Source organism: Streptomyces sp. Tu6071 (genome assembly GCF_000213055.1).
GTDB classification, from domain to species: domain Bacteria; phylum Actinomycetota; class Actinomycetes; order Streptomycetales; family Streptomycetaceae; genus Streptomyces; species Streptomyces evansiae.
The window spans coordinates 3,188,061-3,244,502 of the sequence record NZ_CM001165.1 but is presented as its reverse complement, the minus strand read 5'-3'; the positions used below and the strand labels follow the sequence as shown (position 1 = coordinate 3,244,502).

The 56,442-nt window shown below is 73.2% G+C and carries 49 protein-coding genes (2 of these 49 running past the window's edge); 24 read left to right on the top strand and 25 right to left on the bottom strand.

The genetic code is table 11. The features are described 5' to 3' along the window. The 4 genes from STTU_RS13310 to STTU_RS13290 all read left to right on the top strand — a co-directional run. Window positions 1-418: the 3' portion of a uroporphyrinogen-III synthase gene (locus STTU_RS13310; RefSeq protein ID WP_009067891.1), read on the top strand. Its footprint begins 1,250 nt before the window's first position; only the last 418 of its 1,668 coding nucleotides appear in the window; its start codon lies beyond the left edge, outside the window; it ends in the stop codon at window positions 416-418. A gap of 32 nt (window positions 419-450) precedes the next feature. Further along, on the top strand, window positions 451-1,446 hold the full coding sequence (hemB, locus tag STTU_RS13305) for a porphobilinogen synthase (RefSeq protein WP_007823596.1): 996 nt from the start codon (window positions 451-453) through the stop codon (window positions 1,444-1,446). Window positions 1,447-1,594: 148 nt separating this feature from the next. Next, window positions 1,595-2,266 (top strand): hypothetical protein, encoded by a 672-nt coding sequence (locus tag STTU_RS35375; RefSeq protein ID WP_234019225.1) that lies wholly within the window; start codon window positions 1,595-1,597, stop codon window positions 2,264-2,266. Window positions 2,267-2,422: 156 nt separating this feature from the next. Then, complete coding sequence (locus STTU_RS13290; RefSeq protein ID WP_010292444.1) at window positions 2,423-2,935, top strand: GNAT family N-acetyltransferase; 513 nt, start codon at window positions 2,423-2,425, stop codon at window positions 2,933-2,935. 14 nt (window positions 2,936-2,949) lie between these two features. On the opposite strand, the gene STTU_RS13285 is transcribed toward STTU_RS13290, so the two are convergent. Both STTU_RS13285 and STTU_RS13280 read right to left on the bottom strand, forming a co-directional pair. Further along, window positions 2,950-5,388, bottom strand: a complete 2,439-nt coding sequence (locus tag STTU_RS13285; protein WP_007823590.1) for a beta-L-arabinofuranosidase domain-containing protein — start codon at window positions 5,386-5,388, stop codon at window positions 2,950-2,952. A gap of 144 nt (window positions 5,389-5,532) precedes the next feature. After that, window positions 5,533-7,200 (bottom strand): BCCT family transporter, encoded by a 1,668-nt coding sequence (locus STTU_RS13280; protein ID WP_007823588.1) that lies wholly within the window; start codon window positions 7,198-7,200, stop codon window positions 5,533-5,535. A gap of 172 nt (window positions 7,201-7,372) precedes the next feature. Between STTU_RS13280 and STTU_RS13275 the strand changes: the two genes are divergently transcribed. Next, on the top strand, window positions 7,373-8,032 hold the full coding sequence (locus tag STTU_RS13275; protein ID WP_010279189.1) for a hypothetical protein: 660 nt from the start codon (window positions 7,373-7,375) through the stop codon (window positions 8,030-8,032). A 273-nt stretch (window positions 8,033-8,305) separates the two neighbouring features. Here STTU_RS13275 and STTU_RS13270 read toward each other — a convergent pair whose 3' ends face one another. The 7 genes from STTU_RS13270 to STTU_RS13240 form a co-directional block, all read right to left on the bottom strand. Beyond that, on the bottom strand, window positions 8,306-8,686 hold the full coding sequence (locus STTU_RS13270; protein WP_043255076.1) for a hypothetical protein: 381 nt from the start codon (window positions 8,684-8,686) through the stop codon (window positions 8,306-8,308). Then, window positions 8,683-9,648: a hypothetical protein gene (locus STTU_RS13265; protein ID WP_007823568.1), complete on the bottom strand. Its 966-nt coding sequence runs from the start codon at window positions 9,646-9,648 to the stop codon at window positions 8,683-8,685. Before STTU_RS13265 ends, STTU_RS13270 begins: the two co-directional genes overlap by 4 nt. 131 nt (window positions 9,649-9,779) lie before the next feature. Continuing rightward, the gene (locus STTU_RS13260; RefSeq protein ID WP_007823554.1) at window positions 9,780-10,691 is read right to left on the bottom strand and encodes an NAD-dependent protein deacetylase; all 912 of its coding nucleotides are present in this window, start codon (window positions 10,689-10,691) and stop codon (window positions 9,780-9,782) included. A 61-nt stretch (window positions 10,692-10,752) separates the two neighbouring features. Beyond that, window positions 10,753-11,268 (bottom strand): DinB family protein, encoded by a 516-nt coding sequence (locus STTU_RS13255; protein WP_007823552.1) that lies wholly within the window; start codon window positions 11,266-11,268, stop codon window positions 10,753-10,755. Between the two features lie 37 nt (window positions 11,269-11,305). Further along, window positions 11,306-11,662, bottom strand: coding sequence for a VOC family protein (locus tag STTU_RS13250; protein WP_007823551.1), 357 nt, complete (start codon window positions 11,660-11,662; stop codon window positions 11,306-11,308). A 209-nt stretch (window positions 11,663-11,871) separates the two neighbouring features. Next, window positions 11,872-12,384: a cupin domain-containing protein gene (locus tag STTU_RS13245; protein WP_007823550.1), complete on the bottom strand. Its 513-nt coding sequence runs from the start codon at window positions 12,382-12,384 to the stop codon at window positions 11,872-11,874. An 89-nt stretch (window positions 12,385-12,473) separates the two neighbouring features. Next, a complete protein-coding gene (locus STTU_RS13240; protein WP_007823549.1) occupies window positions 12,474-13,043 on the bottom strand; it encodes a TetR/AcrR family transcriptional regulator in 570 nt (189 codons plus the stop codon). A 109-nt stretch (window positions 13,044-13,152) separates the two neighbouring features. Here STTU_RS13240 and STTU_RS13235 point away from each other — a divergent pair, with 109 nt between their 5' ends. Beyond that, window positions 13,153-14,598: an MDR family MFS transporter gene (locus tag STTU_RS13235; RefSeq protein WP_007823548.1), complete on the top strand. Its 1,446-nt coding sequence runs from the start codon at window positions 13,153-13,155 to the stop codon at window positions 14,596-14,598. Between the two features lie 197 nt (window positions 14,599-14,795). Here STTU_RS13235 and STTU_RS13230 read toward each other — a convergent pair whose 3' ends face one another. The 4 genes from STTU_RS13230 to STTU_RS13215 form a co-directional block, all read right to left on the bottom strand. Beyond that, on the bottom strand, window positions 14,796-16,517 hold the full coding sequence (locus STTU_RS13230) for a hypothetical protein (RefSeq protein WP_007823547.1): 1,722 nt from the start codon (window positions 16,515-16,517) through the stop codon (window positions 14,796-14,798). Between the two features lie 405 nt (window positions 16,518-16,922). Next, window positions 16,923-18,575: a hypothetical protein gene (locus tag STTU_RS13225; protein ID WP_007823543.1), complete on the bottom strand. Its 1,653-nt coding sequence runs from the start codon at window positions 18,573-18,575 to the stop codon at window positions 16,923-16,925. 474 nt (window positions 18,576-19,049) lie between these two features. Then, window positions 19,050-19,871, bottom strand: a complete 822-nt coding sequence (locus STTU_RS13220; RefSeq protein WP_007823540.1) for a DedA family protein — start codon at window positions 19,869-19,871, stop codon at window positions 19,050-19,052. Window positions 19,872-20,404: 533 nt separating this feature from the next. Beyond that, entirely contained in the window at window positions 20,405-22,879 is a 2,475-nt protein-coding gene (locus STTU_RS13215; RefSeq protein ID WP_007823539.1) for a terpene synthase family protein, read from the bottom strand. A 386-nt stretch (window positions 22,880-23,265) separates the two neighbouring features. On the opposite strand from STTU_RS13215, the gene STTU_RS13210 reads away from it, so the two are divergent. After that, entirely contained in the window at window positions 23,266-24,669 is a 1,404-nt protein-coding gene (locus STTU_RS13210) for a family 2B encapsulin nanocompartment shell protein (RefSeq protein ID WP_029396688.1), read from the top strand. A gap of 139 nt (window positions 24,670-24,808) precedes the next feature. Here the strand turns inward: STTU_RS13210 and STTU_RS13205 are convergent, their stop codons facing one another. Next, complete coding sequence (locus STTU_RS13205) at window positions 24,809-25,603, bottom strand: DUF4232 domain-containing protein (protein ID WP_007823537.1); 795 nt, start codon at window positions 25,601-25,603, stop codon at window positions 24,809-24,811. Window positions 25,604-25,859: 256 nt separating this feature from the next. On the opposite strand from STTU_RS13205, the gene STTU_RS13200 reads away from it, so the two are divergent. Beyond that, a complete protein-coding gene (locus STTU_RS13200) occupies window positions 25,860-27,347 on the top strand; it encodes a helix-turn-helix domain-containing protein (protein ID WP_007823536.1) in 1,488 nt (495 codons plus the stop codon). Between the two features lie 178 nt (window positions 27,348-27,525). Here the strand turns inward: STTU_RS13200 and STTU_RS13195 are convergent, their stop codons facing one another. After that, window positions 27,526-28,464: a hypothetical protein gene (locus tag STTU_RS13195; protein WP_007823535.1), complete on the bottom strand. Its 939-nt coding sequence runs from the start codon at window positions 28,462-28,464 to the stop codon at window positions 27,526-27,528. A gap of 158 nt (window positions 28,465-28,622) precedes the next feature. Here STTU_RS13195 and STTU_RS13190 point away from each other — a divergent pair, with 158 nt between their 5' ends. Next, window positions 28,623-29,846: a PLP-dependent aminotransferase family protein gene (locus STTU_RS13190; RefSeq protein WP_007823533.1), complete on the top strand. Its 1,224-nt coding sequence runs from the start codon at window positions 28,623-28,625 to the stop codon at window positions 29,844-29,846. 3 nt (window positions 29,847-29,849) lie between these two features. Here STTU_RS13190 and STTU_RS13185 read toward each other — a convergent pair whose 3' ends face one another. Together STTU_RS13185 and argS are read right to left on the bottom strand one after the other, a co-directional pair. Beyond that, complete coding sequence (locus tag STTU_RS13185) at window positions 29,850-30,614, bottom strand: phosphotransferase (protein WP_007823532.1); 765 nt, start codon at window positions 30,612-30,614, stop codon at window positions 29,850-29,852. Window positions 30,615-30,706: 92 nt separating this feature from the next. Then, the gene (gene argS / locus STTU_RS13180; protein WP_007823530.1) at window positions 30,707-32,500 is read right to left on the bottom strand and encodes an arginine--tRNA ligase; all 1,794 of its coding nucleotides are present in this window, start codon (window positions 32,498-32,500) and stop codon (window positions 30,707-30,709) included. A gap of 170 nt (window positions 32,501-32,670) precedes the next feature. Here argS and lysS point away from each other — a divergent pair, with 170 nt between their 5' ends. Further along, a complete protein-coding gene (lysS, locus tag STTU_RS13175; RefSeq protein WP_043255069.1) occupies window positions 32,671-34,404 on the top strand; it encodes a lysine--tRNA ligase in 1,734 nt (577 codons plus the stop codon). Window positions 34,405-34,472: 68 nt separating this feature from the next. Here lysS and STTU_RS13170 read toward each other — a convergent pair whose 3' ends face one another. The 3 genes from STTU_RS13170 to STTU_RS13160 all read right to left on the bottom strand — a co-directional run bounded on the left by STTU_RS13170 (window position 34,473) and on the right by STTU_RS13160 (window position 38,482). Further along, on the bottom strand, window positions 34,473-36,092 hold the full coding sequence (locus tag STTU_RS13170; protein WP_007823523.1) for a DUF2637 domain-containing protein: 1,620 nt from the start codon (window positions 36,090-36,092) through the stop codon (window positions 34,473-34,475). 351 nt (window positions 36,093-36,443) lie between these two features. Further along, window positions 36,444-37,448: a hypothetical protein gene (locus STTU_RS13165; protein ID WP_043255066.1), complete on the bottom strand. Its 1,005-nt coding sequence runs from the start codon at window positions 37,446-37,448 to the stop codon at window positions 36,444-36,446. A gap of 140 nt (window positions 37,449-37,588) precedes the next feature. Further along, window positions 37,589-38,482, bottom strand: coding sequence for a hypothetical protein (locus STTU_RS13160; protein ID WP_007823519.1), 894 nt, complete (start codon window positions 38,480-38,482; stop codon window positions 37,589-37,591). A gap of 329 nt (window positions 38,483-38,811) precedes the next feature. On the opposite strand from STTU_RS13160, the gene STTU_RS13155 reads away from it, so the two are divergent. Next, entirely contained in the window at window positions 38,812-40,005 is a 1,194-nt protein-coding gene (locus STTU_RS13155; protein WP_007823518.1) for an RtcB family protein, read from the top strand. Window positions 40,006-40,051: 46 nt separating this feature from the next. Here STTU_RS13155 and STTU_RS13150 read toward each other — a convergent pair whose 3' ends face one another. From STTU_RS13150 to STTU_RS13140, 3 genes are all read right to left on the bottom strand, one after another. Next, on the bottom strand, window positions 40,052-40,249 hold the full coding sequence (locus STTU_RS13150) for a hypothetical protein (protein WP_043255063.1): 198 nt from the start codon (window positions 40,247-40,249) through the stop codon (window positions 40,052-40,054). Continuing rightward, window positions 40,239-41,000, bottom strand: a complete 762-nt coding sequence (locus STTU_RS13145) for an SDR family NAD(P)-dependent oxidoreductase (RefSeq protein WP_007823517.1) — start codon at window positions 40,998-41,000, stop codon at window positions 40,239-40,241. The genes STTU_RS13150 and STTU_RS13145 overlap by 11 nt, the downstream gene beginning before the upstream one ends. A gap of 119 nt (window positions 41,001-41,119) precedes the next feature. Beyond that, window positions 41,120-41,455, bottom strand: a complete 336-nt coding sequence (locus tag STTU_RS13140) for a YnfA family protein (RefSeq protein ID WP_007823516.1) — start codon at window positions 41,453-41,455, stop codon at window positions 41,120-41,122. A gap of 224 nt (window positions 41,456-41,679) precedes the next feature. Here STTU_RS13140 and STTU_RS13135 point away from each other — a divergent pair, with 224 nt between their 5' ends. The 6 genes from STTU_RS13135 (at window position 41,680) to STTU_RS13110 (ending at window position 46,351) form a co-directional block, all read left to right on the top strand. Then, complete coding sequence (locus STTU_RS13135) at window positions 41,680-42,453, top strand: GNAT family N-acetyltransferase (protein ID WP_007823515.1); 774 nt, start codon at window positions 41,680-41,682, stop codon at window positions 42,451-42,453. A 288-nt stretch (window positions 42,454-42,741) separates the two neighbouring features. Then, a complete protein-coding gene (locus STTU_RS13130) occupies window positions 42,742-43,836 on the top strand; it encodes an LLM class flavin-dependent oxidoreductase (protein ID WP_043257358.1) in 1,095 nt (364 codons plus the stop codon). Further along, the gene (locus STTU_RS13125; protein WP_007823513.1) at window positions 43,836-44,468 is read left to right on the top strand and encodes an FMN reductase; all 633 of its coding nucleotides are present in this window, start codon (window positions 43,836-43,838) and stop codon (window positions 44,466-44,468) included. The genes STTU_RS13130 and STTU_RS13125 overlap by 1 nt, the downstream gene beginning before the upstream one ends. Window positions 44,469-44,539: 71 nt before the next feature. Beyond that, window positions 44,540-45,022 carry a hypothetical protein gene (locus tag STTU_RS13120; protein ID WP_007823512.1) on the top strand — a complete coding sequence of 161 codons (483 nt, stop codon included), beginning with the start codon at window positions 44,540-44,542 and terminating at the stop codon, window positions 45,020-45,022. 142 nt (window positions 45,023-45,164) lie between these two features. Next, window positions 45,165-45,923, top strand: a complete 759-nt coding sequence (locus STTU_RS32230) for a hypothetical protein (protein WP_052862363.1) — start codon at window positions 45,165-45,167, stop codon at window positions 45,921-45,923. Between the two features lie 8 nt (window positions 45,924-45,931). After that, window positions 45,932-46,351: a hypothetical protein gene (locus STTU_RS13110; protein ID WP_052862362.1), complete on the top strand. Its 420-nt coding sequence runs from the start codon at window positions 45,932-45,934 to the stop codon at window positions 46,349-46,351. 53 nt (window positions 46,352-46,404) lie between these two features. Here STTU_RS13110 and STTU_RS13105 read toward each other — a convergent pair whose 3' ends face one another. Beyond that, a complete protein-coding gene (locus STTU_RS13105) occupies window positions 46,405-46,968 on the bottom strand; it encodes a hypothetical protein (RefSeq protein WP_078489968.1) in 564 nt (187 codons plus the stop codon). A 323-nt stretch (window positions 46,969-47,291) separates the two neighbouring features. On the opposite strand from STTU_RS13105, the gene hemL reads away from it, so the two are divergent. The 6 genes from hemL (at window position 47,292) to ccsB (ending at window position 54,149) form a co-directional block, all read left to right on the top strand. Further along, window positions 47,292-48,614 carry a glutamate-1-semialdehyde 2,1-aminomutase gene (gene hemL / locus STTU_RS13100; protein WP_007823508.1) on the top strand — a complete coding sequence of 441 codons (1,323 nt, stop codon included), beginning with the start codon at window positions 47,292-47,294 and terminating at the stop codon, window positions 48,612-48,614. Between the two features lie 58 nt (window positions 48,615-48,672). Next, the gene (locus tag STTU_RS13095; RefSeq protein WP_007823506.1) at window positions 48,673-49,377 is read left to right on the top strand and encodes a histidine phosphatase family protein; all 705 of its coding nucleotides are present in this window, start codon (window positions 48,673-48,675) and stop codon (window positions 49,375-49,377) included. 326 nt (window positions 49,378-49,703) lie between these two features. Further along, window positions 49,704-50,339 carry a TlpA family protein disulfide reductase gene (locus STTU_RS13090; protein WP_043255060.1) on the top strand — a complete coding sequence of 212 codons (636 nt, stop codon included), beginning with the start codon at window positions 49,704-49,706 and terminating at the stop codon, window positions 50,337-50,339. Then, on the top strand, window positions 50,339-51,133 hold the full coding sequence (locus tag STTU_RS13085) for a cytochrome c biogenesis CcdA family protein (protein ID WP_043255058.1): 795 nt from the start codon (window positions 50,339-50,341) through the stop codon (window positions 51,131-51,133). Before STTU_RS13090 ends, STTU_RS13085 begins: the two co-directional genes overlap by 1 nt. A gap of 14 nt (window positions 51,134-51,147) precedes the next feature. After that, complete coding sequence (locus STTU_RS13080; protein WP_007823503.1) at window positions 51,148-53,073, top strand: cytochrome c biogenesis protein ResB; 1,926 nt, start codon at window positions 51,148-51,150, stop codon at window positions 53,071-53,073. Then, the gene (gene ccsB / locus STTU_RS13075; RefSeq protein ID WP_043255056.1) at window positions 53,070-54,149 is read left to right on the top strand and encodes a c-type cytochrome biogenesis protein CcsB; all 1,080 of its coding nucleotides are present in this window, start codon (window positions 53,070-53,072) and stop codon (window positions 54,147-54,149) included. The genes STTU_RS13080 and ccsB overlap by 4 nt, the downstream gene beginning before the upstream one ends. 84 nt (window positions 54,150-54,233) lie before the next feature. Here the strand turns inward: ccsB and STTU_RS13070 are convergent, their stop codons facing one another. Then, entirely contained in the window at window positions 54,234-55,667 is a 1,434-nt protein-coding gene (locus tag STTU_RS13070; RefSeq protein ID WP_043255054.1) for an alkaline phosphatase family protein, read from the bottom strand. Window positions 55,668-55,983: 316 nt separating this feature from the next. Between STTU_RS13070 and STTU_RS13065 the strand changes: the two genes are divergently transcribed. Then, a protein-coding gene (locus STTU_RS13065) for an MMPL family transporter (RefSeq protein WP_007823496.1) crosses the window boundary here: on the top strand, window positions 55,984-56,442 show its beginning. The gene runs 1,746 nt beyond the window's last position; the window shows 459 of its 2,205 coding nt (coding positions 1-459); its start codon is at window positions 55,984-55,986; its stop codon lies off the right edge, out of view.

The following is a 56,442-nucleotide window of genomic DNA, read 5'->3' as shown; positions in this document are numbered from 1 at the left end:
CGAGACCCTCGTGGCCGGGCTCATCGAGCTGGGCTGGGAGGTCGACGACGTCACCGCGTACCGCACCGTGCGCGCCTCGCCGCCCCCGGCCGAGACGCGTGAGGCGATCAAGGGCGGCGGCTTCGACGCGGTCCTGTTCACCTCCTCCAGCACCGTCCGCAACCTCGTCGGCATCGCGGGCAAGCCGCACAACGTCACCGTCATCGCCTGCATCGGCCCGGCGACGGCGAAGACGGCCGAGGAGCACGGGCTGCGGGTGGACGTCATGGCCCCCGAGCCCTCCGCGCTCAAGCTCGCCGCCGCGCTCGCGGACTTCGGCACGCGGCGCCGGCTCGCCGCGGTCGACGCGGGCGAGCAGGTGACCCGGCCGAGCGAGCGGCGCCCCGGCGCGCGCAGGCGGCGCAGCGCCACGTCATGACTCCGCGTGTTTCCCGTAAAGGTGGTTCGAGTATGAGCGAGTACGGCGACGGTTTCCCCGGCATCCGGCCGCGTCGGCTCCGTACGAACGCGACGATGCGCCGCATGGTCGCGGAGACGCGGCTCGACCCGGCGGACTTCATCCTTCCGGCGTTCGTGCGGGAGGGCATCGACGAGCCCGTCGCGATCGAGACGATGCCGGGCGTCGTGCAGCACACCCGCGACACCCTCCGCAAGGCGGCCGTCGAGGCGGCCGAGGCGGGCGTCTCGGGGATCATGCTCTTCGGCGTGCCGGAGGAGGCGAAGAAGGACGCGGTGGGGACGGCGGGGACCGACCCGGACGGCATCCTCCAGCAGGCCCTGCGCGATGTGCGCGCCGAGGTCGGCGACGAGCTGCTCGTCATGTCGGACCTGTGCCTCGACGAGTTCACCGACCACGGGCACTGCGGCGTCCTCGACGCGCGGGGGCGCGTCGACAACGACGCGACGCTGGAGCGGTACGCGGAGATGGCGCAGGTCCAGGCCGACGCGGGCGCGCACGTCGTGGGCCCGAGCGGCATGATGGACGGCCAGGTCGGCGTCATCCGCGACGCGCTCGACCAGACGGGCCACGAGGACGTGGCGATCCTCGCCTACACGGCGAAGTACGCCTCCGCGTTCTACGGCCCGTTCCGCGAGGCCGTCGGCTCCTCGCTGACGGGCGACCGCAAGACGTACCAGCAGGACCCCGCGAACCTCCGCGAGTCCCTGCGCGAACTCGCCCTGGACCTCCAGGAGGGCGCGGACATGGTCATGGTCAAGCCCGCGGGCCCCTACCTCGACGTCCTCGCGAAGGTCGCCGAGTCGGTGGACGTCCCGGTCGTGGCGTACCAGATCTCCGGCGAGTACGCGATGATCGAGGCGGCGGCGCAGCGCGGCTGGATCGACCGCGAGGCCGCCATCCGCGAGTCCCTCGTCGGCATCCGCCGCGCGGGCGCCCGCAACGTGCTGACGTACTGGGCGGTGGAGGTGGCACGGGCGCTGCGGTGACACGCGCGCGTGCCGGGTTCCGGCGCGGGCCCCTGCTCCCGGAGTTCCGGGGCGGGGGCTTTCGTGTGCCCGAGGGTTATTCGTGTGCGCGGGGGCGGGGACTGGTCTTTGCTGGGGGCTTCGGGCCTCGGGCTTCGGGAGGAGCGGCGTGAGGGAAGAGGAATGGCCGGTGGTGCCGGTCGAGACGCTGTGCCGGGTGTGCGGCAACGAGATCGGCACCGAGGAGTACCCGAGCTGGGACCGCTACGGGGCGCCCCGCTACGTCATCTGCGACTGCTGCGGCATCGAGAGCGGTGTCGGTGACGACGCGGTGGCCGGTACGTGGGAGGGGACCGCGCATCTCCAGTCCCAGCGCGGGATGTGGGTCACCGCGAGGGGCGCGGCCTGGGAGGACCCGGCCGAACGCCCCGCGGACTGGGACCTCGTGGCGTGCATGGTGCGGGTTTCCGCCGGATACCGCACCCCGCCCCCGCCCGCCGCCGATCCCGCGCGGCTGCGGGCCGCGTGGGAGGCGCGGAAGGACGGCGGTACGGAGACGGTGTGCCGGGTCTGCGGCTTCGCCGGGGGCGGGGCGCGCTGGCGCGAAGGGGTGCCGACGGGGGCGCGGTGCCCGTGCTGCGGGGTGGAGGCGGGGGTGGACGACGTACCGCTCACCGGGACATGGCGGGACGAGGAGCGGGTGTGCGCGCGGCGCGGGTGGTGGCTCGCGAACGGCGGCCGGTGGGCCGTTCCGGCCGCCCGCCCGGCGGACTGGGACGTCCTGCGGCAGCTCGCCGATGTGCCCGAGGAGTGGCACTGGCGCGGTGGGCGGGCGGTCTGACGCGAGCGGGGAGGGGCGCGCTGCACGAGCCGGACGAGTGGGCGGGCGGCCCCGGTAGGCAATCGGCGCGGCTCCCCGCCATGTGGCGTCGATGTGGGGCCCGCCCCGCCCCCCCGCGATTGCGGTAAACGGCTGCGGAGCCGGAGCGCACCTGGTATGCCCATAGCCATGGCTGCTGATCTCGCGACGAGGCGACTGGTGTTGCATCCCCTGACCGTGGCGGAGGCCGAGCAGATCGCGGCGGGGGTGCCGGGGGTGGGGCCCGGGGCCGTGCCGTGGGGGGAGGGGTATCCGGGGCACACCTCGCGGGTGGGGGCCCTGCATTACCTGGAGATGCTGGAGAAGTACGGGTATCCGGCGGAGTTTCCCGCGTACGAGATACGGCGGCGGGCGGACGGGGCGGCCGTGGGCGGGATCGGGTTCCACGGGCCGCCGGACGAGCGGGGCTGGGTCGAGCTGGGCTATGACCTCGTTCCGGCCGTACGGGGACAGGGGTTCGCGTCCGAGGCCGTGCGGGGGCTGCTCGTGTTCGCGCGCGAGCAGGGCGTGTGCGGGGTCGCCGCCGATACCGACGCCGGCAATGTCGCCTCGCAGCGCGTCCTCCTCGCGGCCGGGTTCGTCTTCGAGCGCGAGGAGGACGGGGTGCGGTACTACGGGGCCGGGCTCTAGGGGGCAGGCAGGGCTCAGGTCAGCAGCTCCCACGCGTGGTCGTCCGTGCCGTTGTCGGCGAACTGGACGACCTGTGCCGAGTCGGCCGTGGACATGCCGTCGACGCCGAGGACCTTGCCGGAGTGCCGCGCCCTGAGGCGGTACGCGGAGCCGCCGGGCTCGGGCAGGAACTGCCACAGGTGGTCGTCCGTGCCGTTGTCCGCGAACTGCACGACGTGCGCCGAGTCGGCGGTCGACATGAGGTCGACGCCGAGGACCTTGCCCGACTCGCGGTTGCGCACCCGGTACCAGCCGTCGCCCTCGGGGACGAGTTCCCACAGGTGGTCGGCGGTGCCGCTGTCGGCGAACTGCACGACGCGCGCCGAGTCCGCGTGCGACATGCCGTCCACGGCGAGGACCTTCCCCGAGTGCTTGTTGCGCAGCCGGTACCAGCGCTGCGCGAGCCACGGCGTGCCGCCCGCGTCCGCCGTGGGCAGCACGGCGACGCGGAGCCGGGCGGCGCCGAGCGGGACGAGGGTCACGTCCTGCTCGGGCTCCGCGCTCCGGGCCGGGCTCTGCTGCAGCGGCCACACGACGTGCTGGGCGTCGGCGCCCCACTCGGGCAGGCGGCGGGCCCGCGCGGTGAGCGCGAGAGGGGTGCCGTCGAGCGTGAAGGGGTTCGCGTCCGGGGCGGCGCCCGTGGAACGGACCGTCGGTGCCGGGCCGTTCGGCAGCAGGGCGTAGTTCCACGCGCCCGTCGCGTGGACGGCGTACTCGGGGAACTGGTCGCTGCCGCCGAGGCGTTCGTACCGTTCCCCGACGCGCAGCGCGTACGCGAGCGGACCCCGGTAGACGCTCACCGCGTCGTGCTGCGCCGCCCATGTGCGCACGGTGACGCGCTGCGGGAGGCGGAGCCGTACGGTGTCGCCGTCCTGCCACGTACGGCTCACCGTGGTGAAGGCGGGGCCCGCGGGGGCCGTCGACTTCGCTCCGTTCACGGTGAGTTCGGGTGCCGCGCACCACGCCGGGACGCGGAGCCGCAGCGGGAAGGCGACAGGGCGCGGGGTGCGGACCGTGAAGGTGAGGGTGTCGCCGAAGGGGTAGGCCGTGTCGGTGCTCACGGTCACCTCGGTCGCGTCGGCGCCGACCTTCGCGCGGACCTCGTTCGGCGCGTACATCACGGCGGCGAGTCCGTTGTCCGGTGTGGCGAGCCACAGTTCCTGCGCGAACCAGGGCCAGCCCATGCCGTAGTTGTGCGGGCAGCAGCGGTACTGGTCGACGCCCGGGAGGTACGCCTGCATCGCGAAGGAGTTCTGGAACTGCCGGTCGGACTTGGGGGTGTTGTCGAGATCGACGCTGTTCGCGCTCGTGACGTAGTGGACGGCCTTGCCGGAGGGGTCGAGCGCGGGGGGCAGCGCGTTGAACGCCAGTTCCTCGCAGCGGTCGGCCCACAGCGGGTCCCCGGTGAGCCGGGTCAGCAGTTCGTGGCTCGCCATGAACTCCACGACGCCGCACGTCTCGAAGCCCTGGCGCGGGTCGTCGTGCCCGTCCCGTATGTTCTCGTCGCCCGCGAAGCCGCCTCCGGGGAACTGGCCGTGTTTCATGGCGAGTTCGTACGTCGTGTACGTCGCCCGCGTGTCCGCCGCCGCGCCGCTGCGGAGCGCGTACTGGGCCGGTTCGCGGAAGCCCTGGGCGATGTTCACGTTGTGCGGGCTCGCGAGGCGGGCGCGCCAGTCGGCGCCGTTGGTGTGGATCTTGTCGGCGAGGTCGAGGAGGAAGGCGTCGCCGGTGCGGTTGTAGAGCCAGTACACCGTGTCGAGGCCGTCGCCCCATCGCACGGACACCCAGCTCTGGTTGAAGGCGCTCGGGCCCTGCGCGTTCATGTAGCGCAGGAAGGCGGTGAGGGCGGGGAGCACGCGGGCGTCGCCGTCGTACTCGTACCAGGAGCGCAGCGCTTGGAGCAGCGGCAGGTATGGCCAGAAGTCGGGGCCGCCGCCGAGCGAGGTGCGCAGTCGCGTCGGCCCGAAGAAGCCGTCCGGCTGCCGGGTCGCGAGGATCGCGTCGACCCAGTCGCGCACGGCCGCGAGCGCTTCGGCGTCGCGCGTGACGATCGCGAGGTCGGTGTATCCCCGCAGCCAGTACGGGAGTTCCTCCCAGCCCTCGCGCTCCGGGTGGGCCCAGCCGCTCGTGGCGCGGTCGAGGAAGTGCGAGGTCTTCGCGTACTGGCCGCACAGGCCGCGCAGTTGGAGCGTGAGCTGGGTCGCGAGCCAGCCGCGCGGGGTGACGGCGGTGGGCGGCAGGCGGAGGAAGGCGGTGGGGCGCAGGGGCGCCCTGCTGGGGGTGTAGTGGCCGCCCGGGGCGGGCGCGGCGCGGTGCTCGGCGGCCGTCGCGAGGCCGGAGAAGCGGGCGCCGAGGACGAGGGCGCCGGCGGTGGCGAGCGAGGCGGAGGTGAACTGTCTGCGGTTCAGGTGCATGGGGGGTGGTGCTCCTGTCGGCTCGGCAGAGGTTCCGGAGGGTGCGGGTTTTCCGTCAACTCCCTTACAACGTTGGAAAAAAGAGCGGTCGGCGGTATGACAGCACTCGCGCGGGCGGGTGTCCAGAGGAGCGGCGCGGTTCTCTTACGGCCGGGGTCCGTCCGGCTTCTCCGGGGGCAGACGGCGCGTACGCACCGGACGGGACCTCAGCTCCTCGCCGACCAGCGCCCGTACCGCGTCCCGCAGCCCGTGCGCGCCCTCCGAGCGCTTGGGGCCCGCGCCCGGGTCGGCGCGCAGCTCGCGCAGGAGAGCCCAGCACAGGAAGAGCATCACCACGACGAAGGGCAGCGCGACGAGGATCGTCGCGGACTGGAGCGAGTCGAGGCCGCCCGCGAGGAGCAGCGCCCCGGCGACCGCCGCCATCAGGACGCCCCACGTGATGACGAGCCAGCGGCGCGGGTGGAGGGCGCCGCGACTGGTGAGCGAGCCCATCACGAGCGAGGCCGAGTCCGCGCTCGTCACGAAATACATCATGATCAGTACCATCGCGACCCACGCCGTCACCGTGGGGAGCGGCAGCGCGTCGAGCATCGCGAAGAGCGTCGCCTCGGTGCCCTCCTCCGCCTTCGCGGCCATGTCGACCGCGCCCGTGCGGTCGAGCCGGATGCCCGTGCCGCCGAGGACGACGAACCACAGCGCGGTCGCGCCGCTCGGCACGAGCAGCACCGCGAGGAGGAACTCGCGGATCGTGCGCCCGCGCGAGATCCGCGCGATGAACGTCCCCACGAACGGCGCCCACGACAGCCACCACGCCCAGTAGAAGATCGTCCACGCGCCGAGCCACTTCTCGTCCCCGAAGGCCCCCGTGCTCGACGCCATCGCCACGAGCCGGTCGAGGTAGCCGCCCGCGCTCGACGGGAGCGCGTCGAGCAGGAAGACGGTCGGCCCGGTGACGAACACGAAGACCATCAGCACGGCGGCGATCACCAGATTGACGGAGCTGAGCCACTTCACGCCGCCGTGCAGCCCCGTGAACGCCGAGATCACGAACGCCGCGCTCAGCACCACGATGATCAGCAGCTCGACCGTCTTGCTCGTGTCGAGCCCCGCCGTCAGGTCGAGCCCCGTCGCGATCTGGAGCGCGCCGATCCCGAGGCTCGTCGCCGTGCCGAACACCGTCGCGAAGACCGCGAGCAGGTCGAGCACGCGGCCGAGCACCCCGTTCGCCGCGCGCTCGCCGATGAGCGGCGCGAAGACGGCGCTGAGGCGGTTGCCGCGCCCCTTGCGGAACGTCGTGTACGCGAGCGCGAGGCCCGCGATCCCGTAGATCGCCCACGGGGTGAGCGTCCAGTGGAAGAACGAGTACTGCATCGCCACGCTCGCCGCCGCCTGCGTGCGCGGTCGCGCGCCGCTGCCGGGCGGCGGGCTGAGGTAGTGCGCGACGGGTTCGCCGACCCCGTAGAAGATCAGCCCGATGCCCATCCCGGCGCTGAACATCATCGCGATCCAGGAGAAGTTCCTGAACTCGGGGCGCGCGTCGTCGCCGCCGAGCCGGATGCGGCCGTAGCGGCCGAAGGCGAGGTAGAGGCTCAGGATCAGGAAGACGTCGGCGGCGATGACGAAGAGCCACGCGAAGTTGTCGAGCACCCACGGCAGCGCCGCGCCGGACGCCGCGTCGAAGGAGCCCTTGCCGAGCGCGGCCCACAGCACGATGCCGAGGACGCCGAGCGCGCCGAGCGCGACCACCACCCGGTCGGGGGAGTTGTCCTGGGCGGCTTCGGGAGGCGCTGACTCCTCGTGCGGGGTGCTCATGGGAGCCCACTATGACGGTCATTGGGGGAGGTACGGGGATGAAACGCGCGAAGGGGGCGGGTGGTGCGGGCGTGCGGGGGCGGGGCGGGCTGGTTAGCGTCGGTGCGGTGGTGCGTACCGGCGGCGCGTGGTGCGTACGGCTGTCCCCGCGCACGAAAGGGAGCCCCCGGTCATGGCCTGGAACGCGAACGTCCTCTTCTTCAGCTTCCCCGACCCCAGCGACACCTACGCGGCCTTCCACGACGCCGAGGAGACCGAGGAGGTGAGCCGCGCCGCGGTCCTGGAGCGCGCGAACGACGGCACCCTCTCCGTCACCGAGACCTACGCCCCCGCCGAGTTCCTCACGACCGGTGCGGGCGGCGTCGTCGGCGCGCTCCTCGGGGTCCTCGCGGGGCCGGTCGGTGTGCTCTTCGGCTGGACGGCGGGGACCCTCTTCGGGCTCGCGGCCACGGGCGAGGAGGAGGCGGGCGAGGTGGACGCGCTCACGGTCCTCAGCCGGGGGCTGCCCGACGGCTCGAACGTCCTCATCGTCGCGGTCAACGACGAGCGGGACCCCGCCGTCGCCGACGCCCTCGCGGCCCGCTACCGGGGCCGCGTCCTGCGGGTGCCCGCCGGGGTCGTCGGGGAGGAGGTGCGGGCCGCGCAGGAGGCGGCCGACGAGGCGGCCCGGGGCGCCCGCGCGAAGGTGCGCGAGGAGCGGCGGGCGGAGGCGCGGGAGCGGGCCGAGGACTTCCGGGCCCGCACGGCCGCCTTCTTCCGGGGCGACCACCGCCAGGCCCGGGGCGGCCCCTCGGGGCCCGCGCGGGGGGAGCGGGCGGCGGACGGGGCCTGAGGCACCGGGCTCGCGCTCGGGAAGCGGGGCAGGGGCGGGCGGGCGAAGGGCCCGAGGTGCTTCCGGTGTGCGCGGCGGGAGCGGGCGGAGGGCCTGGCGCGCTTCCGGTGTACGCGGCGGGGACGGGCGGGCGGAGGGCATGACGCGCTTCCGGTGCGCGCGGCGGGAGCGGGCGGGCGAAGCCCCGAGGGGCTTCCGGCCGGGGGCTCCTCCTCGGCGGGGCCGCTTCCGGCGGGGCTCCCCGTCACGGTCGCTGCCGAGTGGCGCCCAAGGCTACTCGGGTGCGACGACCAGCGCCGTGTGCTGCGTGCTCAGGCCCTCCACGAAGACGAGCGTGCACGCGGTGACGCGGCCCCGCCACGTCCGCTCGATCTCCAGGCCGCTGGTGCGGGGGACGAGCGGGTACTCGTTCGCCGTGAAGGAGTTGCCGCCGTTGTCGAACGGGCTCGCGTGCACGTGGTTCATCCAGCGGATGCCCGTGTCCAGGTCCGTGACGACCGGGTGGCGGAAGGGCTCCGCGCCGTCGAAGCGGTGCCGCTGGCGCTTCTTCTCGGGCCGCGTGTCCGCGTACTCGACGATCTCGACGCGGTGGCCCACCGGTATCGGGACGGGGTGGTTGAGGCGGAGGGTGACGGCTGCGGCTTCGGCGCTCATGCGCGCAGGGTACGGGCCACCTCGGCCGCCGGGTACGGGGTGTCCCGGGCGCCCTGGGCGACCGCGACGAGGAACGGCGTGAGGACGGCGGTGAGCGGGGCGTCGCGCGCGAGGAGGGTGGCGCCGGGACCGGGCTCGGGGAGGGGGCGGGGCGCGCGGACGTAGGCGGCCCGTTCCGCGCCCGTCATGCCGTACGCCTGCGTGAGGAGCCAGTTGACGAGGAAGCTGCGCGCGTAGCCGAGGTCGTGCTCGCGGTGCTCGGCGAGGAACGCCCTCTCCCGCGCGGTGAGCGCGAAGGTGTCCGCGAGCGCGAGGCCGAAGTCGGTGAAGAGGACGCGGTGGCCGTCGGTGAGGACGTTGCCCCAGTGGCCGTCGAAGTGCACGAGCCCGTTGGCGCTCATCTTCCGTGTGGCAGCGTCGAGTTCGGCCGCCACGCGCGCCACCTCGCGTTCGCCCCCGGCGCCTCGCACCCGGGGGGCGAGCCAGTCGTGGAGGGTCTGCGGCACGTACTCCATGAAGAGCGCGAGGCTTGCGGGCGCGTCCCGCAACTCCTCGACGCGGAGGGCCGCTTCGGGGCCCCAGCTCCGCGACACGGCGTCCGTGTCGGCGAGTTCCCCGGGCAGCGCGGGCGGTTCCGTCTCCCGCAGGAGCCGCCAGTGGTACAGCTCCGGTGCCAGGCCCATGCTCGCGGCGGCCCGGTGCGCCTCCAGCTCGCGCCACGCGCCACCGGCGGGGCTCGCGCCCATCCCGTAGTGGCAGACGAGCGGCAGCCCGTACGGATCGGCGGTCGACCGCGGCTCCGCCTCGCGCGCCGTCAGCGGCACCCGCTTGACGAACACCGGGGTGCCCGCGACGTCGAGCCGTGCCGTGCGGCCCCCGATCCCGGCGGCGAGCGGTGTGCTCGTGGCGAGGAGGCGGGCGAGGGCGGTGTCGTCGAGCGCGGCGAGTGCTGCGGCGGGCATGGTGGGCCTCCTGGTGCGGCGGCGGGGGCGGGGTGGCTCCGGGCGGGGGGGAGGGCGGTCTCAGGGGGGCGCCGGGGGTGGTTCCAGGGTGCCGCCGAGGGGCGGTCTGGCGGTCTGGCGGTCTGGCGGTCTCAAGGAGTCGGCAGGGGGGCGCCGAGGCGGCGGGCGAGGTCGGGGAGCGCGGTGCCGAGGGGGAGGTCGAGGCGGATCGTCGCGCGGTCGTCGCCCCGGGTGGGGCCCTGGTTGACGATCGCGACCGGTTTGCCCGCGCGCGCCGCGTGCCGTACGAACCGGAGGCCCGACATGACCGTGAGCGAGGAGCCGAGCACGAGGACGCCCCGACCGGCGTCGACGAGGTCGAAGCAGCGCCGGACGCGCGGCTTCGGAACCGTCTCGCCGAAGAAGACGACATCCGGTTTGAGGACGCCGCCGCAGGCCGCGCACGGGGCGACACGGAAGTCCCTGACCAGCTCGGCGGGCAGTTCGACGTCCCCGTCCGGGTTGATCCGCGCGCCCGCCGCCTCGCCGAAGTCGCCGTTGAGCGCGCGCAGCCGCCCGTCCAGCTCCTCGCGCGCGGTGACGCGACCGCAGTCGAGGCAGATCACCCGGTCGAGCCCGCCGTGCAGCTCGACGGCCTCGCGCGTTCCGGCCGCGCGGTGCAGCCCGTCGACGTTCTGCGTGATGACGCCGGAGACGAAGCCCGCGCGGCGCAGCGCCTCGACGGCGTGGTGCCCGGCGTTCGGCGCGGCCCGCCAGATCCGCCGCCACCCGGCGTGGCTGCGCGCCCAGTACCTGCGGCGCCCCTCCTCGCTGCCGGTGAACTCCTCGTACGTCATCGGCGTGTGGTGCCTGAGGCTCCCGGCGGGGCCCCGGTAGTCGGGGATGCCGGACTCGGTGGAGATCCCGGCCCCGGTGAGGACGGTGAGGGGACCGGCGGCGAGGAGGCGGACGAGGGCGTCGTAGGCGGGGCCGGTGGGGGCGCTGGGTGCGGTGGCGCCGGGCGCGGAGCCGGGGGGCTGGTGCGGCTGCGGCTGCGTGGGCATGGGGCCAGGCTACGACGCGGGCGTGGGGGGACGCGCTGTGCGCGGCGGCCCTGGTAGCCCCCTAGTAATAGCCCTTCGTGCCGTCGAGCAGTTCGCGGACGAGGTCGGCGTGGCCCGCGTGCCGTCCCGTCTCCTCGACGAGGTGGGTCAGCACCCAGCGGAGGGTGGCGCCGCTGTCGTGGAACTCGGGGTGCCGGCCGGTGTCGTCCAGGGAGGCGGCGGCGACGATCTCGTCGCTGCGCGCGCACTGCGCCTCGTACTCCGCGAGGAGCCCGGCGAGGGGGCGACCGCCGGTGCGCCAGTCGGCGCCGCCGCCCGGCGGGCCGAACGCGGGATTGCGCTCCTTGTCGCCGCCGAGGAAGACCACCTCCAGCCACATGTGCTCGGTCCAGCGCAGGTGCGAGACGAGGCCGGCCATCGTCATGGCGGGGGAGGTGGGGATGACGGAGCGGTGCGCGTCCTCGTCGCTCAGCCCCTCGCACTTCCAGCGCAGGATCTTCCGCTGCAGGTCCAGCCAGCCGGTGAGCGTGGTGCGTTCGTCCGCTCGGAGCGGGGGGCGTCGCAGTTCGGGTGCCATGCGGGCGCACCCTACCGGGCGCGCTCAGGGCGCGTCCTCACCCTGTGTGGGCCAGCACGTTGAGCACCGCCCCGCTCCCCGGTTCCCTGACGAAGAAGCGGCGGACGCCCCACTCCTCGTCGCGCGGCGCGAACAGCACCTCCGCGCCGCTCGCGCGCAGCGCCTCGTACGCCGCGTCGACGTCGTCGACCTCGATGCTCAGGACGGGGGTGACGGGCGCGGTCGCGTCGCCCGTCGTCGTGCTGAGCTGGGCGCTCGGGGTGGCGGGCGAGGCGTGGGTGGCGATCCAGCCGTGGTCCATCACCTGCTCCATGCCGAGCAGGGCGAAGAACTCCCGGCTGCGGGCGGGGGACCGGGTGTGGAGGACGGGGACGACGCGGCGTACGGAGACCATGGGGGCGCCTCTCGGTCGGTGGTCGGTGGTCGGCTCGCTCGCCCGGTGGGCGGGCGCGGGGGTGCGGGGGTGCGCGGGCTGGTCGGTCGGCGGGCTCGGTCGGTCGGCGGGCGCGGTCGGGGACCGGCTCGGTCGGTGGGCGGGCTCAGTGCATGGGGCGGCTCGGTCGGTGGGCTCAGTGCATGGGGCGGCTCGGTGGGCGGGCGGGCTCAGTCGGTGGGCCAGCGTTCCCCGCATTGTGAGCAGAACACCGGGTGCGTGTCCGCCGAAACGCGCCCGCACTCCGGGCACACGAGCGGCAGCAGGCACGCGGGCTCGCCGCCCCCGGGCTCCGCGTGCCTCCCCGTGATCGTCAGCCCGGCTCTGCGCCGGTGCGCCGTCACGTACGCGAGCCCGTGCGCTCCCGCCCGCAGCTCCCGCGTCGCGCCGCGCGGCAACCACACCGCGCTGCCGGGGCGCACCTCCGTTCCCCCGGCGGACCCCGTCCCCGCCACGACGAGCAGCAGCACGTCCAGCGCGTCCTCCCGGTGCGCGCCTACCGCCTCGCCCGGCCCCAACCGCACCAGGTTCGCGTCGAGTTGGCGCCCCTCCTCCGCCAGCCGCCACAAGGCCCCGCGCGCCTCGCCGGGCGCCTCGCCCAGCACCGCGTCGAAATCGGCGAGGAGGCGGGGGGCCGCCCCCGGGGCGGGCAGCGGTGCGGGGGCCGGGGCGGGTTCTGTCATGGCGGAGCCTTCCTGGGCGTGTGGGGGAGGCGGGTGAGGCGGACGGCCCGCCGGGCCTCCGGTGGAGCGCTCCGTACGGGCCGTGGGGCCTATGCCCCCTGCTCGACCAGCGGCAGCACGATCGTGTCCACGATCTCTTCGAGCACCGCGTCCGGCACGGGCGCGAACGAGATCAGGATCTCGTGGCGCAGCAGGTCGAAGGGGAGCCTCTTGATCCGTTCCGTCAGGCGGCCGGGCGCGATCTCGCCGCGTGCCACGGCCCGCTCCCAGATCGCGTCGCCGTTCGCCTCGCGCGCGTCCGCCAGCAGGTCGCCCGGGTTCGTGCCCGTCTCCTGGTAGTAGCCCGCGAGGTGCGCGTTCATGACCGTGATGAGCCGCACGCGCGTCTCGTTGATCGTCCGCATGAGGATCAGGAGGTCCCCGCGCAGGCTGCCCGTGTCGGGGACGTCGATGTGCGAGCGCTCCAGGACGTGGGTGACGGCGGCCCGTACGAGGGTGTCGCGGTCCGGCCAGCGGCGGTAGAGGACGGGCGGGCTCGTCCCCGCGCGCCGTACCACCGCGTCCATCGTGAACCCGGCGTACCCGCGCGCCGTCAGCTCCTCCCACGCCGCGTCCAGGAGCGCCCGCTCCAGGGCGGCCCCGCGTCGCCGCTCGGCCATCCTCGTACCTCCTCGTCGTTTAGATAGACTTGCCTATCTAAAAATCGACGCCTACTCTCGACCTCGGAAGCTCTAGATAGGACTCTATATCTAAAGGCGGTGGCCCGTCATGCCCGCACCCTCTCCCTCCCCCTCCTCCCCGGCGCCGCCGGGCTCCGCGTCCGGCGGGCCCGCGCCCGTCGATCCCGCCGTGTGGCGGCTCGCCTTCACCGTCGTCATCGGGGCGCTCGCCGTCGTCTTCGACACGACGATCGTCACCGTCGCGCTCGACGACCTCACCCGCTCCCTGCACGCCTCGATCGCCACGATCCAGTGGGTGAGCACCGGCTACCTGCTCGCCGTCTTCGTCACGATCCCGCTCACCAAGTGGGCCCAGGCCCGCGTCGGCGGCAAACGCCTGTGGATCGGCGCGCTCGCCGTGTTCCTGCTCGGCTCGGTGCTCAGCGCGCTGGCCTGGAACGCGCCCGCGCTGATCGCCTTCCGCGTCGTGCAGGGCATCGGCGGCGGGATCATGATGCCGCTCATGGCGACGCTGATCATGCAGGCCGCGAAGGGCCGCGAGATCGGCCGCGTCATGGCGACCGTGACCCTGCCCACCGCGCTCGGCCCCATCCTCGGGCCGGTGCTCGGCGGCCTCATCCTGAGCGTCGCGAGCTGGCGCTGGCTCTTCCTCGTGAACATCCCCTTCTGCCTCGTCGGCGCCGTCCTCGCGCACCGCGACCTCCCCGACGACCGCCCCGCGCCCGACGCCGCGCGCCCCGGCCTCGACGTCACCGGGCTGCTGCTGCTCTCGCCGGGCGTCGCCGCGCTCCTGTACGGGCTCTCGCGGGTCGAGGGCAGCGCGGGCTTCACGAGCGCGGGCGTTCTTGTACCGCTGCTCGCCGGGCTCGTGCTCGTCCTCGCCTTCGTCGCCCGCTCGCTGCCGCGCGCGCACGCGCTCATCAACCTGCGGCTCCTGCGCCACCGCGCGCCCGCCGCCTCCGCCGCCCTGCTGTTCCTCGGCGGCACGAGCCTGTACGGCGCGATGCTGCTGCTCCCGCTCTACTGGCAGCAGGTACGGGGCGAGGGCGCGCTCGGCGCGGGGCTGCTCCTCATCCCGCAGGGCCTCGGCGCGCTCGCCGCGCGCACCCGCGCGGGACACCTCACCGACCGGCTCGGGCCGCGCCCCGTCGCCCTCGCGGGCTTCGCGCTCGTGACGCTCGGCACGCTGCCCTTCGCCCTCGCGGACGCGCACACGAACACGGTGCTGCTCCTGGCCGCGCTCTTCCTGCGCGGACTCGGCCTCGGCGCCGCGATGGTCCCGCTGAACGGCGCCGCCTTCATCGGCCTCGCCCACCACGAGATCCCGGACGCGAGCATCATCTCGCGCGTCTCCCAGCAGATCGGCGGCTCCGTCGGCACCGCCGTGCTCGCCGTCGTCCTCCAGCACACGACCGCGAGCGCCGCCACGGTCGCCGACGGTTACGGCGCCGCCTTCTGGTGGGCGCTCGCGGCGACGGCGGTGGCACTGCCGCTGTCGCTGATGCTGCCGGGGAGGGGTGAGGTACGGGGGTAGGGGCGTTGGCTGTGGCCGGGGGCGGCGGCTGTGGCCGGGGGCTCGGAGGGGCCTGGACTGAGGGGGCTCCGTGCTCGGTGGGGGAGTGGGGCGGGGTGGCGGTCCCGGTCCCGGTCGGGGCCCGGTCGGGGCGGCGGTCCGGTCGTGGTGGCGGCCGGGGCCTGGTCGGGAGCCCGGGTGCGGACCGGTCCCGTCGCTCAGGAGGACGACAGTTGCGTCGTGATCTCCTTGATCCAGTACGCCTTGCGGGCCTCGTCGTCGAGACTCGCCTCCCACGCCTCTCGGGACAGCCGCTGCTGCTCCGGTCCCGCCTTCAGCACCTCCAGGAACTCCCTCGCGTGGCGCCGCATTTCGGCCGACGTGTGCTCGCTGCCCGCGACGCCGGGACCGGCCGCCAGCGCGTACAGCCTGCGGGCCGCGTGCTCGCGTTCGCCGTTCTTCGCCTTCTTCCAGAACTTGAGCGAGTACGCGAGCGCCTCCTCCCGCGAGACCGGCTCGGCGTGCTCCTCGCCCGCCCCGGCGAAGCGCTCGGGGTGGCGGACCTCGTTGTAGCGCTTGGCCCCGGCGCGGTACGTCTTCCAGCCCGCGCCCGCGAGGATCACCCCGGCCGCCGAACCGGCCAGCGCCCAGCCGGCCGGGTTGCTCGCCAGGCCCGCCGTCGCCGCCGCCGCGATCGTCATCGCCCCGGCCGCGCCCTTGAGTCCTTCGCCGCCCAGCGTGAGTGCCTGCTTGCCCAGCTTGAACTTCTGCTTCTTGACGCCGATGTCGCGGACCGAGGACAGAGCCGCCAGCTCCGTGTCCCGCTTCTCGGCGTCCCTGACGGCCCCCGCCGCCGCCGCGAGATTCCGCAGGGCCTCCTCGACGGAGTTGACGGCGGCCGCCGCCGTCTCCTCGTCGCGCCACGCGGCGAGATCGCGCAACCACTCCGCGTCCCGCAGCGCCCACCGCGCCGTCCGCTCGGCCGCGCGGAGCCGCTCCCTCTCGTCTGCCCCGGTCGGCTCGGGAAGCTGAAAACCGCGCATCGCACGGTACTTGCGCGTCGTGAGCCGCACCCGGCGCCCGGCCCGGCCCGCCTTCGCGACGGCCGTCACCGCGGACACCGCCCCGCTTGCCTCGGCGACCGCCGCCGCGTCCGCCAGGCTCCCGGCCTTCAGCGTCTCGCGCGCCACGGTGAAGATGTCCGCCACCGAACTCGCGGTACTCATCAGGCTGTCCATCGCCTTCACCCGGAGCGACTTGTGCGGGGCGTGGGCGGGGGCTCCCTCCGGGGTGCCCGCGATGTCCTTCGCCGCCTTGCGCGCGCCGATCCCGCCGACCGCCGCGCCGAGCGCGTCCACGAGCAGGTTCTCGGCACCGGCCGCCATGCCCGAGTGGGCGATCTCGTGGGACAGTCCGGAGTTCTGCTGGGCGGAGGCGTACTGCGAGACCCCGGCGTTGGTCGGCACCTGTCCGTAGCGGACGGCGGTGTCGGGGATGTCGGCGAGCGGCTTCGCGTCCTCCATCCCCTTCACCGCCTGAGCGCGCGCACGGCGCGTGGCGGCGGGGACGGCTTCGGCCGGGGCGGGGCCGTCCGCCTCCGTACTGGTGCGGTCCGCGCTCGTACGGTCCGTGCTGGTGCGGGCCTCGGTGGCGCGGTCTTCCGTGGTGCGATCCGCGCTCGAACGGCTTCTGCCCGAGCGCGGAGAAGCGGGCCCGGGCGAGGGCGTCTCCCGCTCGGTCGGTGCCGTTGACGTCACCGATGCCACCGATGCCACCGTCGCCCGGGCCCGCTGCACCGCTTGGAGCGTCGCACGGTTCCCGGCGCGGGCCTGGAGGGTCAGCAGTGCGTGCGCGGCGGGGCCGACGGGCGGTTCCCGACGGCGGACGGGCGGCGCGGCGGCGGTGCGCCGGTGGGGACTCGCGTGCATCGGGGTGCTCATGGGCCGCCGCCTTCTCGTACCGGAGCCGTCTGCGAACGGACGGACCGGGCCGAAGCTAGCGACCCCGCACCGGCGTGCGGAGCGGCTCCGGGGCAGCGCCACCGGGCGGAGGGGCGGACTCGGCGGATCGCCCGTCAGACGGTCCACATCGCGAGATGAACAGGCGCCGAACGAGCTGTGGAGCGGGGGATAAGCGCAGGTCAACGCCGTTTTCGGGGACGAGATCCGGGTGTGCCCGCGAGGGACGCCGACGAGGGCCGGGCGGCCCTCGCGGAAGGTTCGCGAAGCCGGCCGGGTGCCCACGGCGCCGGGGACTCGGGAACGTACGGGGGCGTGGCACCCCGCCCCGGCCTCCGTACGCCCGCGCGCCCCACTCCGCCCAGGTCCCCGGCCGGGCCCCGTCCCTCAGCCCGAGGCGAGCTGCGCCGCGATCTCCGCATGCCAAGAGGCCGTGCGATCGGGGTCGTTGAGGGACTCGGCCCAGGCCTCCTGGCTCAGGCCGAGGTGGGAGGGGCCGGCCTTGAGGGCGATGAGGAGGGCGCGCGCCGAGGCGCGCATGTCGGGGGCGGTCTCCTTGCTGCCGGGGATCGCCTCGCCCGCCGCGCGCTTGTAGATCTCGCGCGCGACGGCCTGCCGCTTGCCGTGCTCCACCTTGCGCCAGAACTTGAGCGATTCCTTGAGCGCCTCGTCCTTGGTCTTGGGCTCGCGGTAGTGCTCGGCGCCCTCGGGGGCCCACCGATTCGGGTCCTTGGCGTCCTCGTACCGCAGTTTGCCCGCTTGGACGCTCTTGTAGAGCGCGCCGCCGAGGAGGAATCCGGCCGCCGCGGCCGCGAGGCCCCAGCCGACCGGGGTCGTCGCGAGACCGGCGGTCACGGCGGTCGCGATCGTCGCCGCACCGCTCGCCGCCTTCAGGCTCTCGCCTGCCGCGCTGGCGGCGAGTTTGCCCATCTTGTGCCGCTGCTTGCTGAGCGAGTAGTCCTGGGAGTCGGCCATCGCGTTCGAGTCCTCGGCATGCCTCAACCGTGCCGCCGCCTCCTTGACCTCGGTGGCGGCGCCGATCGCGGTGTCGAGGGCCTCGTCGAGCTGTTCCGCGAACTGCTCGCCGCCCTCTTCGTCCCACATCCGGTTGAGCGCGACGTAGGCCCGGCCGAAGGCCAGTTGCCCCGTCCTGTTCGCCTCGCCGAGCTGTGCGACGGCTTCCTCGGAGGTGCGTACGGGCTTGTCGAGCTTCTTCAGCTGGCTGTACTTGCGCTGCGTGAGCGCGAAGCGGCGGGCGTGGCGCCCCGCCTTGGCGACGCCGAGTACGCCCGAGACGCCGCCGCTCGCCTCGCTGACGTTGAGCGCGTGCTCCACGGCCTCGCTGCGCAGCATGTCCTTGACGGCGCTGAGGCCGTCGCCCGCTGTGGTCGCCGAGTTGCTGAGGGCGTCGGTCGGCTTCGTGCGCGTCTTCTTGTGCGGCTGGTGCGAGGTCGGCCCCGTCGGGTTCGCCGCGTAGTCCTTGCGCGCCTTGCGCGCGTCGATCACGTCGAGCCCGGCGTTGACGCCGTCCGCCAGGAAGTTCTCCGCGCCGACCGCGAAACCGGAGGCGGCGGCGGCATGGCTGATGCCGGTGTCGCCGCCTGTGGCACCGAGGTTGTTGACACCCGCGTTGCCCGGGATCTGGCCCCGGCTGACGAAGGTGTCGGAGATGTCGAAGTGCTTCTTCGCCCGGGTGAGCGCGGCGGACATGCGGTCCCGCAGCTTCTTCCGCTCCTCCTTCACGGCGATCTCGGGTGTCTGGGCGCGCTGGGGAGCGGCGATCGCGGGTGTCCGCGCGCGGGTGGAGGTGGTGACCTCGGGCGTCCGGGACTGCTGGGAGGAGGCGCTGAGCTCGGGGATATCGGGCAGGGCCGGGGACTGCCCCTTGCCCCGCGCGCGCTGCACGGCCGCGTACGTCGCGGCGTTGCCCGCGCGGGACTGGAGGGCGTGCAGGGGATGCGGTGCCGACGCGGACTCCCGGCGGGGGCGCTGCCGTACGGGGAACTCGCGGGCGGAAGTGCCGTGGACGGGAGTGCTCATACGGGGGCCGCCGCCTTCTCTCGCCTTGCCGCGTACGGGTCTCGCCGGGCCGGGATGCCGGCGCCGGGCGGGCCGGTTCCGGGTACGGGACCGGCCGGTCCGACAGTAATGGGCGCGAGGTCCTTCGCGGAGCGGTCTCGGGGGCAGCGTGCGAGGGCCGAAAGGGCGGGATGGGCGGGATCGGCGGGGCGGGATCGGCGGGGCGCCGGGTGGGGGCTGGGTGGGGGCGGCCGTACGGGCGCCGTGGCGCGGGGCGCCCTTACGGGGCGCCGCCCGGGGTGCCCCGCGCGGCGCGAGTCCCTGGCCCGGCCCGCCCGTCTCGCCCTCCAGGGAGCGGAGCACCGCGAGGGTCCGGCGCGTGTGGGCCGGGGAATCGGGCAGGCCCGGCTTCCTGCCCGGCGGCCGGGCGGGGTGCCGGCCGCCGCGTGGGGGAGGCCGGCGCGGCGCGGGGAGCGCCACGGTCAGGGGCCCGGCTCAGGGGCGCCGGTGGCGGCGCGGGCTTTCGGGTCGCTTCCGGTTCCGTACGAGGAACGCGAGCCACACCGCGAGGGCCACGGCGACGGCGACCACGACGAGTCTGCTCGCCAGACCCGCGTACCGCTCAACCAGCTCCCAGCGGTCCCCCAGGAGGTAACCCGCGCACACCAGAACGGAGTTCCAGGCGAGACTCCCGAGCGCCGTGAGCGCGGTGAAGGTGGGCAGCGGCATCCGGGTCAGCCCGGCGGGGACGGAGACGAGGCTGCGGAAGACCGGGATCATGCGGCCGAAGAGGATCGCCTTCGTGCCGTGACGCGAGAACCACGCCTCCGTACGCTCCAGGTCGGAGACGCGGACGAGCGGGATGCGCGCCCACAGGGCGTAGAGGCGCTCACGGCCGAGCCGGACGCCGATGCCGTAGAGCGCGAGGGCCCCGACGACGGAGCCGAGCGTGGTCCAGAAGAGGGCGGACGCGAGGGTGAGGACCCCGCGCCCCGCCGCGAACCCCGTGAGGGGCAGGACCACTTCGCTGGGCAGCGGAGGGAACAGGTTCTCCAGCGCGATCGCGGCCCCGGCACCGGGACCGCCGAACCGCTCGACGAGATCGGTCGCCCAGCCGGTGAGGCCGCCTGCGGAGGAGGTGGCGGAGGGGGAGGGGGCGGAGGTGGTTCCGGTTGCCGTTGCGGCTGAGGTGGTGGCGGTTGCCGCGGTGGTGGTGGCTGCGGCAGCGGAGGCTGCGGAGGTGGTGGCTGCGGTGGCGGAGGCTGCGGTGGTGGTGGCTGCGGTGGCGGAGGCGGTGGCTGCGGTCAGGGTGATCATGGGGGCTCCTGTGGGCGGGGTCCCGGCGCGGTACGAAGGGGTAACGAACGGGTGGGACGTGGTTCTCCGCAGGAGGGGGGAGGTTTTACTCGGGGGGTGGGGGTGGGGGTGGGGGTGTGGGTGGGGTCGGGGGAGGGGCATGAGGGGCACGGGGGGCATGGGGATTGCGGGCGGGTGTGGTGCACGGCGGGGTCGGCGGACAGCCCCCACCCGCCCTGGGGGGCTCCCCTGCTATCAGTCTTCCGCAAGTCGGAGGCACCGCTCGGCCACCTTCGCGAATCTGTGGATAACTCCGCTGAAGTCGTACATCCCGCCACTCGATGGGGTGAGACGAATGCGCGCGACACGCCGGGTGGATCGTTTCTGCCGGGCAGTTCGTTGGCCATAGGTGGGTGAGCGCTCACCTACTCGTGAGGTACCCCTCCCGCTCGGAGGGGCGGCGGGCGGGCCGCGCCCGTTGCGCGATCCGCCCGCCGCCCCTGTCGGAGACGCCCGCCGCCTGTCGGAGACGCCCGCCGCCCCGTCCGTTTCGCCTACCGCACCGCGCCCGGCCCCACCCGCGCCGCGCTCGTCCCGATCCCGGAGGGGTGCTGCCACCCGGGCGCGGTGGCCGCCACCGAAGGCACCGCGCTGGCATCCGTCTCAGGCGCGGCACCGGACGCCGTTGCGGGCGCGGCACCGGAGGCCGCCTGCCGGGGAACGGACCCCGCCGCCGGTACGCCGGCGGGAGCCGTCATCTGCACGTCGGCGAGTGCGGCCCCCGGCACGGCCACAGCCGCCGCCCCCACAGCCGCCGGCCCCGTCGCGAACACACCCCCGGCTCCCGGCCCCGGCCCCGCCGCCCCCGGCACCCCCGCCCCCCGCACCGCCGTCTCCGGCACCGACCCGTACGGCAGGCACCCCGGCAGGAATGCCGCGTCGTAACGCCGCACACCTCGATGCCAGTTGAGGATGCCGGCGAGCCAGTCGCGCAGCTCGCCCAAGTACGTCTCCATCGTGCCGATCTGCTCGTGCGACAAACCGAAGTCCTCGTACAGCACCGGCAGTTCGTTCGCCACCGCGTGCTCGAACTGGTCGAGCCTCGCCGCCATCAGGTGCTCCACCATGCGGAACGCCGTCGGGTAGTCGCACCCGAAGAAGTTCTCCACCACCAGCACCAGGTTGTGCAGCTCGCCCTCGTACTGCACCTCCTTCTGGTACGAGAACACGTCGTTGATCAGGCAGCCGTAGTCCGCCACCGCGTTCTCCAGGGCGCGCACCGTGCCGCTGTCGAGCACCCCGGCCGGCAGCGCGGCGGCGTGCCGCATCCGGCTGAGGCTCATGGTGAGTTCGGAGCCGAAGGTGTGGCGGCGCATCTCCAGGTAGTCGACCGGGTCCGGGACGCGGTGCTGCGCCTGGTTGCCCAGTTCCCACAGCCAGCTCTCCAGCATGTGCTCCACGCCGTCGCGGAAGGCGGCGCGCGTGACCGGGTCCATCGGTCCCGCCGTACGCGTCCACAGGTCGGCGAGGGAGCGCTCGATCGGCGCCGCCGCGAAGGACGCCGCGAGCGCCGGGTCCTCCAACGGCATGCAGGCGAGCAGCCGTTCGTGCAGCACGCGGGCCGCGACGAGGTCGCGCGGGCGGCCGAAGACGAGCGGGTAGTAGTCGTCCCCGTACGTGCCCCACGTCAGCCACTCGGCGCTGAGTTCCAGCTCCTCCGGGCTCGCGTCCGGGTCGAGCCCCGCCGAGCAGAGCGCGAAGTCGTAGCCTTCCAGCTTCTCGCGGTCCCAGATGTCGTTGAGGAGCCCCATCCGCTCGGCCCAGTCCACGGACGCGGTGCGCGCCCGCTCGTGGTACGGGCTCAGGCCGAGCGGATAGCTCAGCGTGAGGTCCGGTAGCAGGGACGGGCCTTCGTGGGTGTGCGGGGGGCGGGTGTGGGAGCGCAGGCGGGCGCGGGCCGGTGTGCCGAGGGCGGCGGCGAGGTGGACCGCGCTCGTACCGAGCACCCCGGTGAGACCGGCGGCCACGCCCGAGACGGCGCCCTCGTTCATGTAGCGGCTGGAGCGCAGGTGCCACTCGTGGCCGCCCGACTGCCAGTCCTGAAGTCCCTTGACGTACGAGGCGAGTGCCGCGTTCTCCGCCGGGTCGAGTCCGTACTCGGCGCTCAGCGCGGGCAGTTCGACGAGCGCGGTGTTCTCGAACTGCTGGAGCCGGGAGGTGAGCAGGTCGTTGACCGCCTCGGCGGCCTCCGGGGTCGTGCACCCCAGGAAGTGCTCCAGCACCAGCACGCCGTTGCTGAGTTCGCCCTCGTCCTCGACCTCGCGCTGGTAGGAGAAGAGGTCGTTGCGCAGGTGCACGGCGTCCGAGAAGGCGTCCGTGAGGACGCGGAGGGGGCGGGTTCCGGCGACCCGGGCGGGGAGTTCGGCCCCGGCCGCGTACTCGACGAGGCCCGCCGACCACGGCGCTCCGCCGACCTTGCGGCGCATCTCGATGTACTCGACCGGGTTGGAGATCCGGCCCGCGTTGATGTTGGACAGCTCCCACAGCGACTCGTTGAGGAGATTGCGCGTCGAGGTCGAGAAGCGCTCGCGCCAGTCCGCCGACATCGCGGGGACCGTGCGCCGCCACAGGTCCGCGAGCCCCGCCTCGACCGGGTTCTCCGGCTCGGGGAAGCCGTCCGCGAGGTCCGCCGGCATGAAGGCGGGCAGCCGGTCCAGGTACGCCTTGCCGCCCTCGCGGTCCTGGCCGCGCTTGAACAACTCCAGGAAGTGGTCGTCGAAGAAGAAGACCCACACGTACCAGTCCGTGACGAGGTTCAGCGCCTCCTCGTCGCAGTCCGGGTGCGTGTAGGCGCAGAGCAGCGCGTAGTCGTGCGCGTCGAGATCGCGCTGCTCCCACACCCCCGAGCCCTCCAGCATGCCCATCGACCTGGCCCACGCGCGCGCGTGGACGCGGGCGGCTTCGAGGTGCGGGTTCAGCCGGGCCGGGTACGGGACGTAGAAATCGGGGAGCGTGAAGGGCTGGGCCATGGATCAACGCCAATACGCGTCGGGAATGCGGACCCATGGAGTATCGGGGACCGGCGTGAGGCCCCGCAATACATTCGGCTTTTCCGCAAAGCGGTACCGAATACGGCTCGGAAAACGTGGGCAGGAGCACATTTCGTACGGGCCGGACGTCGTTTTTCGTACGCCGTCCCCGCACGGGTGATCACCCGCGAAACGGCTTGACCGGAACCGGTGTCCGTGCAGGTCGGTGCGGGTGTGCCCGGGGTTGCGCGGGTCCCGTCCCGCCCACGTACCGCCCTCGTGCCTCACTCGTACGGACGTACGGCGATTCACTCCGCAGATGGGTGCGGGGAAATGCGATCGGCTGTAAAAATGGCTCGGCATTTCACCGACACGGAGGTATTCATTTGTCCGTCCGCGCTGAAAACGAAGCACAGGAAACGCCCCAGCAGGCACTCGGGGCAGCGGCGGCGCGCAATCTCGCCACCACCACGAAGTCCGCGCCGCAGATGCAGGAGATCACCTCCCGCTGGCTGCTCAAGGCGCTGCCGTGGGTCTCTGTGCAGGGCGGCACCTACCGGGTCAACCGCCGCCTCTCCTACTCCGTGGGCGACGGCCGCGTCACCTTCGTCCAGACCGGCTCGCAGGTCAGCGTCATCCCCGACGAGCTGCGCGAACTGCCGCCGCTGCGCGACTTCGAGGACGCCGAGGCGCTCCGCGAACTCGCGGGCCGCTGCGAGCAGCGCGTCTACCCCGCCGGTACGGTCATCACGACCGCGGGGGAGTCCGCCGACGCGGTCCACCTCCTCGCCCACGGCCGCATCGCCCGCCTCGGCACCGGCTCGTACGGCGACGAGACGAGCCTGGGCCTCATCGGTGACGGCTCCTACTTCGGCGAGCAGGCCCTCCTGTCGGACGACGCCGTCTGGGAGAGCACGGCCCGCGCGGAGACCGAGTGCACGGTCCTCGTCCTCACCCGGGCGGACGTGCTCAACCTCGCCGAGCGCGCCCCGGCCCTCGCCGAGCACCTGCGCCGCGCGGCCCTCGTGCCCGAGCAGCGCACCAACAAGTACGGCGAGGCCGCGATCGACCTCGCCGCCGGGCACAGCGGCGAGCCCGTCATCCCGCACACGTTCGTCGACTACGAGGCGAGCCCGCGCGAGTACGAACTCTCCGTCGCCCAGACGGTGCTGAAGGTCCACACGCGCGTCGCGGACCTCTACAACCAGCCCATGAACCAGACCGAGCACCAGCTCCGGCTCACCGTGGAGGCGCTGCGCGAGCGCCAGGAGCACGAACTCGTCAACAACCGCGACTTCGGGCTCCTCGCGAACGCCGCCTACGACCAGCGCCTCCAGCCGCACGACGAGGTGCCGAGCCCGGACGACATGGACGAACTCCTCTCCCGCCGCCGGGGGTCGAAGCTCTTCCTCGCGCACCCGCGCGCCATCGCCGCCTTCGGCCGCGAGTGCAACAGGCGCGGTCTCGTCCCCGAGTCGATCGACGTCGGCGGCCACCGCGTCCCGACCTGGCGCGGCGTCCCGATCTACCCGTGCAACAAGATCCCGGTGCGGGACGACCGCACGACATCGATCATCTGCATGCGTACGGGCGAGGAGGAGCAGGGCGTCGTCGGCCTGCACCAGCCGGGCATCCCCGACGAGCTGGAGGCGAGCCTGTCCTGCCGCTTCATGGGCATCGACGAGCAGGCGATCATCTCGTACCTCGTCACCGCCTACTACTCGGCGGCCGTCCTCGTCCCGGACGCGCTCGGGGTCCTGGAGAACGTGCAGGTGAGCCGCTGGCGCTGAGCCGACGGCGCTGAGCCCGCACACGGAGCGGCCCGTACCCCCTCGGGTGGGGTACGGGCCGCCGCGCGTCCGCCGGACCGGCACGTGCACCGGGTCCCCGCGTCCGCCGGACCGGTGCGCGTTCACCGGGTCCGGGCGTTCACCAGGTCAGCGCGTCGCTCATCTCGTTCTGCCAGTAGCTGACCGCGGCGTTGTCGTCCAGGTACACCTTGCCGCCCGGCGCCTTCAGCGTGGCGGTGCCGCCGACCGTGCCCGCGTCGTCGCGGCCGGGCATCGAGACGGTGACCTTGCGCGAGGTACGGGCGTGGTCGCCGTCGCCGCCGAGCGCGACCGAGGCGTAGGCGTGCTCGCCCGGGGCGAGCGTCACGACGGCCTGCGGCTTCGACTCCTCGATCCGCTGCGTGGCCGCCTGGTCGCCGTCGAAGCCGACGTACGGGGCGTAGTAGGCGTTGCAGGTGGCGCCGGAGGTGTTGGTGAGGGTGATGAGGAGGTGGTTGACGGGGCGGGAGACGGAGGAGACCTGGACCTTGCTGTTGGAGGCGGTGCAGGCGGTGTCGACGGGACCCTTCTTGGCGCCCTGACCGGCCTGCGCACCGCCGGCCGCGGCACCGGCCGAGCTCTTCGCCGTACCGCCGCCCGACGTCGTACCGCCCGCCGAGGCCGTACCGGAGTCCGAGCCGGAGGAGCCCTGGGCGGAGGCGCCCGAGGAGCCGGAGGTGCCCGCCGTGTTGCCGCCGTCCCCCTTCGCGGACTCCTCCGCGGGCTTCGCCTTCTCCTTCTGGCTCGCCTGGGAGACGGCGGTGGCGGGGCCCGCGTCCTTCGCCTCGCCGACGCCGCTGCCTTCGCCCGAGCAGGCGGTGAGCGAGAGGGCGCCCGCCGCGACGAGGGCGGCGGCGAGGGTACGGAGGGAGCGGGTGCGGGTGAAGGTGCGCATGACGAAGCCTCTCGGGCAGTACGTGGGTGTCGCACGGTCACCGGCGGTGTGCCCGGTGGCGCGGCCGGTCGTGAACCGGCGCCGTGCTTTGATGTCCTGAGCTTGGCCCCGCCCGTGTCCCGGCCGCCAGCGCGAGAGCCCCGGACGGGACGCCGGAACGGTTCCACCCCCTCTGACCTGCGCGAACGGGGGGCGCCTGGAACGGTCGGACGGGACGGCGGTGGGGGTGCGAAGGACTGAGGGAAGGCGGTACGGGGTGGGTTCGGGAGCCGAGAACGAGGCGTTCGCGGCACGGTTGAAGGAGCTCAAGGAGCGGTCCGGGCTGAGCTACGGCCAGCTCGCCAAGCGCCTCCACCTGAGCACGTCGACCCTGCACCGCTACTGCAACGGGGACGCCCTCCCGGCGGAGTTCACCCCCGCCGACCGCCTCGCCCGCCTCTGCGGCGCGGACCGGGCCGAACTGATGGACCTGCACCGCCGCTGGCTGCTCGCGGACGCGGCGAGGGCGGCGGCGAAGGAACAGCAGGAGGCCGTACGGGCCGAGCCGCCACGGCCCGCACCGGTGGAGCCGGTACCGGAGGGGGCCGCCGAAGCCCCCGTACGGGAGGAGCCGGCGGCGGCCCCGGAACCCGCGGAGGCCCCCGCCCCGCACGAGACCCCTGCCGCGCCCGCCCCGCACAAGCTCCCTACCGCGCCCGCCCCCGAGCGGCAGCCCGCCGACGAGCGGCACGACCAAGAGCCCGCCCGCGAGCAGTCGCCCGCCCCCGAGCAGTCGCCCACCCCCCAGCAGTCGCCCACCCCCGACCAGGAGCTTCCTGAGCCCGCCCTCACCGCTACGGCCCCGCCGCCGCGGCCTCGCCCCCGCCGCTCCCGCGTCCTCCTCGCCTCCGCCGCCGCGCTCGTGGTGCTCGTGGCCGGGGGCGGGATCGTGGCGGGGCGGCTCGCGGGCGGGGACGGCGGCGGGGACACCGAGGCCGCGAAGGCGGGACACGCGGCGGCGGCCGACCGGGCGGTGACGCCGAGCCGCATGGAGAGCGAGAGCCCCACGCCCTCGAAGAGCCCCTCGCAGACGCCCTCGCCGCGCACGACCCCCAGCCGCACGGCCTCCGCACCGCGCACGTCCCCCACCGCCGAGGCCCCCACGGGCACCCCGGTCACGGCGCGCGTCAACGCGCACGCGTGGGAGGACCCGTGCAGCCCCCGCTACCTCGTGCACAGCGACCACGAAGAGATGCCGCCACCGCCGACCGAGGGCGACGCGCCGGGCTGGGCGCGGGCGCTCGGCGCGGTACCGGCGGGGAGGCAGCGGATCGCGGTGACGCTCCAGGGGACGGGCGACGAGACGGTCGTCCTGAACGCGATGCGGGTGCGGACGCTGCGGAGCGGGCCGCCGCTCGCCTGGGACGCGTACATCATGGGCGTGGGCTGCGGCGGCAACGTCCCCGCGGAGGGCTTCACGACCGACCTCGACGCGCCCCGGCCCGCGCTCAAGCCGCTCTCGGGGCAGCGGGACTTCCCGTACAAGGTGAGCGCGAGCGACCCCGAGGTGTTCTACGTGACGGCGAACACGACGGCGCACGACGTCACGTGGTGCCTGGAGATCGACTGGTCCAGCGGCGACCGCCACGGCACCCTCCGCGTCACCGACGCGGGCACCCCCTTCCGCACGGCCCCCGCCAAGAACCGCCCCACGTGGCAGTGGCCACCGGGCGACACGGCATGGGGACCGGAGGTGAAGGGCTAGGGCCTGTCTGACAATTCCCGTCTGCCGCGCGACGCCATGCACGCCCTCCCACCGCGCCGGCCCCGGACCCCGGTACGTCCAGTACAGGGATCCGGGGCCGGCGCGCCGGGAGCACGCACCTGACACCGCGCGGCCGCCCTTCGGGCGACGACGGGAATTGTCAGACAGCCCCTAGGGCTCAGCCGACGGGCGGGTCGAGGACTTCCGCGATCGTGCGGACGGTGAGGGCGCGGTCGAACCAGGCGTCGAGGGTGTCGGTGTCGGTGCAGGCCCTGATGCGGGCCTCGGCCGCCTCGGCGAAGGGGATGCCGCGGGCGGCGAGGAGCCTGAGGAGGGCGGAGATCCTGCCCTCGGCCATGCCCTCGGCCTTGCCCTCGGCCTTGCCCTCCGCTTTGCCCTTGGCCTGTCCTTCGGCCTCCCCTTCCAGGAAAGTCCGCTCAAGGAGAGTGCCGCTTCCGGGGAAGTAGCTGGCCCTCATGATGTCCTCCCAGAGTGCGCGGTGGCTGGTGCCGGCCAGCCCCATGTTCACGATATCGAAAAAGTACTCACTGGACCGCGGATCGGCCTTGCGCAGCGCGGCACCCAGCGCCCGCAGTGTCTCGTGGGTCAGCTTGTGCCCGGCGTGCGTGAGGACCGAGAAGACCGCGAGGGCGATGTCGTCGGCGGCCTCGGCCGGGTCGGTGATGAGGGGGATGTTGTGCGGGCCCGCCACGAGCGGGCGCAGCGTCAGGCTGGGCCAGTTCGCCCCGCCGAGTTCGAAGGGGCCCTCGGCCCAGTGGGCCGTGGGTGCGTCGGCGCAGACGACCAGGAGATTGGCCGGGCACTGGTACTTGGCCGTCAGATAGCCCAGGTAGTAGGTCCAGCTCGCGGCCTTCTCCGCGGACTTCCTGCCCTGCGCCTCGATGGCGAGCAGGAAGGGCTTCCCCTCCGAGGGCGTGATGTGCAGGACGCTGTCGATGCGGCGCTCGACGGGACGCATCTCGGTGACGTCGGAGTTGAGCACGTCGACCGCGAGTTTCGTAGGCAGCGGGACCCCGAGCATCCGGAAGACGGGGCCGAGCAGTTCGGGCCGGTCCTGGAAAATCCGGTGCGAGGCCTCGTGATGGGAGGTGACCATGTGAACACTCTAAGTAGTGAAATCGTGCCGGAACGTTCCGCCGTTGCGGTGATCACCCGATCGTGGGCGTGGTCGCCTTCGGCGTTGTCCGTGGTGGCGCCGACCGTCCTGCGGGACGCCGTGTCCCCTGCCGCGCGCACGCCCTAAGCTGCGCAGCCATGACACCCGCACCCATATCCGCGCAAGGCGTCGCCCCGCGCGGTCTTCCGCCGCTCGCCGCCCGTGCCGCCGCCGTCAAGTCCTCGCCCGTGCGCGACATTCTCGCCGTCACCGCGCGGCCCGAGGTCATCAACTTCGCGGGCGGGCTGCCCGCGCCCGAGTTCTTCGACGTGGCGGGGGTCGCCGCCGCCTTCGCCGCCGTGCTGGGCGGGAGCGGGAGCGGCGGCAAGGCGCTCCAGTACGCCACGACCGAGGGCGAGCCCTCGCTGCGGGCCGCGCTCGCCGCCCGTACCTCCGCGCGCGGACTGCCCACGGAGGCGGACGACTTGCTCGTCACGACCGGTTCGCAGCAGGGCCTGCACCTCGTGACGAGCGCGCTCGTCGAGGCCGGGGACACGGTGCTCGTCGAGAGCCCGTGCTATCTCGCCGCGCTCCAGGTCTTCGCCTTCGCGGGGGCGCGCGTCGTGCCGGTGCCGTGCGACGAGGACGGTGTCGACCCGGACGCGCTCGACGCGCTCGCCGCGCGCGAGCGGCCGAAGTTCTTCTACTCCGTGCCGGCCTTCCAGAACCCCACCGGGCGCACGACGACCGCCGCCCGCCGCGCGGCCGTCGCCGCCGTCGCCGCGCAACGCGGCTTCTGGCTCCTGGAGGACGACCCCTACGGGGAGCTGCGGTACGAGGGCGCGCGCGTGCCCTGGCTCGCGACGTACCCGGGCGCCGAGGACCGCACGGTGCTGCTCGGCAGCTTCTCGAAGGTCATGGCGCCCGGCCTGCGGCTCGGCTGGCTGCGCGCGCCCGAGGCGCTGCGGCGCGCCTGCGCGGTCGTCAAGCAGTCCACGGACCTGCACACGCCGACCCTCAACCAGCTCGCCGCCGCACGGTACTTGGCCGACCGCGACCTCGACGCGCACGTGGCGAAGGTCGCCGCCGCGTACGGGCGGCGCAGGGACGCGATGCTCGCCGCGCTCCCCGAAGCCCTCCCGGACGGGGCGGAGTTCGCGCGCCCCGAGGGCGGGATGTTCGTGTGGGCGCGGCTCCCGGAGGGGGCCGACGCGGCGGAGCTGCTGCGCGAGGTGATCACGTACGACGTGGCGTACGTGCCGGGGGCGCCGTTCTATGCGGCCGACCCCGACCCGCGCACGCTGCGGCTGTGCTTCGTCACGCAGGACGAGGCCACGATCCGGGAGGGGCTGGGGAGGCTCGGCGCCGCGCTGCGGGGATGACCCTCAACGCGCGGTCAGGGCGCGGGTGATGTCGTGGGCCGCGTCCCGCAGCCACTGCTCCACGCGGTCGAAGCGGGCCCACCCGCCGCCGTCCGCCAGGCCCTGTACGTACGTCTCGTCGCCGCGCGCCACCCGCGCGGCGACGAACGCCCGGCAGGACGCGCCCACTTCGCGCGAGACGTGGGCGAACTCGGCGCGGGCGGCGGGTTGCAGGCCGTACGCGTCCGCCAAGATCCTGACGCGGGCGAGGGGATCGAGCCCCGCCGGGTGCTGCCGCGAGGTCTCACCCGTCAGCGGCGCCCAGTAGCGGGCCGTCATCGCGACGTCCCACACGCGACGGCCCGGGGCGGCGAGGTCGAAGTCGATGAGGGCGTGCGCGCGGCCCGCGCGGAAGACGACGTTCTCGGGGCACACGTCGTTGTGGCACAGCACCGGTCCGCCGCGCGGATCGCTCAACTCCCGTGACCAGGGGGCGTCCGCGGGGCGCGGAAGCCCGGCGGACGCGTCGTGCAGGCCGCGCAGCAGGACGCCCACCGAGCGCAGTGCCTCGTCCGTCATCGCCCAGGCGGGGAAGGGCGGCAGCGGGACGTCACCGGGGAGGTACGTGAGCCGTTCGCGGCCGTTCACCGGCGCGGCGAGGGGGAGGGGCGCGCCCCCGAAACCGGCCGCGCGCAGGGCGCGGAGCTGGGCGTGCAGGGCCGGGGCGGCGGGCGGGGCGGGGCGGTCGACCGCGGCGCCGTCACGGTGGACGGCGCCGCTGTTGGCCATCCCGCCGGGAAGGGGCTCGCCCGACAGCTTTCCCGGCAGCCCGCCGGGCAGCTCGCCCGGCTCCGCCGCGGGTTCCCCGCCCCCCGCACGCGTCACAGGCTCTTCGGCGCCCTGATCCCCAGGAGCCCGAGCCCCGCCGCCAGCGTCTTCCCCGTCAGTTCGCACAGGAAGAGCCGGTTCGCGACGACCTCCGGCGCGTTGTCGTCCGACAGGACGTGGCACTGGTCGTAGAAGGTCGTGTACAGCGAGGCCGTCTGGTACAGGTACGCGGCGAGCTTGTGCGGCGCGTACTCGTGGGTCGCCTCCAGGACCTGGTCCCCGAAGGCGTCGAGGTGCAGGCCGAGGGCGCGTTCCGCCGGGGCGAGCGGGAGTTCGGGGTGCGCGGCCGGGGCCGGGGCGCCCGAGTCCGTCGCGCGCCGCAGGATCGACTGGATACGGGCGTACGCGTACTGGATGTACACGCTGGTGTCGCCGTTGAGCGAGACCATCTGGTCGAGGTCGAACTTGTAGTCCCTGCTCGCCGACGTCGACAGGTCCGCGTACTTGACCGCGCCGATGCCGACCTGCGCGCCCCGCTCCGCGATCTCGTCCTCGCTCAGCCGCCCCTTGGCGTCCTTCTCGCGCACGACGGCGGTCGCCCGCGTGACCGCCTCGTCGAGGAGGTCCACGAGCCGGACCGATTCGCCCGCCCGCGTCTTGAACGGCTTGCCGTCGGCGCCGAGCACGGTGCCGAAGGCGAGCTGCACGGCCCGTACGTCCTCGCTCAGCCAGCCCGCGCGCTTCGCGGTCTCGAAGACCATCTTGAAGTGCAGCGCCTGCCGCGCGTCCACGACGTACAGGAGCGTGTCCGCCTTGAGGTCGAAGACCCTGTTGCGGATCGCGGAGAGGTCGGTCGCCGCGTACCCGAAGCCGCCGTTGGACTTCCGCACGATGAGCGGGACCGGCTTGCCGTCCGGGCCCTTCACGTCGTCGAAGAAGACGCACAGCGCGCCCTCGGAGCGCACCGCGACACCGGACTGCTCCAGGAGGTCGCAGGTCTCGGCGAGCATGTCGTTGTACCCGGACTCGCCGACGATGTCCGCGTCCCGGATGTCCATGTCGAGCTTGCCGAAGAGCGCGTTGAAGTAGACCTTCGACTCGTCCACGAACCGGTGCCAGAAGGCGAGGGTCTCCTCGTCGCCGGCCTGGAGGTCCACGACCCGCCGCCTGGCCCGGTCCTTGAAGCCTTCGTCCTCGTCGAAGAGCGCCTTGGACGCCTTGTAGACCCGGTTCAGGTTCGACATGGCGGCTTCACCGGCGGCCTGCGAGACCTCGGAGGAGTCCGAGGAGCGGTCCAGCTCCGCCGGGTGCTCCATGAGGTACTGGATGAGCATGCCGAACTGGGTGCCCCAGTCGCCGATGTGGTGCCGCCGGATCACGGTCTCGCCCGTGAACTCCAGCATCCGCATGACGGCGTCGCCGATGACCGCCGAGCGCAGGTGCCCGACGTGCATCTCCTTGGCCACGTTCGGCTGCGCGTAGTCGATCACGGTCCGGCCCGGGTGCTCCGCGTACGGGACGCCGAGCCGCTCACCGGCGGCGGCACGCGCCGCGAGGTTCCGTACGAGCGCCTCGTCGGAGACGGTGATGTTGAGGAAGCCGGGGCCCGAGACCTCGACGTCCTTGATCACCGTGCTGTCCGGGAGCGCCGCCACGACCCGCGTCGCCAGCTCCCGCGGGTTGGCCTTCGCCTTCTTCGCGAGCGCGAGCACCCCGTTGGCCTGGAAGTCGGCCCGGTCGCTTCGGCGCAGCAGCGGGTCGGCGTCCCCGGCGGCCGGCAGTGCGGCGGCGAGAGCGTCCTTGAGCTGCTGTTCGACGGAAGCGGTGAGGGACGTGACCGAAGCCATAAGAAGGGGAGCCGTTCTCCTCGGGGGTGCAGATACTCCCGCCAGTATCCCACCAGGCCGGTACGCCTCTCGAACGGTTATCCCGCGCGGGCCCGTATCCCGTTTCCCCCCACGCCCCCGCTCCTGGGACAATGGGCGACGACCATCCCCGTTCTCCCCGGAAGAAGGACGTGCCGATCGTGGCTCAGAGCACAGAGACCGCAGACTGGGTCTCCCGTTACGCCGACGAGGTCATCGCCGAGTCCGAGCGTCGTGCCCCGGGCAAACCGGTCGTCGTCGCCTCCGGGCTCTCGCCCTCGGGCCCCATCCACCTCGGCAACCTGCGCGAGGTCATGACCCCGCATCTCGTCGCCGACGAGATCCGCAGGCGCGGGTACGAGGTGCGCCACCTCATCTCGTGGGACGACTACGACCGCTACCGCAAGGTCCCGAACGGCGTCGAGGGCGTCGACGAGTCCTGGGCCGCGCACATCGGCAAGCCGCTCACCTCCGTCCCGGCCCCGAAGGGCTCCGCGTACCCGAACTGGGCGGAGCACTTCAAGGCCGCGATGACCGGCGCGCTCGCGAACCTCGGGGTCGCTTTCGACGGCATCAGCCAGACCGCCCAGTACACGGCGGGCGTGTACCGCGAGCAGATCCTGCACGCGATGCGCGAGCGCGGCCGGATCGACGCGATCCTCGACCAGTACCGGACGAAGAAGAAGCCCGGCAAGCAGAGCCAGAAGCCGCTCGACGAGGCCGAGGTCGAGGCCGCCGAGGGCTCGGGCGCGGCGAGCGAGGACGACGGCAGCGGCGGCGCGGGCGGCTACTACCCGTACAAGCCGTACTGCGGGAACTGCGCGAAGGACCTCACGGCCGTCACGGCGTACGACGACGACACGACCGAGCTGACCTACACGTGCGCCGACTGCGGCTTCTCGGAGACGGTGAAGCTCTCCGAGTTCAACCGCGGCAAGCTCGTGTGGAAGGTCGACTGGCCGATGCGCTGGGCCTTCGAGGGCGTGATCTTCGAGCCGTCCGGCGTGGACCACTCCTCGCCCGGTTCCTCGTACGTCGTCGGCGGGCAGATCGTCCGCGAGATCTTCGGCGGTACGCAGCCCATCGGGCCGATGTACGCGTTCGTCGGGATCAGCGGCATGGCGAAGATGTCCAGCTCGAAGGGCGGGGTCCCGACCCCGGCCGACGCGCTGCGCATCATGGAGGCGCCGCTGCTGCGCTGGCTGTACGCGCGTCGCCGCCCGAACCAGTCGTTCAAGATCGCCTTCGACCAGGAGATCCAGCGCCTGTACGACGAGTGGGACAAGCTCGGCGCGAAGGTCGCGGACGGCTCCGCGCTCCCGGCCGACACCGCCGCGTACACGCGCGCGGTCGGCACGGCGGCGGGTCCGCTGCCCGCGACGCCGCACCCGCTCCCGTACCGCACCCTCGCCTCCGTCGCGGACATCACGGCGGGCGCGGAGGACCAGACGCTGCGCATCCTGAGCGAGCTGGACCCGAACCACCCGCTCGACTCGCTCGACGCGGTGCGGCCCCGGCTCGACCGCGCCGAGGCGTGGATCTCCACGTACGTCCCGGCCGACCAGCGCACGGTGGTGCGGACCGAGCCGGACACGGAGCTGCTCGGCTCGCTCGGCGAGACGGACCGCGAGTCGCTGCGCCTCCTCGCCGAGGGCCTGGGCACGCACTGGTCGCTCGACGGTCTGACGACGCTCGTCTACGGCGTGCCGAAGGTCATGGCCGGGCTCGACCCGGAGGCGAAGCCGACGCCGGAGCTGAAGACCGCGCAGCGCACGTTCTTCGCGCTCCTGTACCGCCTCCTCGTCGGCCGCGACACGGGCCCGCGTCTGCCCACGCTGCTGCTCGCGGTGGGTGCGGAGCGGGTGCGGTTCCTGCTGGGGCGGTGAGCCCGGCGCGTACGTGAAGGGCCGGACCTCCTCGCGGGGGTCCGGCCCTTTCGGCTGTACGGGGTGGCTCAGGCGGGCGCGTCCACGTCCAGATCACCGGTGTAGCGGGGCTGGAACTCGTCGAGCCACGCGGTCAGTTCGGACTGCGGAAGCGTGCCGCCGCCGGGGCCGCGCACGTTGAAGTTCTCCAGCAGGAACCGGCCGAACTGGCGGGAGTTCGGGAAGCCGCCCATCTCGCGCACGTACTGCCGGAAGACGTCGTAGAGCGCTTCCTCGCGCGGCATGTCGTCGGGCAGCCACTCACCGCCCGGCTCCTCGGTGGCGGCGTCCGCCACGGCCCCGTCCTCGGCGTCCGCCACGGCCCCGTCCTCGGCGTCCGCCACGGCCCCGTCCTCGGCGTCCGCCTCGGCGCGCCGGCCGGGGATACGCGGACCGGGATCGGGCTCGGAGCGCTCGGCGAGGGGCCGGGTGCGGTGGGGGCCGGCCGGGACCTGGATGGGCTCGGGCCCCTGCGCCTCCTGCTCCTGCCACTGCTCCGGTGCGGGCACGGGTGCCGAAGCCGGTTCCTGGTCGTGCGCCAGGTCCTGGTCCTGTGCGGGTGCCTGGCCCTGCTGCTCCTCGTACCAGTGCTGCGGCTGGTACGGGGCGTGGAAGCGCGGGGCGAAACGGGGGTCCTCCTCGTCGGCCGGGGGCTCCGGGTACTCGGGGTCCTCGGGCGGCGCGTAGGGCTCGGGCGCGTGCGGCTCGGGGGCGAAGGACGGGTCGTAGCCGCCCTGGTACGTCACGGCCTGCGGGTGGCCCTTGAACCACGGGCTCGTCGGGTCCTGCGCGGCGGGCTGCTCGTGGACCGGCGCGGCCTGCCGGGGCTGGGCCTGGGGCTGCGGGGGCTGCTGCCGCCGCGGTTCGGGCCGGGGCTCCGGGGCCTGGGTTGTGAGCTGGGCCCTGGGCCCCGCCTCCGCGACGGCCGCCGGTTCCACCCGTGCCACGACCGGCCTGCTCGGGTCGATGCCCGCGGCGGCGAGCCCGTCGGGGGCGGTCTCGGCGAGCGGGACGCCGTACCGCGCCAGGCGCAGCGGCATGAGCGACTCGACGGGCGCCTTGCGGCGCCAGGCGCGCCCGAAGCGGGAGCGCAGGCGGGCCCGGTAGACGAGCCGCTCCTGCTCCAGCTTGATGACCTCCTCGTAGCTGCGCAGCTCCCACAGCTTCATGCGCCGCCACAGAAGGAAGGTCGGCACGGGCGACAGGAGCCAGCGGGTGATCCGCACGCCCTCCATGTGCCGGTCCGCCGTGATGTCGGCGATCCGCCCGATCGCGTGCCGCGCGGCCTCGACGGAGACGACGAAGAGGACGGGGATGACGGCGTGCATGCCGACGCCGAGCGGGTCGGGCCAGGCGGCGGCGCCGTTGAAGGCGATCGTCGCGGCCGTGAGCAGCCAGGCCGTCTGACGGAGCAACGGGAACGGGATGCGTATCCACGTCAGGAGCAGGTCGAGCGCGAGCAGGACGCAGATGCCCGCGTCGATGCCGATTGGCAGGACGTAGCTGAAGTTCCCGAAGCCCTTCTCCAGGGCGAGTTCGCGCACGGCCGCGTACGAACCGGCGAAACCGATCCCCGCGATGATCACCGCGCCCGCGACGACCACACCCACGAGGATGCGGTGAGTCCGTGTCAACTGCGTCGCGGCCACCCGCGATCCCTCCCTCTCGCTGCCAGGCGCCTTCCGACGTGCGCCCCCACAGGTTGGCACACGCGTTCGGCGGGTGAGGCCACCGGGCGGGCCGGGATGCGCCCTCGTGCGCGGGTTCGCCCATGCCGGAGCGGGGGTGGGGCGTGTCCTGATCGTTACGGCGGGGGGTGCGGGGAGGGGGTGACGAGGGAGCCGGGCGGTGCGCGACGGGGCGGTAGCGGCGGGCGGCGTCAGCGCGGTGCGGTCGTCGCGAGGGGGGGAGGGGGCGTCGGCCGGGGCCGGGTACGGCGCGTCCCCTCGTACGTCCTGTGTTCCAGGGACGTACGAGGGGACGTGTCGCGTTCGCCGGGGTCAGCCGGCCGTCTGCTCCGAGGACGTGTCCTTGGCGGAGGAATCCTTGCCGGAGGAGTCCTTCGCGGGGGAGTCCTTGTCCGCGCCGTCCTTGTCCGAGGTGTCCTTCTCGGAGGGCTTCGACGCGGACGCCGAGCCCGACGGGGAGGGGGAGGCCGAGGACTTGTCCTGCTTCTTGTCGTCGTCGCCCTTCTTCGGGGCGTCGCTCGCGCCCTTCGAGGCGTCGTCCGAGCCCGAGCCCGTCGTCGCGCCGCCGTTCGCCGTGGCGATCGCCGCGACCGCGTCGTGCGCCGCGCGCTCGGCGTCCTTGAGGAGCTTCGCCCGGTCGGGGTCCTTCTCGCCCGCGAGGCCCGCGCCGTTGTAGTCGAGGGTGAGGACCGCGTTCGCCGTGCGCACGAGCAGCGTCTGCTGCTTGAAGTCCCCCTCCTTCTTCTTCAGCTCGTACGTGACGGCGGTCGCCTCGTCGCCGAGCCCCGTGACCTTCTCGCTCTTGAGGCCCTTCGCGTCCGCCGTCGCCCGCGTCGCCGTGACCTGCTTGGCGAGGTAGGACGCGGCGCGCTCGTCACCCGTGCCGAGCGTCGCGTCCGAGTCGAAGCGGACGAGGGCGAGGCTCAGCCACCGGTACTGCGAACCGTGCACGCCGTTGCTGTCGAGGCTGTTCCAGGAGCACGTGCCGCGCGCGTCGAGGTCGTCGGAGCTGCCCTGGCTGCCCTTCTTGTCCTTCGCGGCGGGCACGAGGGCCTTGAGGGTCTTGGCGTCGAGCGCCGCGCAGGGCTCGGGGAGCTTCGCGTACTTCGCCCGTACGGTCGCCGTGGCGGTGGTGTCGGGGGAGGCGCTGCCGCTCGTCCCGGCGCTCTTGCCGCTCCCGGCGGCGGCCGACTGCTTGGCGTCGTCCTTCGCCGCGCCGTCGTCGTCGGAGCCGGAGGAGCAGCCCGCCGCCACGAGGATCACGGGAACGGCCGCGCAGGCGAGTATGCGGGAGAGGCGCTGTACTGGTCGGTGCATGGTTCCTTCGCTCAGGTCGTGCGACCGGGGACACGGGGGCCCGGCCGGCAGGTCCGGTGAGTCACCGTACGCCGGACAAAGACCCCCGTACGTCCCGTGCGCCGCCCCGGGCGCCGGTACGGGGCCGCCGCCGCGCTTGATCACTCCTCGAAGGAGCCCGCGATCCGGTCCGCCAGTTTCCGCGCCTTGTCCTGCATTTCCTTGCTGTCGGGCACCTCGTCCGCGCCGCCGGGCTGCTGCTGGTAGACGACGCTCACGACGACGTTCGACGTGCGGAACACCACAGTGACGGTGCGGGGCGAGCCGCCCGCCGACGCGGTGCCCAGGGTGTCGTTCAGGAAGGCGTCGTTGCCGAGCCCCGAGAGGGTACGGGGGAGCAGTTCGGCGGGAGTCGCACCGGTATCGCCCGAAGTGGACGGCGAAGGGCTACTGCTGGCGGATTGTCCGCTCTTGCCGGTTTTACCGCTCGTGGGCGACGGGCTGCCGGACGGCGCGGTGGAGTCACCGGGCGACGCGGACCCGCTCGGGGAGCCGCTGGGGGACCCGGACCCGGACGCGGACGCCGCGCCGCTCGGGGACGGGTCCGGGATGTGCGCCGCCGTGCGGTGCTTCTCGAAGATCTCGCGCGCCCGGTCGTCGTCGCTCTTCGCCGCGTCGTAGGAGACGACCCGCTCCAGGTCGAGCGTGAGCGAGTCGGTGCGGTCCCCGTCCTCGGCGGCCTCGGCCTTCCAGGCGCAGCCGACCTTGCGCTCGTTGTCGAAGGTCGGGGCGAGCGTGCCCGCGTAGCCGTCCTCGCGCTCGTCCGCCGGGAGGGCGCGCAGCCCGGGGAGGAGCGAGTCGAGCGTCGCGCGGTCGACGGCCTTGCAGGGCTGCGGGAGGGTGTCGAAGCGCCCCGGGCGCGGGGCCGCCGCCGTCGTGGTGTCGCTCGCGCCGCGCTTGGCGTCCGGGCCCCCGGTGTCCTCGCCGCCCGTGCACCCGGCGAGTGCCACCGCCAGCAGGACCGCGACGCCGGGCGCCCACGCCTTCCCGCGCATTGATGCAGCTCCCCTCGTCACGACCCGCGCCGCCTCGGAGCGCGTACGAAGCGCCTGGGAGCGGGGTCTCGTGCCGGTTAATCGGTTGCCGCGGGTATGCGGCCGATGGAGACAATGTGTACCGCACGAGCCGAGGAGCACGCCGGTCGCTTGTCCCTTTTGGTGCCCCTGGCTGCGGTATGTGTGACCGCATTTTTGTGTGAACGAGATGGAGCGCGGGCGCAGTTCCGCCCGCCACATGATCATTTTTGCCGATTCCCGGCTTTTTCCGTCGAGGCGTGTTCGTACGCCCTGACGGGTGTCCCTGCCGGGTGTTCCGAGGGGGAACCATGCCGTACACCGAACTGCCCGGAGCCCGCGTACCGATCCGGATGTGGGCCGACCCGGCCGAGGTCGACCCGGGCGCGCTCGACCAGCTCCGCAACACCGCGACGCTCCCGTGGATCGCGGGCCTCGCCGTCATGCCCGACGTGCACTACGGCAAGGGCGCGACGGTCGGCTCGGTGATCGCGATGCGCGACGCGGTGTGCCCGGCGGCGGTCGGCGTGGACATCGGCTGCGGGATGTCGGCGGTCCGCACCTCGCTGACCGCGAACGACCTCCCCGGCGACCTGTCCCACCTGCGCGCCCGCATCGAGCAGGCGATCCCGGTCGGGCGCGGGATGCACGCGTCCCCCGTCGACCCGGGCCGGCTCCACGGCTTCCCGACCGCCGGGTGGGAGGACTTCTGGTCGCGCTTCGGCACGGTCGCCGAGGCCGTGCGCTTCCGCCGCGAGCGGGCGGGCCAGCAGATGGGGACGCTCGGTTCGGGCAACCACATGATCGAGTTCTGCCTCGACTCGGAGGACCAGGTGTGGCTCATGCTCCACTCGGGCTCCCGCAACATCGGCAAGGAACTCGCCGAGCACCACATCGGCATCGCGCAGGCCCTCCCGCACAACCAGGGCCTCGTCGACCGCGACCTCGCCGTCTTCCTCGCGCGGACGCCGCAGATGGCCGCGTACCGCAACGACCTCTACTGGGCGCAGGAGTACGCGAAGCACAACCGCGCGGTGATGATGGGGCTCTTCAAGGACGTCGTCCGCAAGGAGTTCAAGAAGGCGAAGCCGGTCTTCGAGCAGGAGATCAGCTGCCACCACAACTACGTGGCGGAGGAGCGCTACGAGGGCGTGGACCTGCTCGTGACGCGCAAGGGCGCGATCCGGGCGGGCAGCGGGGAGTACGGGATCATCCCGGGTTCGATGGGGACGTCCTCGTACATCGTGAAGGGCCTCGGCAACGCCGCCGCGTTCAACTCTGCCTCGCACGGCGCGGGCCGCCGGATGAGCCGCAACGCGGCGAAGCGGCGCTTCACGCTCAAGGACCTGGAGGAGCAGACGCGCGGCGTCGAGTGCCGCAAGGACGCGGGCGTCATCGACGAGATCCCGGCCGCGTACAAGCCGATCGAGCAGGTCATGGAGCGGCAGCGGGACCTCGTGGAGGTCGTCGCGAAGCTCAAGCAGGTGGTGTGCGTGAAGGGGTGAGGACGGGGCGCGGCGGTCACGGGGGTGCCGCCGCGCCCGCACCGCCTCAGCCCGCGTGCTTGATCGCGAGGATCATCACGAAGGCGACGAGGTGGATGCCGAAGAGGAAGTAGGCGAGGTACCACCACAGGTACCGCTCGTTGCGCTTCTCCTCGGCGAGCCTGCGCTGGTCGTACTCGTGCTCCAGGCGGGCCAGCGGATCGGTGTCGGGGAGGTCCTCGGGGGGCCGGCCGTCAGGATTCACGGTGCACCTTCGTGTTGCTGGCTTGGGCGCGGGGCCGTACGACGAGCAGGTCGATGTTCACGTGGCTCGGCCGCGTCACCGCGAAGGCGACGGTGTCCGCGATGTCCTCGGCGGTCAGCGGCTCGGCGACGCCCTTGTAGACGTTCGCGGCCTTCTGCTCGTCGCCGTGGAAGCGGGTGAGGGCGAAGCCCTCGGTGCGGACCATGCCGGGCGCGATCTCGATGACGCGCACCGGGGTCCCCACGATCTCCAGGCGCAGCGTCTCGGCGAGCACGTGCTCCGCGTGCTTCGCCGCGACGTACCCCGCGCCGCCCTCGTACGTGCCGTGCCCGGCCGTCGAGGTGAGCACGACGACGGTGCCGTCGCCGCTCGCCGTGAGCGCGGGGAGCAGGGCCTGCGTCACGTGCAGCGTGCCGAGGACGTTGACCTCGTACATCTGCCGCCACTCGTCCGGGTCGCCGCTCGCGACCGGGTCGGCGCCGAGCGCGCCGCCCGCGTTGTTGACGAGGACGTGCGCCTCGCCGAGCGTGCGGGCGAAGGCGTCCACGGCGGCACGGTCCGTGACGTCGAGCGCGTACGCCTCGGCCTGGTGGCCCGCCTCACGCAGCTTCGCGGCGAGCGCCTCGACGCGGTCCGCGCGGCGCGCGGTCAGGACGACGCGGAAACCGGCCTCGGCGAGCCGTTCGGCGCTCGCGGCACCGATGCCCCCGCTGGCTCCGGTGACGACGGCGGTACGGGGGGCGGCGGTCATGGACGGGCTCCTGGGGGCGTGGGCGGGTACGGGGCGATTTCCAGCATAGGCGCGAGGGGCCGCGCGGCTCCGGGGCCCCGGGGATGCCCGCGCTCAGTGCCCCCGGGGCGCGGCTGTGCTCATCGGCCGCGAGGCGCGTACATGATCACGGCCATCCCCGCCAGGCAGATGAGCGCGCCCGTGACGTCGTAGCGGTCGGGGCGGTAGCCGTCGGCCACGGCGCCCCAGGCGATCGACCCGGCGACGAAGACGCCGCCGTACGCGGCGAGGACGCGGCCGAACTCGCCGTCGGGCTGGAGCGTGGCGGCGAAGCCGTACAGGCCGAGGGCGATGATCCCCGCGCCGATCCAGATCCAGCCCTTGTGCTCGCGCACGCCTTGCCAGACGAGCCAGGCGCCGCCGATCTCGAAGACGGCGGCGAGGACGAAGAGGACGAGAGATTTCAGGACGCTCACCCGCCGGATGGTGTCACGCCGTCCCCTGCGGCATCCGCGAAAACTCAGCCCCTCCGGCATCCGCGACCCCCAGCCCCTCCGGAGTGCGCGACCTCCCAGTCCCTCCGGCGTTCGTCCATTCCAGCCCCTCCGGCGTTTGAGGAGCGGGGTGTGGGGCGGAGCCCCACGAGACGCCCGGCGGGGGCCACCCCGCGCACGAGCCCCCGCCCCGTACGCTCTGGCCCGTGCACGACCTCCCCCTCGCCGCGCGCCTCACCCGCTTCCGCGCCTCCGTCGCCCGCCGTCAGGCGCCCCGTGTCGCCGAGGTCCCCGGCGGCCTCGCCGTCCTCGACGACGAGTTCCCGCTCTCGCACGAGCACAACCAGCTCCTCCTCACGGAGCCGAAGCTCGCCCCCGACGACCTCCCCGCGCTCGCCGACGAACTCTTCGCCCACCTCCCGCACCGCCGCCTCGCCCTCCTCGACGGCACCCTCACCGCCGCGTACGCGGACGTCCTGACGCGCGCCGGCTACGCGCGCGAGGACGAGGTCGTCATGGTCCACGAGGGCCCGGTCCCCGCGCCCGCCGCTTCGGTGCGCGAGGTCGGCGCCGCCGAGCTGGCGGGCCCGTACGGACGGCGGCTGCGCGCGTGGATGCCCGAGGCGGGGCCCGAGGTGCTCCGCCAGCTCGTCGCGCGCAGGCCGCGCAGGCTCGCCGGGGCCGACGACGTGCGCTTTCTCGCCTCGTACGCGGAGAACGGCGAGATCGCCTCCTGGGCGGACCTCTACCTCGACCGGGCCGCCGGGATCGCGCAGACCGAGGACGTCGTGACCGCCGAGGCGCACCTCGGGCACGGCCACGGCGGCGCGGTGCTCGCGACCGCCCTGCACCTCGCCGCCGGGGCGGGCTGCCGCACCCGCTTCCTCGTCGCGGACGCGGCGGACTGGCCGCGCGAGTGGTACGGGCGACGGGGGTACCGGGTGGTGGGGGCGAGCAGCGGGTTCGTCCGCACGGGCTGAGCGGGCGGTGGCGGTACGGGCTGAGCGGGCGGTCGTCGTACCGGCTGCGCGCCCGGTGACGGTGCCCCGGCCGGTACCGCCCCCGTGCGCGCCCCCGCCCCCTAGAACCCCAGCTCAGCGCCTTCCCCCTGCACCCTCCCGCGCCCTGTGCTGCCCTGGAAGGGTCCTGTCCGCGTGCTGCGGCGCGGAGGCGGAATAAGGCCGGGGCCCTCCCTGTTGTCGCGGACGCACCGTATAGTTGAACCGTAAACTAAATGGGCAGTCGAGAGGCGGACGAGAGTCATGGGCATGCAGTTCGGCATCTTCAGCGTGGGTGACGTCACCGCCGACCCCACGAACGGCCGTACGCCGAGCGAGGCGGAGCGGATCAAGGCGATGGTCGCCATCGCCCGGAAGGCCGAGGAGGTCGGGCTCGACGTCTTCGCGACCGGCGAGCACCACAACCCGCCCTTCGTGCCGTCCTCGCCGACCACGATGCTCGGCTACCTCGCGGCGAAGACGGAGCACCTCGTCCTCTCCACCTCCACGACGCTCATCACCACCAACGACCCGGTGAAGATCGCCGAGGACTTCGCGATGCTCCAGCACCTCGCGGACGGCCGCATGGACCTCATGCTCGGGCGCGGCAACACGGGCCCGGTCTACCCGTGGTTCGGCAAGGACATCCGCGAGGGCATCCCGCTCGCGATCGAGAACTACGCGCTGCTGCACAAGCTGTGGCACGAGGACGTCGTGAACTGGGCGGGCAAGTTCCGCACCCCGCTCGAATCCTTCACCTCGACCCCGCGCCCGCTCGACGGCGTCGCGCCCTTCGTGTGGCACGGCTCGATCCGCTCGCCGGAGATCGCCGAGGAGGCCGCGTACTACGGCGACGGCTTCTTCCACAACAACATCTTCTGGCCGATGACCCACACCAAGCGCATGGTGCGCCTCTACCGCAACCGGTACGCGCACTACGGCCACGGCACCGAGGCGCAGGCGATCGTGGGGCTCGGCGGGCAGGTGTTCATGCGGAAGAACTCGCAGGACGCCGTACGGGAGTTCCGCCCCTACTTCGACAACGCGCCCGTCTACGGGCACGGCCCCACGCTGGAGGAGTTCACCGCGCAGACCCCGCTCACCGTCGGCTCGCCGCAGCAGGTCATCGAGCGCACGCTCTCCTTCCGCGACGACATCGGCGACTACCAGCGGCAGCTCTTCCTCATGGACCACGCGGGGCTCCCGCTCAAGACGGTCCTCGAACAGCTCGACATCCTCGGCGAGGAGGTCGTGCCCGTCCTGCGGGAGGAGTTCGCCAAGGGCCGCCCGGCGGAGGTGCCGGACGCGCCGACCCACGCCGCGCGGCTGGCCGCGGCCCAGAGCCCGGAAGGAGCGAACGCCTGATGAAACTCGTCGTCGTCTCAGCGGGCCTCAGCGTCCCCTCGTCCACCCGGCTGCTCGCCGACCGCCTCGCCGAGGCGGTACGCGTCGCGGTCGCGGGGAAGGAGCCGGACGAGCCGGTCGAGACCGAGATCATCGAACTGCGCGACCACGCCAAGGACATCGCGAACACCTTCGTGACGGGCTTCCCGCCGCCGAAGCTCGAAGAGGCCCTGGAGCACGTGACCCGCGCGGACGGCCTGATCGCCGTGACGCCGATCTTCTCCGCCTCGTACAGCGGCCTGTTCAAGTCGTTCTTCGACGTGCTCGACCAGGACGCCCTGACCGGCAAACCGGTCCTGATCGCGGCGACGGGCGGCTCCCCGCGCCACTCCCTCGCCCTGGAACACGCCCTGCGCCCGCTCTTCGCCTACCTCCGCGCGGTCGTCGTCCCGACCGGCGTCTACGCGGCCTCGGAGGACTGGGGCGGCGAGGGCGCGGCGGACGGCCCGCTCGCGAGCCGCATGTCCCGGGCGGCGGGCGAGCTGGCGTCCCTGACCTGCGGCACGGGCAGCAGGCCGGGCCCGCCCCGGGACGCCTTCGAGGAGGTCGTGCCCTTCGCGGAGCAGCTCGCGGCGCTGCGCGGCGAGGAGTAGCCGGGCACGGCGGGGTACCCGCACGGCGCTCTCGCCGTGCGGGCGGCGCCGCTCCGGGTGAGGCTGGTCCCATGGAGCTGATGGAACCGATCTCGCTCGACACCGTCGCGAACGAGCTGCACCTCGAAGCGATGGCGTCCCCCTCGAAGCGCGCCGCCCGCACCGTCCAGGGCGGTACGGGCCACGCCCTGCGCCAGACGGTCATCGCACTGTGCGCGGGGACCGACCTCTCCGACCACGAGGGCCCCGACGAGGCCACCCTCCAGGTCCTCAAGGGCCGCGTGAAGATCACCCGCCCGCAGTCCGACACGCTCGCCGAAGCGGTCGTCGACATGGGCGAGATCCTCCTGGTCCCGCGCACCTTCCACGGCCTGCGCGCGGTCAACGACGCGGTCATCCTCCTGACGGTCTCGATGGCCGAGGCGGCCGACAACCACCGCCCCCCGGCCGAGGAGTCCCAACCCCTGCCCCCGGCGGCGGAGTCCCGGCCCCTGACCTCCACCCCCCAGACCCCGCTCTCCACACCGCAGGAGCCGCCGAGCGGGGTGGCGTAGCGCGGTCCCTCGCGTCTGCTCCCGTCGGACACCGGCAAAGGAGTACGGCGGCTTTCTCCGAACGGCGGACAGCGCTGCCCCATGCGTCCTACATTCGGGGCCCTGCGAGCGCGGGGCCTCGCAGGGGACGGGGGGAAGAACAGTGGAAACCGCGCGTTTGCTGTTCGGGCTCTCGGCAGCGGTGCTGGCTCCGTGGGGACTCGGCTGGCAGCGCTCCCGCCCGTGGTCGATGGTCGCGTTCACAGCGGCCTACGGCTTCTACGTGATAGCGCCCTACTCCAGTCAGCCCAGACCGTGGTTCGCTCTTGCCGGTGTTGCGCTCCTCGCGGTCGCCGCTGTTTTCCTCTACAACGCCGCAGGCCTGCCTTCGCCTGGTTTCACCGTCACCATCGGTTCCGTCTTCTCCCCCGCGCGAGGTCTCTCCCGTCTCGGCGCGGGTTTGCTCGGCTGCGCCATCCTGGTCTCCGGGTGGGTGGCTGGCGCACGCGCCCTGCAGCTCGGGGATCAGTTCCTCCTCAACGGCAGGACCACGGTGGTGCTGTCTGCCGGGCTCATCGCCGTTTTCGCGGGCGGTCCGCTCGCCATGCTGGCCACGTCCGGTGTCCTTCGCCAGGTGAACGCCCTCCCCGCGTCGGACCCGGAGCGGCAGCGGGCCCTCGACTTCATGACAGGCGGCGGGACGATCGGCCTGTTGGAGCGCGCACTGCTCTTCGCCTTCCTGGTGGCCGGTCAGCCCGAAGCCGCTGCGCTCGCGCTGACGGCCAAATCCCTGGCCCGCGGTTCCTCGGACCACGGGAAGTACGCTTCCGAGTACTTCTTGCTCGGAACTTTGACCAGTGTCATCGCCGCGGTGGTCATGAGTATGGCCGCACGCTCCGCAACCGGGCTGTCCGTCCTTTAGGAGGCACGGTGGAGCTCAGCGCACATCCGCTCGTGAAGAAGCTCCTGTCCCTGCACCTGCCCGTCGCTGAATACGTGGTCGCCGGCAGCGGTCCGCTGCTCGCCCATGGGCTGCGCGAGGACGTGGGGGACCTCGATGTCGTGGCCCGCGGCGAGGCGTGGAAGCGGGCCGAGGACCTCCACAGCCCGGCGCCCGCGCCGTCCGGACACGGTCACATGGTGGTGCTCTTCAACGGCGCCATCGAGGTCTTCGACACGTGGCTCCCCGGCACCCAGGGGCCCGACGAACTCATTGACCGGGCCGAGATGATCCAGGGAATCCCCTTCTGCCCCCTGACCGAGGTGCTCGACTGGAAACGTCGTGCCGACCGGGAGAAGGACCACGCAGACGTCACGCTCATAGAGCACCACTTGCGAGCCGGGCCCTGAACACGCCTCGCGCCCCGGCGGTACGGGAACCTTGCCCCATACCCCCCCAACCGCTACGGCCACACCAGGCAGTACGGCTGGTGGCCCGCCTCGTGGAGGCGTTGGCTGAAGTCCTGCCACTCGTGGAGGAGGCGGTAGATGTCGAAGGCGTCACGGGGGCCGCCGCGGTCGGGGACCGTGGACCAGATGAAGGCGGCGGCGCCCACCGATTCCTCGCCGATGCCGCGGAGCGGGTCCACGGCCGTCATGGGGAGCTTCACCACGGCGTAGTCGGGGTGGAGGACGACGAGTTCGAGGGGCGGGACGCGGTAGAGGGGTATGCCCTGGATGCCGGTGAGGACCATCGCCGCCATCGTCTCCGGCTTGATCTTCGTGAACATCCCGTTCATGCCCAGCTCGTCGCCGCCCAGCTCCTCGGGCCGCATCGAGACCGGCACCCGGGCCGCCGTCGCTCCGTCGGGCGCGCCGAAGTACTTGTACGTCACCCCCATGCGCCCGCTCCCCCCTGTGGGCAATTCGCGGCGCTCCTCCGTGTCGTCGCGCCGGTGCCGTCCCCGCCTGGCACGCCGAGGACCGAGGTCACCGGTCCCCTCGCCCAGTCCGCCACCGCGTTGCATATGTCCACCCGACTGCCCTCAGCGTCGCACGGTCCCGCCGTACAACCCGATCATCGTGTCGTTGACCTCCCCCGCACCAGCCCGCCGAAACGTGCCCCGCCGGATCGGCCGGAACCCCCGCGGCACCCCGCGGCCCCCCGCCGCGTCACGGCCGCCGCCGGTCCCTGGTCGGGAGATCGCACGCGGCTCTGACACCATGGCGGGAGTGAGCTGTTCCGTACGGGCCCCAGTTTCGCAGACGCGCGCGGGAGCCGGGCCGAAGCGGGCCCGACCGGACGCCGAGCAGCCGCGACCGCCCACCGCCGAGCCCCTGAGAGACCGCCGTGACCCAGCCTTACCCCTACGAAGCCCCCGTCTCGCAGCGCCTCTTCGACCGCGCGCTCCAGGTCACCCCGGGCGGGGTGAACTCGCCGGTGCGGGCCTTCGGCGCGGTCGGCGGCACGCCCCGCTTCATGGTCTCCGGGCAGGGCGCCTGGCTCACCGACGCGGACGGCCGCGACTACGTCGACCTCGTCTGCTCCTGGGGCCCGATGATCCTCGGCCACGCCCACCCCGAGGTCGTCGAGGCCGTGCGGTCCGCCGTCGCGCGCGGCACCTCCTTCGGGACCCCCGTCGAGGGCGAGGTCGCCCTCGCCGAGGAGATCACCGCCCGTATCGCCCCCGCCGAGCAGGTACGGCTCGTCTCCTCCGGCACCGAGGCGACGATGTCCGCGATCCGCCTCGCGCGCGGCTTCACCGGCCGCGCCAAGGTCGTGAAGTTCGCCGGCTGCTACCACGGTCACGTGGACGCCCTCCTCGCCGCCGCCGGTTCCGGCCTCGTCACCTTCGGCCTCCCCGACACCCCCGGCGTGACCGGCGCCCAGACCGGCGACACCCTCGTCCTCCCCTACAACGACCTCGAAGCCGTCCGCGCCGCCTTCGCCGCGCACCCCGGCGAGATCGCCTGCGTCATCACCGAGGCGTCCCCCGGCAACATGGGCATCGTCCCGCCCGCCCCCGGCTTCAACGCGGGCCTCAAGGAACTGTGCGAGACGAACGGCGCGCTGTTCATCTCCGACGAGGTCATGACCGGCTTCCGCACGAGCCGCGCGGGCTGGTACGGCGTCGAGGGCGTCGCCCCCGACCTCATGACCTTCGGCAAGGTCATGGGCGGCGGCTTCCCCGCCGCGGCCTTCGGCGGACGCGCCGACGTCATGGCCCACCTCGCCCCCGTCGGCCCCGTCTACCAGGCCGGAACGCTCTCCGGGAACCCGGTCGCGACCGCCGCCGGGCTCGCCCAGCTCCGCCTTCTCGACCCCGCCGCGTACGAGAGGATCGACGCCACCTCGCTGCGCCTCCAGGCCCTCGTCACCGAGGCGCTGAGCAAGGAGGGCGTCGCGCACCGGGTCCAGACGGCCTCCAACATGTTCTCCGTCTTCTTCACCGACGAGCCGGTACGGGACTTCGGCGACGCCAAGAGCCAGGACTCCTTCCGCTACACCGCGTTCTTCCACGCGATGCTCGCCCAGGGCGTCTACCTGCCGCCCTCCGCCTTCGAATGCTGGTTCGTCTCCACCGCCCACGACGACCGCGCCCTCGACCGCATCGCCGCCGCCCTCCCCGGGGCCGCCCGCGCCGCCGCGAGCGCCACCCCGGACAATGCGTGAGGACCATGCGTACGGCAGCGGAAACGGCACCAGCGGAAGGCGGGCCCTCGTGGCTTCGGTGAACAACAACGGCGACGACGCGGAGCTGACCGTCGTCCACGTCATGCGGCACGGCGAGGTCGAGAACCCCGACGGCGTGCTCTACGGGCGCAAGCCCGGCTACCACCTCTCGGCGCTCGGCCGCGAGATGGCCGAGCGCGTCGCAGAGCACCTCGCGTCGCGCGACATCACGTACGCCGTCGCGTCCCCGCTGGAGCGCGCCCAGGAGACGGCGACCCCGCTCGCGAAGAGCCACGGGCTCGACCTCGCGACCGACCGCCGCCTCATCGAGGCCGCCAACATCTTCGAGGGCAAGACCTTCGGCGTCGGCGACGGCGCCCTGAAGAACCCGGACAACTGGAAGTACCTCGTCAACCCCTTCAAGCCGTCCTGGGGCGAGCCGTACGTCGACCAGGCGGTCCGGATGGTCGCCGCCGTCGAGGCGGCGCGCGACCGGGCGCGCGGGCACGAGGCCGTGTGCGTGAGCCACCAGCTCCCCATCTGGACCCTCCGCAGCTACCTGGAGCGCCGCCGCCTGTGGCACGACCCGCGCAAGCGGCAGTGCACCCTCGCCTCGCTCACGACGCTCACCTACCGGGGCGACCACCTCGTCTCGGTCGGCTACTCGGAACCGGCGCTCGACCTCGTCCCCCCGCACCTGCGGGCGGGCGCCAGGCCGGCGAAGACGGGCGGGGCCCAGCAGGGCAAGGCGTTCGGGGCCTGAGGGGCCTGAGGGGCCTGAGGGGCCTGAGGGGCCTGAGGGGCCTGAGGGGCCTGAGGGGCCTGAGGGGCCGACTGGCCTGAGGGCCCTTGACGGTCCGTGACGGCCGGGGTGCGTCGCCTCGCACGGCGCCCCCGGCCGCCTCGCACGACGGCGCCACGACCCCCTCGCGCCGCGCCCCACCACCCTGCGGCGCGGCGCCCCACAGCCTTCGCAAAGCCGCCCGACAGCGACCCTTCCGGCACTCCGGAAATACCCCCTGACGTGCGGTTTTCCCCCTCCGAGGGGGGTGTCGAAGATCCCGGGGGGCGACATGCGAAACTTTTCACATGAGTGCTCGTTCCGTCCGGGCCGACCAGGCCCCGCACCGTTCGTCCCGCCGCCGTTCGCGCACCCTCGCGACAGGCGCCGCCGGGGCAGCGGTCGCGGCGCTGCTCCTGTCGGCCTGCGGCTCCGGCAGCTCGGGCGGCTCCGGCGGTACGGGATTCGTCGCCGGCAAGGGCGGCATCGCGACCGTGAAGCAGGCGGACCGCAAGGACGCCCCCTCGCTCACCGGCACCTCCCTGGAGGGCAAGGCACTCGACCTCGCCGGCTACAAGGGCAGGATCGTCGTCGTGAACGTATGGGGCTCCTGGTGCGCCCCGTGCCGCGAGGAGGCCCCGTACCTCGCGAAGGTCGCCAAGGAGACGAAGCCGCGGGGCGTCGAGTTCGTCGGCATCAACACGCGCGACCCCGACCGCAGCCCCGCGAAAGCCTTCGAGAAGCGCTTCGGCGTGGAGTACCCGAGCTTCTACGACCCGAGCGGGAAGCTGATGCTGCGCTTCCCCAAGGGCAGCCTCAACCCCCAGGCGATCCCCTCCACGCTCGTCATCGACCGCGAGGGCAAAATCGCGGCCCGCGCGCTGACCCCGCTCAACTACACGAAGATGCGGAAGATGATCGACCCCCTGCTTGCGGAGAAGTGATGAGCGCGGGTGCCCTTGACCCCGCGGGGCTGCACGCCCTGGCGGCGCTCGGGGACACGAACGAGACGGTGATGAGCGGGGCCCTGCTGCTCGCCGTCCCGGTCGCGGTCGTCGGCGGGCTCGTCTCGTTCTTCTCGCCGTGCGTGCTGCCCCTCGTACCGGGCTATCTGTCGTACGTCACGGGGATCAGCGGCGTGGACATGGCCGAGAAGAAGCGGGGCCGGATGTTCACCGGGGCCTCGCTGTTCGTGCTCGGCTTCAGCGTCGTGTTCGTCTCGGGCGGGGCGCTCTTCGGGTATTTCGGGCAGAACCTCTTCGCCCACCAGGAACTCATCTCCCGTCTGCTCGGCGCGCTGATGATCCTGCTGGGCGTCTTCTTCATGGGGCTCATGCCCTGGATGTCGCAGCGCGAGTTCCGATTCCACGCCCGGCCGACCGCGGGACTCGTGAGCGCGCCACTGCTGGGCGCGGCCTTCGGCGTGGGCTGGACCCCTTGCGTGGGCCCCACGCTGACCTCCGCGCTGGCCCTCTCGGCCGACGGCGGCAGCGCGGGCCGCGGCGCCCTCATCACCTTCGCCTACTGCCTCGGCCTCGGCGTCCCCTTCGTCGTCGCCGCCCTCGTCTTCCGCAAGGCGCTCGGCGCCTTCTCCTGGGTCAAGCGGCACTACCACTGGGTCCTGCGGATCGGCGGCACGATGATGATCGTCACCGGCGTTCTCCTCCTGACCGGCGTCTGGGACAGCTGGATGCAGCACGTCCAGACCTGGACCGCGAACTTCCAGACAGGGATCTGAGGAGACCTGAACCCATGAGCACCACCCCCCCCGACACCGACACCGCCCCCAAGGCCGACGACGGCCTTGAGGCCGCCGGTGCCCAGCTCTCCACCGCCCCCGTCGAGCAGGCCGTTCCCGGTTCCTTCGGCGGGATGCGGAAGCCCGGCCTCACGGGGTACGTGGCGTGGCTCGGCCGCGAGGTCACCGGGTGGGTGCGGTGGATGTGGCGCCAGCTCACCTCGATGCGCGTCGCGCTGATCCTGCTCTTCCTGCTCTCGCTCGGCGCCGTGCCCGGCTCGCTCATCCCGCAGCAGGGCACCGACGAGCTGAAGGTCGCCGAGTTCAAGCAGACCCACGACACGCTCGCGCAGGTCTACGAGAAGCTCGGTCTCTTCCACGTCTACAGCTCGGTGTGGTTCTCCGCGATCTACATCCTGCTCTTCGTCTCGCTCATCGGCTGCATCGTCCCGCGCACCTGGCAGTTCGTCGGCCAGCTCCGCGGCCGGCCGCCCCGCGCCCCGCGCCGCCTCGACCGGCTCCCCGCGTACGCGACCTGGCGCACGGAGGCGAGCCCGGAGCGGGTGCAGGAGTGGGCGCGCGGCGCGCTGCGGCGGCGCCGCTTCCGTACGGACACGTACGCGACGGGGGACCGCGGCGCGGTCGTCACCGCCGAGAAGGGCTACCTGCGCGAGGCGGGGAACCTGATCTTCCACGTCGCGCTGATCGTCATGCTCGTCGCCTTCGCGAGCGGCTCGCTCCTCAAGTACGAGGGCGGCAAGCTCATCGTGGAGGGCGACGGCTTCGCGAACACGAAGACGCAGTACGACGACTTCAAGAGCGGCAGCCTCTTCACCGACGACGACCTCGACAGGTTCAGCTTCACGCTGGACCGGTTCACGGGTACGTACGAGTCGAGCGGCCCGCAGCGCGGCACGCCCCGCGTCTACCGCGCGGACGTCTCGTACCAGGAGGGCGCGGACGGCGCGGAGCGGCGCAAGGCGATCGAGCCGAACCATCCGCTCGTCGTGGACGGCACGAAGGTCTTCCTCAACGGGCACGGCTACGCGCCGCAGTTCACCGTGCGGGACGGCAAGGGCAAGGTCGTCTACAAGGGCGCGGTGCCGATGCTGCCGCAGGACGGCATGGGCACGGCGACCGGCGTCGTGAAGGTCGCGGACGGCTACACGAACGGCAAGGGGAAGCGGGAGCAGCTCGGTTTCGAGGCCCGTTTCCTGCCGACGATCGACCGTACGACGATGACGTCCTCGTTCCCGGGGCTCGAATACCCGGTGCTCGCGCTCAACGCGTGGCACGGGGACCTCGGCATCGACGGCGGCGTCCCGCAGAACGTCTACCAGCTCGACACCGCGAAGATGAAGCAGTTCAAGACCGCGGACGGGAAGATCTTCGCCAAGCAGCTCATGCCCGGCGAGACGATGAAGCTCCCGAACGGCGCCGGCTCGGTGACGTTCGAGAAGAACGTCAAGGAGTGGGCGAGCTTCCAGATCTCGCACCAGCCGGGCGGCGGGCTCGCCCTCGGCGGCGCGATCGCGGCGATCCTCGGCCTCGCGGGCTCGCTCTTCATCCAGCGCCGCCGCGTGTGGGCGCGCGCCACGACGGGCCCGGACGGCGTGACCGTCGTGGAGTTCGCCGGTCTGGGCCGCAGCGAGTCGGCGAAGGTGCCGGAGGAGCTGGCGGCACTCGTGGACGTGGTCCACGCGAAGGCGCCGGGCACGGCGGAGGCGGTACGGGACGAGCCCGCGCCGTCCGCCGGGGCGGCGGGTGACGAGCCCGAGCCCGCTCCGTCCGCCGGGGCCGCCCCCGTACCCGGTCAGAAGGACCCGCACCACCCAGCACCGTCCCCCGATACCCCGGCCGATCCCGCCCCGTCGCACCCCTCGCACCGTGACGAGACCGGTACCGATACTCCCGCCGACGCCGAAGGGGCGCAGAAGTGAATCTCGCCGCCGGAACCAACGAGACCCTGGCGCACACCAGTAACGTCCTCATCTACTCGGCCATGGCCGTCTACCTGCTCGCGTTCTTCGCGAGCATCCTGGAGTGGATCTTCGGCAGCCGCAGCAAGGTCGGCAGGACCGCGCAGGCGGCGGGCGCCACGAGCGCGGGGGCCGCGGCGCCCGCCGTCGCGGTCCGCAAGGGCGGCCGCACGGCCGTCCTGGAACGCCCGGAGGTCGTCACGCGCGCCGCGTCCGGCAGCCGCGACGTGCCGGACGGGCCCGGCGCGGCGGGCGGGAGCGAGAAGGGCGACATCTGGGGCCGGATCTCGGTCTCGTTCATCGTGCTCGCCTTCCTCATCCACGTGGGCGGCGTGCTCTCCCGCGCGCTCTCGGTGCGGCGCGCGCCGTGGGGCAACATGTACGAGTTCTCGATCACCTTCTCGGCCGTGGCCGTGGCGGTGTTCCTCGGGCTCATGCTCGCGAAGAAGAACGTGCGCTGGCTGACGCTGCCGCTGACCCTCACGGTGCTGCTCGACCTCGGCCTCGCGACGACGGTGCTCTACACGGCGAGCGACCAGCTCGTGCCCGCGCTGCACTCGTACTGGCTGTGGATTCACGTCTCGACGGCGATCTTCTGCGGTGCCGCGTTCTACGTCGCGGCCGTCGCGACGATCCTCTACCTCTTCCGCGACCACTACGAGGCGAAGATCGCGGCGGGCGGCACGCCCGGCAAGTTCGCGCAGTCGGTCCTGTCGCGGCTGCCCGCCGCGGCCTCGCTCGACAAGTTCTCGTACCGCATCAACGCGGCGATCTTCCCGCTGTGGACGTTCACGATCATCGCGGGCGCCATCTGGGCGGGCGACGCGTGGGGCCGTTACTGGGGCTGGGACCCGAAGGAGACGTGGTCCTTCATCACCTGGGTCGCCTACGCGATGTACCTGCACGCGCGTGCGACGGCCGGGTGGAAGGGCCGCAAGGCCGCCTACCTGGCGCTGCTCGCCTTCGCGTGCTGGCTGTTCAACTACTACGGGGTCAACATCTTCGTGACGGGGAAGCACTCGTACGCGGGGGTGTGACAGGCGGAACGCGGCGCCCGCCCTCTCCCCGGCACGGGGGAGGGGCGGGCGCCCCGCTGTGTACGGGCCTTGCCCGGCCCGCGCTCAGCGGCGGGGCCTGCGCCCCGGCTCCTGCCTCGGGAGCTTCTGCGCCGTCGTGCCCGGCAGCGTCGGCTTCGGCAGCGTCTCCACCTCGTGCCTGGCCTCCTCCAACTGCTCGGCGGTGTCGTCGGGGAGGTGCGGCGGACGGGGGGCGGGGGAGCGGAAGCCGAAGGCGGAGGTGAGGTCGCCGAAGGTGCGGCGACGCCACTGGCTGATGTTGGGCTCGCGCACGCCGGTCACGCGCTCCAGGAACTGGAGCACGGAGGTGTGGTCGAACGCCTCCCCGGCCGCGTACCCGCCGACCGTCCACGGCGAGACGATGACGCACGGCACCCGGAAGCCGCCCCCGACGGGCAGCCCCTGCACGAACTCGTCGGGGGTCCCGGCGCGCGGCGTGGGCGGCACGACGTGGTCGAACAGGCCGTCGTTCTCGTCGTAGTTGAGGATGAACGCCGTCTTGCGCCACAGCTCCGGGTTGGAGGCGATGGCCTCGATCTTCGAGGCGACGTAGTCGGCGCCCGCCGCGGGGAGGTAGTCGGGGTGCTCGGACTGCTCGCTCGTGCAGATGATCCAGGAGACGGTGGGGAGTTTCCCGGCGTGCGCGTCGGCCTCGAAGGTGCCGGTGGGCTGGGGGCGGACGCCCTTCTCGTACAGGGGGTCGCCGGGCTTCGCGTCGCGGAAGTTCGCGAAGTTCTCCAGCATGTTGCAGCCGTAGTCGTCGTCCTCCTGGTACACCCTCCAGCTCACCCCGGCCGCCTCCAGGCGCTCGGCGTACGTGGTCCAGGTGTAACCCCCGGCGGGCGCGGTGTTGTTGAGGATCGGGCCGCCGTGCTCGCCGTTCGGGTCGAGCGTCCCGGTCATCCAGTACATGCGGTTGGGCCAGGTGGGCCCGAACACCGAGCAGAAGTAGTTGTCGCAGACGGTGAACGCCTCGGCGAGGGCGAACTGGAAGGGGATGTCCTCGCGCGTGTAGTAGCCCATGACGTACGGGCCGTTCTTGCCGTCCGCCTTGCGGTGCGCGGGCAGCCAGTTGTCCATCTTCCCGTTGTTCCACGCCTCGTGCTGCACGGACCAGGCGTGGCTCGTGGAGGGGATGGCCTGGGCGCTCGTGGAGTGCGTGTCGAGGTGGAAGGGCAGCGTGTAGCCGTCCGGGTTGACGGCGTCGGGCTGGAAGAAGACGGACTTGCCCGTCGAAAGCCGTTGCGCGCGCGGGTCGTTGAAGCCCCGTACCCCGCGCATGGTCCCGAAGTAGTGGTCGAAGCTGCGGTTCTCCTGCATGAGCATCACGACGTGCTCGACGTCGTCGAGCGAGCCGCCGTGCCGGGGCCCGGCGGCCACCGCCTCCTGCACGCTCGGCGGCAGCAGGCTCAGCGCGGCGGCGCCGCCGGCCACGGTCCCGGCCGAACCGAGGAGTCTGCGACGGGTCATTCCGGCCATGACGAATCCACTTCCCTTGCGGTGGGGGGCAGTTGCGGGGCTTGGTGAGCCACGCCCACTGAACCCGGGGCCGGGGAAAGCGGATCAGGGCGATTACGTGAACGCTGCAACAACCAATCGCAAAGCAACCAAACGAAAGCAAAGAGTGAGGGCCGGGGCAGCGGGGCCGCCCTCGCTTTCCTGGCGCTTCCCGCGTTCCGCCCGGCTCCCGCGTTTCGCCCGGCTCCCGCGTGGCAGGCGTACGCCCCGGAGCGACGCCAGAATGAACCACCGGCACCGGTGTGGTCGCCGCGCACGTCCCCCTCAGGAGACCTCCATGCCCCGCGCCACCCGCTGGCTCGCCCCGCTGCTCCTGCTCCTCCTCTGGCTGGGCGCCGGCGCGGTGTGCGGCCCGTACGCCGGGCGGCTGGGCGAGGTGTCGACCAACGACCAGGCCGCCTTCCTGCCCCGCAGCGCCGAGTCCACCAAGGTGCTCGACGAGCGCGAGCGCTTCGACCGCGAGGAGTCGCTGCCCGCCGTGCTCGTATGGACGGCAAAGGACGGCGGGCGGCTCGGCCCGGAGGCGCGCGAGGCCGCGACGCGCGCGCTCGGCCGCGCGGCCGGGACGGACGGCGTCCTCGGGCGGCCGTCCCCGGCGCTGCCGTCGAAGGACGGCGAGGCGCTCGAAGGCGTCGTACCGCTGCGCCCCGGGCTCGGCGACAAGCTCCCGGACACGCTCGACGCGATCCGCGCGCAGGCGGAGAAGGTGCCGGGCACGGCGGTCGGCATCGCGGGG

Excerpts from the sequence above, each read along its gene's own strand:
- hemB (WP_007823596.1), top strand. The coding sequence starts at position 451 with ATGAGCGAGTACGGCGACGGTTTCCCCGGCATCCGGCCGCGTCGGCTC.
- STTU_RS13290 (WP_010292444.1), top strand. The coding sequence starts at position 2,423 with ATGCCCATAGCCATGGCTGCTGATCTCGCGACGAGGCGACTGGTGTTG.
- STTU_RS13285 (WP_007823590.1), bottom strand. The coding sequence starts at position 5,388 with ATGCACCTGAACCGCAGACAGTTCACCTCCGCCTCGCTCGCCACCGCC.
- STTU_RS13280 (WP_007823588.1), bottom strand. The coding sequence starts at position 7,200 with ATGAGCACCCCGCACGAGGAGTCAGCGCCTCCCGAAGCCGCCCAGGAC.
- STTU_RS13275 (WP_010279189.1), top strand. The coding sequence starts at position 7,373 with ATGGCCTGGAACGCGAACGTCCTCTTCTTCAGCTTCCCCGACCCCAGC.
- STTU_RS13270 (WP_043255076.1), bottom strand. The coding sequence starts at position 8,686 with ATGAGCGCCGAAGCCGCAGCCGTCACCCTCCGCCTCAACCACCCCGTC.
- STTU_RS13265 (WP_007823568.1), bottom strand. The coding sequence starts at position 9,648 with ATGCCCGCCGCAGCACTCGCCGCGCTCGACGACACCGCCCTCGCCCGC.
- STTU_RS13260 (WP_007823554.1), bottom strand. The coding sequence starts at position 10,691 with ATGCCCACGCAGCCGCAGCCGCACCAGCCCCCCGGCTCCGCGCCCGGC.
- STTU_RS13255 (WP_007823552.1), bottom strand. The coding sequence starts at position 11,268 with ATGGCACCCGAACTGCGACGCCCCCCGCTCCGAGCGGACGAACGCACC.
- STTU_RS13250 (WP_007823551.1), bottom strand. The coding sequence starts at position 11,662 with ATGGTCTCCGTACGCCGCGTCGTCCCCGTCCTCCACACCCGGTCCCCC.
- STTU_RS13245 (WP_007823550.1), bottom strand. The coding sequence starts at position 12,384 with ATGACAGAACCCGCCCCGGCCCCCGCACCGCTGCCCGCCCCGGGGGCG.
- STTU_RS13240 (WP_007823549.1), bottom strand. The coding sequence starts at position 13,043 with ATGGCCGAGCGGCGACGCGGGGCCGCCCTGGAGCGGGCGCTCCTGGAC.
- STTU_RS13235 (WP_007823548.1), top strand. The coding sequence starts at position 13,153 with ATGCCCGCACCCTCTCCCTCCCCCTCCTCCCCGGCGCCGCCGGGCTCC.
- STTU_RS13230 (WP_007823547.1), bottom strand. The coding sequence starts at position 16,517 with ATGAGCACCCCGATGCACGCGAGTCCCCACCGGCGCACCGCCGCCGCG.
- STTU_RS13225 (WP_007823543.1), bottom strand. The coding sequence starts at position 18,575 with ATGAGCACTCCCGTCCACGGCACTTCCGCCCGCGAGTTCCCCGTACGG.
- STTU_RS13220 (WP_007823540.1), bottom strand. The coding sequence starts at position 19,871 with ATGATCACCCTGACCGCAGCCACCGCCTCCGCCACCGCAGCCACCACC.
- STTU_RS13215 (WP_007823539.1), bottom strand. The coding sequence starts at position 22,879 with ATGGCCCAGCCCTTCACGCTCCCCGATTTCTACGTCCCGTACCCGGCC.
- STTU_RS13205 (WP_007823537.1), bottom strand. The coding sequence starts at position 25,603 with ATGCGCACCTTCACCCGCACCCGCTCCCTCCGTACCCTCGCCGCCGCC.
- STTU_RS13195 (WP_007823535.1), bottom strand. The coding sequence starts at position 28,464 with ATGGTCACCTCCCATCACGAGGCCTCGCACCGGATTTTCCAGGACCGG.
- STTU_RS13190 (WP_007823533.1), top strand. The coding sequence starts at position 28,623 with ATGACACCCGCACCCATATCCGCGCAAGGCGTCGCCCCGCGCGGTCTT.
- STTU_RS13185 (WP_007823532.1), bottom strand. The coding sequence starts at position 30,614 with ATGGCCAACAGCGGCGCCGTCCACCGTGACGGCGCCGCGGTCGACCGC.
- argS (WP_007823530.1), bottom strand. The coding sequence starts at position 32,500 with ATGGCTTCGGTCACGTCCCTCACCGCTTCCGTCGAACAGCAGCTCAAG.
- STTU_RS13165 (WP_043255066.1), bottom strand. The coding sequence starts at position 37,448 with ATGCACCGACCAGTACAGCGCCTCTCCCGCATACTCGCCTGCGCGGCC.
- STTU_RS13160 (WP_007823519.1), bottom strand. The coding sequence starts at position 38,482 with ATGCGCGGGAAGGCGTGGGCGCCCGGCGTCGCGGTCCTGCTGGCGGTG.
- STTU_RS13155 (WP_007823518.1), top strand. The coding sequence starts at position 38,812 with ATGCCGTACACCGAACTGCCCGGAGCCCGCGTACCGATCCGGATGTGG.
- STTU_RS13145 (WP_007823517.1), bottom strand. The coding sequence starts at position 41,000 with ATGACCGCCGCCCCCCGTACCGCCGTCGTCACCGGAGCCAGCGGGGGC.
- STTU_RS13130 (WP_043257358.1), top strand. The coding sequence starts at position 42,742 with ATGCAGTTCGGCATCTTCAGCGTGGGTGACGTCACCGCCGACCCCACG.
- STTU_RS13125 (WP_007823513.1), top strand. The coding sequence starts at position 43,836 with ATGAAACTCGTCGTCGTCTCAGCGGGCCTCAGCGTCCCCTCGTCCACC.
- STTU_RS13120 (WP_007823512.1), top strand. The coding sequence starts at position 44,540 with ATGGAGCTGATGGAACCGATCTCGCTCGACACCGTCGCGAACGAGCTG.
- STTU_RS13105 (WP_078489968.1), bottom strand. The coding sequence starts at position 46,968 with ATGCAACGCGGTGGCGGACTGGGCGAGGGGACCGGTGACCTCGGTCCT.
- STTU_RS13090 (WP_043255060.1), top strand. The coding sequence starts at position 49,704 with ATGAGTGCTCGTTCCGTCCGGGCCGACCAGGCCCCGCACCGTTCGTCC.
- STTU_RS13085 (WP_043255058.1), top strand. The coding sequence starts at position 50,339 with ATGAGCGCGGGTGCCCTTGACCCCGCGGGGCTGCACGCCCTGGCGGCG.
- STTU_RS13080 (WP_007823503.1), top strand. The coding sequence starts at position 51,148 with ATGAGCACCACCCCCCCCGACACCGACACCGCCCCCAAGGCCGACGAC.
- STTU_RS13070 (WP_043255054.1), bottom strand. The coding sequence starts at position 55,667 with ATGGCCGGAATGACCCGTCGCAGACTCCTCGGTTCGGCCGGGACCGTG.